Raw genomic sequence first — 56311 nt, 5'->3', positions numbered from 1 at the left:
GGTGTCGAACATCACACCCGCCGGTGCAGCGCTGAACAGCGGGCTGGTCGGTTTGGCCGAATGGCAGACCGAGCAACGTTCCTGGATCACGCTGTGCACCTTGTCGAAACTCGGGCCGGCGTTTGACGCCTGGACCGGTGCTTCAGCAGGTTTCGCAGCGGCAGGTTTGGCACCGCCACCGACCGCAGTTTCCGGCAGCGGCTGGTACTCGATGGTGCCAGGGGCCTTGGCCGCTTCAGGTGCGCTCGGCATTTGCGCCGGGCCAGTGACGTAGGCCAGGCAGATCATGCCAACAGCCGCAACTGGCAAGGTCCAGGCGAACTTGTGGCTGTCGTGACGGGTGTTGAAGTAGTGACGCACCAACACCGCCAGCACCGCGATCCCGGCCAGGATCAGCCAGTTGTATTGGCTGCCGTAGGTGCTCGGGAAGTGGTTGCTGATCATGATGAACAGCACCGGCAAGGTGAAGTAGTTGTTGTGACGCGAACGCAGCAAGCCTTTGGCCGGCAGCGCCGGATCCGGCGTGCGGTTCTCGGCAATCGCGGCAACCAGTGCGCGCTGCGCCGGCATGATGATGCGGAACACGTTGCCGACCATGATGGTGCCGATGATCGCGCCGACGTGCAGGTACGCACCACGACCGCTGAACACTTTGCTGAAGCCGTAGGCGGCGCCGATGATCAGCACGAACAGGATGAAGCCGAGCAGGGCAGGGCGTTTGCCCAGGGCCGAGTCGCAGAGGAAGGAGTAGACGAACCAGCCGACGAACAACGAAGCGATGCCCAGAGCGACCCCTTCAGGGCCGGTCAGGCTGCTGCCCGGTGCCAGCAGGTACAGCGTCGGGTTGGAGTAGAACACCACGCACAGCAGCGCGATCCCCGACATCCAGGTGAAGTAGGCTTCCCATTTGAACCAGTGCAGGTTGTCCGGCATGGTCGGTGGAGCCAGTTTGTATTTTTCCAGGTGATAGATACCGCCGCCATGGATCGCCCACAGATCGCCCGCCAGACCGCTTTTCGGGTTGACCCGATTGAGGTTGTTTTCCAGCCAGACGAAATAGAACGACGCACCGATCCAGGCCACGCCAGTAATCATGTGAACCCAGCGCACGCTCAGGTTCAGCCATTCCAACAGATGTGCTTCCACAGTCTTTACCTCTCGCCTGTCACTCTGTTGTCGAGTGATCAGACCTTCTCTTATTGGTGGGGGGCAAGGATCAAACGCTCATCCTCTTTGAAAAAATGCTCATCGCAGTTATTGCCTGTGCCACTGCGATCAACCACCAGGAAGTCATCCCGCTTTTCGATCGTCAGCACCGGATGGTGCCAAACGCCGCGATGGTAATTAATGCCCTGCCTGCCGTTGGTGACGAAGGCGCGGACCAAGCCTGATACAGGTTCATCGCCAAGTGGCGCGACCACGATCAGAAAGGGGTTGCCGAGCAGCGGAATGAAAGCCTGGCTGCCCAGCGGGTGACGCTCCAGCATGCAGACGGTCAGCGGCATGTCCTGCGCGTCGGCGCGGAAGATGCTGATGATCGCGTTATCCTCTGGCTTCGCGGTTTCCACCGTGGCCAGTTTGTGGAAGCGCATGGTCGAACCGTTGTTGATCATGAAGTGATCGCTGCCGTCGGTTTCGATCACGTCACCGAAAGGGGCGAAGGCTTCTTTGGTCAGCGGTTCAATCGTCAGTGTGCGCATGCTGGTCTTCTTTTCCGAATTCTGTGTTGTTGGTTCTGTTGCTATCGCCAGCAGGCTGGCTCCCACAGGGGAAACGCATTCCAAATGTGGGAGCCAGCCTGCTGGCGATTGGGGTCAGCGCTTATTTAGCGACCTTGCCCAATACCCGCAGGCGACTCACACCACCATCCGGGAACACGTTCAGGCGGATGTGGGTGATCGGGCCCAGGGCCTTGATCTGCTCGGCGAAGGTATGTTCGGCGTGCATTTCCAGTTTCTGCGCCGGCAGCAATTCGCGCCAGAACAGCGATTGGGTTTCGATCTGGCTGTCGGTGCCGCCCTTGACGAACGCGCCCTGGATCGAGCACGTGTCCGGGTAGTTGCCCTTGAAGTGCAGGGTGTCGACGATGACTTTCTCGATCTCGCCAGCATGACCCAGCGCGACGATGACCCAGTCATTGCCCGGCGTGCGACGACGCGCGGTTTCCCAGCCGTCGCCCATGTTGATGCCACGGCCCGGGTTGAGGATGTTGCTCATGCGGCCGAAATGTTCGTCGGAACAGGCGAGGGCGCGGCCACCGTTGAGGGCTGCGGCCAGGTCGACTTGCTCGTTGTCGCCGACAGCGGACCAGTCGCGGAACGGAATACCGTACACACGCAGACGGGCCACGCCGCCATCCGGATAGATGTTGAAGCGCAGGTGGCTGAACGCCTGGTCGTTGCTGATTTCGTGGTAGTGATGGCTGTTGCCTTGCAGCTCGACGGCGGACAGCACTTCAGTCCACTGGGTGTTGTCGTCCGGCTCGCCCGAGGCCAGGAAGCACGCTTCCAGAGAGGCGGACGGCGGGAAGTTGCCGGTGAAGAATGAAGTGTCGATGTCGACGCCTTTGATCGAACCCGGTACGCCCAGGCGGATCACCGCGCTGTCGTAGCCTTCGAAGCGCTTGCGGCGCGACTCCCAGCCGTCCATCCACTTGCCGTTGTCATCGAACACGCCCTCCTTCCACACGGCCGGGGTCGGTTGGAACAGACGGTTGGCGTCTGCGAACCAGTCATCGGTGACCGAGATGATTTTGGTGCCCAGGCGGGCGTCGGCCAGGTTGACGAACTTCTCGAAAGGTACGGCGTAAGCTTTCATTCTTCTTGTCTGCCTTTAATTAGTTGGCTTGGGATGCTCGCAGTGCCCTGGGTGTGTTTCGCGTTTAAGAACACTCGGGCAAGGCTCGCTATAGGGTCAGTAAACGGAACAAGGCGATCTTGTTGATCTCCGCCAGCGCGCACTTGAATTCGGTATCCGCCGAATTGTGAATGCGCGTTTCGAACGCCGCGAGGATCTGATGCCGGTTGCTGCCTTTTACCGCCATGATGAAGGGAAACTTGAACTTGGCTTTGTAGGCGTCGTTCAGCTCGGTGAAGCGAGAAAACTCTTCGGCCGTGCATTGGTGAATACCGGCGCCAGCCTGTTCATTGGTGCTGGCTTCGGTCAACTGGCCCTGGACGGCGGCTTTGCCGGCCAGGTCCGGGTGAGCGTTGATCAGGGCCAGTTGGCTTTCGTGATCGGCGCTCAACAGGATGTCGCTCATGCGCTGGTGCAGGGTTTCGATCTCGTCGATCGAAGCGTCCTGGCCCAGGTCGAAGGCCTTTTCGGCCACCCATGGCGAATGTTCGTAGATGTCGGCGAAAGCGGCGACAAAGGCGTCGCGGCTCAGGGACGAAGGTTTCAGCGTTTGAAAGGTGCTCATTTCGCAGCCCCTTGATACGGGTGGGTTTCGTGCCAGTGGCGAGCGATGTCGACGCGACGGCTGAACCACACCTGTTCATGACTTTTAGCGTATTCGATAAAGCGTTTGAGCGAGGCCAGACGCGCCGGACGGCCGATCAGACGGCAGTGCAGGCCGATCGACAACATCTTCGGTGCGTCGGCACCTTCAGCGTAAAGCACGTCGAATGCGTCTTTGAGGTATTCAAAGAAGTCGTCGCCCTTGTTGAAACCCTGGACCTGGGTGAAGCGCATGTCGTTGGTGTCCAGCGTGTACGGAATCACCAGGTGCGGCTTGCCGGTCGGGTTGTTCGGTTCCCAGTAGGGCAGGTCGTCGTCGTAGGTGTCGCAGTCGTAAAGGAAACCGCCTTCTTCCATCACCAGACGACGGGTGTTCGGGCCTGTGCGGCCGGTGTACCAACCCAGTGGGCGCTCGCCGGTGATTTCGGTGAGGACGCGGATCGCTTCGAGCATGTGCTCGCGTTCCTGCGCTTCGTCCATGTACTGATAGTCGATCCAGCGGTAGCCGTGGCTGCAGATCTCGTGGCCAGCATCAACCATTGCACGGATCACGTCCGGGTGGCGCTGGGCGGCCATGGCCACGGCGAAGATGGTCAGCGGGATGTCGAATTCCTTGAACAGTTTCAGAGTCCGCCAGACGCCGGCACGGCTGCCATACTCGTAAAGGGATTCCATGCTCATGTTGCGCGCGCCTTGCAGCGGCTGTGCCGAGACCATTTCCGAAAGGAAGGCTTCGGATTCTTTATCGCCGTGCAGGATATTGCGTTCGCCGCCTTCTTCGTAATTGAGCACGAACGACAGGGCGATGCGGGCATTGCCCGGCCAGTGTGGGTGAGGAGGGTTACTGCCGTAACCGATCAGGTCGCGTGGGTAGTCAGCGCTCACTGCAGTCTTCCTTCTTATTCGTTGACAGGTTGTGTGGCGTGCCTGCAAGTGGGAAGTCAGGCTGGCGTCACAGCGATGGGCTGATTGTATACAACTTTATATTCACTTTGTAAGCCTGAATTTTCGCATTTTTGATGAACTGTCATCTTCACATGATATTGCAAGAAACCTGCCCACTTGGTCAGCTAATGGATAGAAGGTTCTCTGATAGCATGGTTTGGCGTCACATCCGCCGGGAATATCTGAATGGCGATGCTTGCCGGAAAAATGTCGTTTTTATTGTGTACAATTTTTTTGAAAAGTGTCTTAATCAGTCGCTCGCCGCAACGTTTCGTGCTCCGAATCGGTGCGGCCTCCTTTCCAACTGACTTCGGGAGGCGCGAGGCCTGACTGCTCAATGCAGGCAGGCGCGCAGAATCAATGGGACGTTTGACTACACACGTTTTGGACGCTGCACACGGTTGCCCGGGCAGCTCGATCAAGGTCGAGTTGTACCGCGTTGAAGGCTCGCAGCTGGAATTGGTCGCCAGCGCGATCACTAACAGCGACGGCCGAGTCGATGCCCCGTTGCTGCAAGGCGATGACTACCGTTCCGGGGTCTATCAGGTGCAGTTTCATGCAGGTGATTACTACCGCGCCCGTGGCGTTCAGCTGCCGGAGCCGGCGTTCCTGGATGTGGTGGTGCTGCGCTTTGGCATCTCTGCGGAACAGGATCACTACCATGTGCCGTTGCTGATTTCGCCATATAGCTATTCCACGTACCGCGGCAGCTGATCCCCCAAGCAGCTGCCTCAACCTGGAAGCGACTGCGCATATAGCTTCTTTGGTCTTTTGCCCGCTCACACTGCGGGCTTTTTTTTGCCAGATTGAAAAGCGTGTGCGTTGCGCCCCGCTTTTGGGTGCTGAACGCCACCTGTCAGCCAGGGCACGAGAGTTCAGCGACTGATCAACGCTCTCTCATGATAAATACGGACTGCCACCCCGAAGACGTTGATTGAACGCCACCCAAAAGCCATACGATATTGTCATGCGCGTTAGCAGCCATCAGTGCCTGATAGGCTTCGTTTCCGACTTGACTAGCCAAATCCGGATCAGCCAATTCCGGGGCAGCTGCTTTAAGTTCAATGGAGTTTCGCTCAGCAAGGCCCAATTTAAGAAAGTAGACCTTGTCATGGTTCGCTCGCTTGAATACCAAGACAGGGTTGCGCGCCTTGCTTGAAGCTGGAAACACTTCGTATCCGTTATTGATCAGTACGTTATTCACGAGGTGTTTGAGGTTGTTATCAGACTTTTGGGCCAGGTAGCTAGTCCATTCAACTTGATAACGGTCAAGATTGAAGTCCAGCCGTCGTAACGGGTCACCCGGTGTGGGTGGCGGTATGGAGATTAACTTCCCCGAGGGACCGGTGCGTGGAGCAACAGGCAACAAATCCAACGGATTTTCGAGCTCAGGGAGAAACAATGTCGATTGTTTTTTCCAATGACGCAGGGTTACCGCTGTAGCGGACAATCCATCCTGAATGATGACTTCAGAGTGACCCGACTGTTCAAACAAGCGCTTGGCAATGGCCCTTGATGTGTGAACCGAGAAGTCCTTGAACGAATCCATGACAATCTGCGTTATGGGTCTATCGAATTGCCGAGAACTACCTTGAACGTTCCATGGACTACTCGTGCTGTCTCGGATGGCTGTCACCGGTTGTAACCATGGCGCCTCATTCAGCATTTTTTCAAAAGCTGCAAAGTACGAGGGGATGAACGAGGGGTGTTGGAGGTAAGTTACGAGCGGATAGGGGAATTTTCCCTGGGCCACGACCTGGTAATGAAGTTGGCCTATTTGAACGGATTCCACGGCCTCCGGTTTCACTATTTTTCCCCATGATGCCCATATATATGGGTTCAAACCTGAACTCATGGGCGTATCGTTTGAGGTGTCACCGCTTTCTTCGGTTCTGGAGCGTTTGGCGGGGCCAGGTTCGAAGTCTTCAGACGAAGAGGCATGTTCAGGTGCATCCATTTTTTTCAAAGGTCTGGAGGTTGCCGATTTGCGTTTCCAGTATTGTGTCACTCCGATTCTTTCCAGTACCGGACCGGATGGAGTCCATTCCTGTGGAGAGGTCGCCTGATAATCTCCATTTTCGCTTTTGCCGACCAGCACGGTACCCTCGCCGATCAGGTCGACATAACTTCTGAGGTTATGCCAGCGAATTCCGAGATCATCGGCCGCCGGGATTTTTTTGACCGCTGTTGAATTAATGAGGGTTACAGCAGCGGGGTTGGCCGTATCGTTGATGTTCAAGTCTCTGGCCTGGGGACCGGTCCAGGGCGCAGCAATCTGCCACAGCGCCTTGCCTTCGATTTTCTTCAGAACCGGGCCTGGAAAGTCCGGCGCAAACGGAAAATGAACCTGGTAGGCTCCGTCAGCATTAAGCTCCACCCTGCCGATACCCGCTCTTTCGACATCGGCATACATTTTCTGCTCTTTACTCATAAACAGTCCGGAGTCACTGATCTGAATGAGTTTGTCGACCTGTTCCCTAGGCCAGGAAACCAGGTTGGCGTGGCTAGTCAAAGGGGCTGTGGCAGGCATGTCGGTGACGACCACAGGTTGATGATGAGGGGTGTTATTTCCCGGGGGGCTCGACAGGTGTAAGTCGGGGGCTGGTTCTCCACCTGGCAGGCGCACACCATGGTGAACGGAATGATCGGCTCTGACGACGTCTGCTCCTGATGACGTTCGGGGCGGTGTTGTCGTAGTGCCGGACGGTTGAGCGATGGGTGTTATCTTGGGTGGTTTGGCCATTTCTGTAACTTCCGATAAATATAAAATAAATGCCTGGCTCAGGATGTGCACCTGAAAGAACACGAAAGTGTCGCTTGGTGAAACTGAAGTCGTGAAAATGCGTAACGTCGATTCTTGACGGTTTATAGTTTCAGTTAAGCTTGCATTCGAGGTGCACTATATATTTATAGGATGGTGTGATTATTGCTACAAAAGACTTCGCCACGTAGCAGGATTGAAGTGTGGGCGGCGCCTTGAGTAAACGTCATAAAGCTTTGCAGGCATCCAGCAGCGTTCGCAAATTGGCAGCGCTGACGGGAGGGCTTGCATCTGCACCGTGTTCCATTAGTGCATGGCAATGTTCTAACTGGTGTTGGCAACGGTTTACACGCTTCAGGTCTGCATAATGGATAGTTCGTGACTTGTCTGTATCCAAGGTCCAGCGCCGGGTCGACAGGCTGAAGGAGAGAGCGCCGGTGGTGCCGTCTTTCATCGCAATGTTTAGAACAGGCAGCTCCTTTATTTCGTTCAATACCAGCTCTTCGGGTATCGGGTTGTTGAGATCTGAGTAATCTTTGCAATATCGACCGTCTAGAGATTCAATCTGTACTGTCTCAAAGACAAGATCGACTGTGTAAATGATTCCACCTGCTGTGATGACGCTGACGTTATCGATCAGGTCTGCGGGGCTTTTATAGTCTGGAAGGTGAATCACAGTATGTCCGAGGACTAAGTGATTGTTGGTCAAGTTAATCGTTACCCTGCCGAGTTGTGTGGCGTCAAACTCCCAGTCTGAGGCAAAAGCTAGTCGAGGAGTGGCATCGGCCAGCGCTCCGGGAGTTGCAATGCGCAATGAGACGCCGTGACTGAGGTGGACAAGGTATTTTGAGCCTTCGCCCGTCAGGTTTTCGATAGCGGCATGCTCTGGGGAGGCATAGATCTGTACGCATTTATCCGTCGCGCCGAGCTTATGCGCTTCATTGTCGAAAGGCTGACGATGAAGGTATTTTCCAACTCTCGCTCTTAGAGGCAGCGGGACCTCGCACGTCCACTTCATGGGGCCGGATATTTCAAACTGATCGTTTACAAACACAGTGTCGGGCAGTGCGGGTTGAGAGACTCGATAGGAAATGCCATCGTTCATGATCAATACAAAATGATGATTCAATGAATTGATGGGGCGCGTTATCCGGTCCGTGATTCTGTGTTGTCCACCAATGAAAGAGCTGGCCAGGTTTTTGATGATCAACCGTTTGCTATCGAAGTGAAACGTCAGGCCGCAATCCGTATAAATAATGCGATCGAAAGTCCGCTCACGCCTCAGATCGGCGTGGTAATAAGCCTCCATGCCGGTCAGCTCATGACTGGCGTAATCCAGATGAAGGGTGGTTAGCGCGCCGCGACTGGTTTGTTTTACGTGGAATGTTGTTTGCTCATTGATTTTAGAAATGTAGTAAGACGAATTTTTATCATGACGGACTGTGCACTCAGGTTGGGTAAGTATGATTGGGTTTTGCAGTGCTCCCTGTCGGGTAATGACTACCTGGATGTCCGTCGGGTCAAGATTCTCGATCGTCTCAGGGAGATCAGGGGTTAAATGAAATCCATCTTTTGTAATGAATGTCAGCTTTTTATTCCGCAGCTTTTGCAAGCTGCCGACTTCTTGATAAACCCCCTTTATGTACACATCTCGCTCTCGGATGTCGTCGAGGTCGAATCCTGAAGTGATGACCAATTGCTGGTTTTCTATTTTCCAGCTCTTGATCAGGTCCATTCTCCAATCAAGGGCAATGACACTCTCGTCGACGCCATCTTCGGTAATAAAGATACCGCCAGATTTGTGTGCAACAGCATATTGATCCTCGCCGGCTCCTCCAGAAACCGAGCCATGGTTGTTGAACATGTAGATTTGGTCGTCGCCGTTTCCCGCTTGAATGGTATCGAAGCCCCGAGACTTGATAATGTTCGGTCCGTCTGTGCCAATGACTTTGTTTGCTGCGCCTGCCAGGGTTTCTACGCTCTCAATACTATCTAGCCATGTGTGTCTGTCGTTTCTGATGCGCTCGTTGGTATTGTCGTAGTGGATAATGGACAATTGTCCGGCATTTAAGTCGATGTGATAGCCAAGTCGTTGCTTGTCAGGGATTGAATGGTGCCCATCCAAGACTAATGTGTCGTTTCCCGAGCCGCCCTCCAGTTTTGTTGCAAGGGAACTTTGAAGGCCATTTTTGAGCACATCAGCGGCACCTTCGAAGATGAATTCATCGTCTTTTTCTCCTCCTGTCAGTTCCTTAATGCCGGCTCCGTAATAGAATCGGTTGGGTTTTTTCTTTACGCCAAGAATAGTGTCGTTACCGCCACCGATAAACCACAGCGCGCCTTTGTTCTCTCCAGGGGTACCAAACTCCGCACCGGGCATATTCGCAGAAATACCTGCACTGGCATCAATCATATCGTTGCCGTCGACAATCTGCGGTTTGGCGACTGTTTTATAACTGTATTGTTGTGCATCCCAATCAAAGTGTCTTGTCTGCGTCGGCTTTAGTTCTACTTGGAAACTGCCGTTTACGATGACCTCGGTGCTCTCTTTTAATTTGCCATCCAGTAGTTTTCTTGAGGTTGTTTGTAACAGCTTCGCGTGTTCGACGGTCGCCTTGGTGATTTCGTAGCGGTCTTGAACACTTTGGTCAGGACTGATGCCCCAAAAGGCGAACCAGCCTGCCCGAAGACGCTCATGGGCAGTGAGTTCGATGTAATCGTCGATATCGTCGACTACGCGTACAGCCGCATAGATCTGTGACCCCGCTACCAGCAGCAGTCCTGCCGCCAGCCCCGCGGGCCCTATGAACGAGAAGCCCGCCAAGGCCGCTGTACCCAGTATTAATGTCATTGCTGCACTGGCCACGCTCAAGCCGGCGTTGACGTAGTGGTCCATGGCTTCCTTGCCACTGGCTCTTGCTGCGCTATCAAAGGATTTGACAGCAGAGATGATATCGAAGGGCAATGTCAATGCACTGGCAATCAAACCCGCCGCCCGTCCCAATCGAACACCAACCAGTGTTTTGGCAAAATCCTTGTAGGCCTTTTGGCCCGCGTCGATCATGTATTTTGCTTGCTTCGTTACAGCCAGTTCGACAGCTAACGAGGTGATCTCTGCCGAAATACTGAGGCTGTTGAATACCACCTCACCCTCGTCCTTTCTGCGGATGGCGTCTTGCAGTCCACGCAGACCGCTGTAGATTCCGAAAGCCTGAAGACCGGCCCCCATACTGATCATGCTGCTGCTTTTTACGCGGTTTACCCAGTGAGGCGTACTCGTGGACAGATGCGCGTGAAGAACATCCAGCTTTTGTGCCGATTTGAGCAGTTTGTCCATTTTATGCCGATATTGATTCGGGTCTGACGCCGTGACATTAGCTGCTTTAAGTAGAGGGGGAGCTGTGACGGGGCGCTGGCTTGCAATCTCGAATAATAATGAGGGCAATGCATAATCGTCCGCGACTCCGGTAGATTGCATGCGCGCTTCAATATGCAAGGGGTCAAATTGTAATGAATTGATAAATGATTTTTTGGGATGACTGAAGAATGTATTTTTCCCATTCAATGGTTGACCCGTTGATGTCGTGCCCAATGCATCCAGTGCACGGCGAGTGACCAAGAAAGAGCCTATTTTAAGCGGGCCGAAGAGCTCGTCTGCAACTTTCAGCTGCGCTTTTCTGTTTTTTGAGCTTTGATCGTCATGCGCATCTTCTCTTTCAAAATTGATAGTAGAAGGCAAAAGTTCGTTGGTCTTTAATTCAATGTCCGTAACTTCTACGGCGTTGTAATGGTCAGGGTCAGGTGACTGGAAAGCAATAGCCATAGTAGACATCCTTGTCGTGGCGTTGTATGCGGAATCGCAATGCCATGTTAGAGGATGTTTTCGGAGGACTGAAAGTAAATGTTAACGTTGCTTATTGCGTGATGTTTCGGGGGAAGTTGTGAGACCGTCCCTGGTAACACAACATATTAAATAGAAATGCGGCGCGGTGTCAGTGATTGCTCAATAACGAAGTGACCCCGGCACCACTAAACAACCCCGCACTTACTCGGTTGAACCAGCTCTGCCCCTTGCCACTGCGCAGATACTTCGCCGCGCCATGCGCACCCAGTCCGTACGCCAATTTGCACAGCAAATCCAGCACGGTCCAGGTCGCAATCATTACCAGCAACTGCGGCAGGAACGGTTGCCCGGCACTCAAAAACTGCGGCAGGAAAGCGGCAAAGAACAGGATGTCTTTCGGATTGCTCGCGCCGAGCACAAATGCCCGACCGAACAGTGCCCGAAAGCGCGGGACTGGAGCCGCCTGTGGCACTTCAGCGCGCACCGAGGGCTGCCGCGATTGCTGCCAGCTCTGCCAGGCGAGGTAGAACAGGTACAGTGCTCCGACAATCTTTAACGCGCTGAACAGCTGTTCCGACGCCAGTAGCAGGGCGCCCAGACCCAACGCCGAGGCACTGAGCAAGCAGATCGAAGCAATCACGCCACCCAGAAACGCCGGGTAAGAGCGGCGCAAACCGTAATTCAGACTGTTACTGATCATCAGCAAAGACAGGGGACCCGGGATCAGGATCACCACCAGTGCAGCGCCGCTGAACAGCAGCCAGGTTTCCAGACTCATCACTTTCCTCCCTTTGTGCAAAAGCCCCACCCGGCGGGGTGAGGCTGTTTTGAAACTCTGTTTTTGAAACGTAGCCGGCTTACAAGAAGATGAACTTGGCGATGAAAATCGCGCACAGCACCCACAAACTGACGGAAATTTCCTTGTGCTTACCGGTGAAAGCCTTCAGCACCACGTAAGTGATAAAGCCCAGCGCAATACCATCGGCGACTGAGAAGGTCAGCGGCATCATGATTGCGGTGACGATCGCCGGAATGCTGTCGGTCGCTTCGTCCCACTCGATGTGCGCCATGCCGCCCATCATCAGCATTGCCACATAAATCAGCGCACCAGCGGTCGCATAAGCAGGGATCATTCCAGCGAGCGGTGCGAAAAACATGGCTGCAATAAATAGCACACCTACGGTCACGGCGGTAAGACCAGTCCGACCACCCGCCGCTACACCCGCAGCACTTTCCACGTAGCTCGTTACTGGAGGAACGCCGACCACCGCACCAAACACGCTGGAAGCACTGTCGGCTTTCATGGCGCGGGAAAGGTTTTCGATCCGGCCATCAGCGTTCACCAGGTTGGCGCGCTGGGCAACGCCCATCAGGGTGCCGGCGGTGTCGAACATGTGCACAAAGAGGAAGGCCAGCACCACGCTGATCATGCTGACGTTGAACACGCCGGCGACGTTCATGGCCATCCAGGTCGGCGCCAGGCTTGGCGGGGCGGACATGATGCCTTCGTAGTGGACGAGGCCCAGTCCCCAGCCTGCGAGGGTCACGGTGATGATGCTGATGAGAATCGCACCGAACACTTTGTGATAGCTGAGCACGGCGATCATCAGGAAACAGATGGCGGCCAGCAACGGGCCGGGTTCGCGCAGGGAGCCGAGTTTGATCAGGGTGGCCGGGCTATCGACGACGATGCCTGCGGTTTTCAGGCCGATCAATCCCAGGAACAGACCCACACCGGCGCCCATGGCATAACGCAAACTCACAGGAATGCTGTTGAGCAACCATTCGCGTATCCGCGAGAAGGTCAGGAACATGAACAACACACCGGAAACAAACACCGCGCCGAGGGCGGTTTCCCAGTTGTAGCCCATGGTGCCGACCACGGTGTAGGTGAAGAACGCGTTCAAGCCCATGCCCGGCGCCAGGCCGACCGGCCAGTTGGCGTAAAGGCCCATCAGCAGGCAGCCCAAGGCGGCAGCGATGCAGGTCGCGACGAATGCGGCGCCATGATCGATCCCGGCGTCGGCCATGATGTTGGGGTTGACGAAGATGATGTAGGCCATGGTGATGAAGGTTGTCAGACCGGCAATCAGCTCGGTCTTCACCGTGGTGCCATGCAAGCTGAGTTTGAAGATGCGCTCAAGCAAGCCATTGCGTAACGGCGGCGAGAGTTCCAGCGTCGGGGCTTCGGATTTGCGGCTTTCCACAGCGAATACTCCTCAAGAGTTTTATTGTTATTTCCAGGGCCGGACCCATGAGGGTGGCAGCGGCCCTTTGAGGCATTTGCGAATTTGTTGACCGGTTGGTCAGGAACTCGCACGAAGTGGATTATGCTTTTGTATACAAATAAAGCAAATAATGTTTTTGATTTTGTAGACGCAAAGTTTGGCAATAGGGATATATCGCCAGGAAGGGGTGCCTTCGCTGCAGGAGCGAGGCTTGCCCGCGAAGGCTGACGCGAGGTCACATCTTCTGCTGGTTGTCCCCCAACGCCAGATTCACCGCCAACCATCCATTCACCGCCATCTCCCCAGCCTCGGCAAATACCCGTTCCAGTAATTTCACCTGCTCACGCCGCAACGACTGCTCAAACCGAGCGCCATCGTCGGTCAGCTCCAGCAGCCGTTTGCGCTTGTCCGTCTCGGACGCAACGCTATTCACCAGATGCATTTCCAACAACTGGCGCAACGGAATATTCAACGCCTGCTTGGTCACCCCGAGTAACGCCAGCAGTTCCTTGACGCTGAGGTTCGGGTAGCGCGCAATGAAAAATACGATGCGTTGATGCACCCGGCTGAGGCCGCGGCGCTCAAGCATTTCGTCAGCCTTGGCGGTGAATGCCTGGTAGCCGAAGAAAAACGCCTCCATGGCCTGTTGCTGGGTGATGGGGTTTTTAAGGTCAAGCATGTTGACGTATCCGTTCGGTCTGTCGTAATTTCGGTCAACTAGTTTGACTCATTTTCCTCAAGCCTCGCTACCGGTGACCCCATGGCTTTTTCCGAACGTGTCTCGCGCCTTAAAAGTTCTTTGATCCGTGAAATCCTCGCCGCGGCCCAGCGTCCGCAAGTGATGTCGTTCGCTGGCGGCTTGCCGGCTGAAGCCATGCTGCCAAAAGTGCAGTGGGCCGACATGCCGCTGTCCATGGGGCAATACGGCATGAGCGAAGGCGAGCCGGCATTGCGTGAGGCCTTGGCCGCTGAAGCCCGGGCGTTGGGCGTACGGTGTGAGGCGAGCCAGGTATTGGTGGTCAGCGGTTCCCAGCAAACACTCGATCTGGCGGCCAAGCTGTACATCGACAAAGGCACCGAGATCCTGCTTGAGGCGCCGACCTATCTGGCGGCTTTGCAGATTTTCCAGCTGTTCGGCGCGAACTGCCTCACCGTGCCGCTGGAAGCCGATGGCCCGAACCTGGCGCAGCTGCGCGCTCGTCTGGAAAAACACCAACCAGCCTTCATCTACCTGATCCCGACTTTCCAGAACCCCTCGGCCGTGCGCTACAGCGAAAGCAAGCGCGAGGCCGTCGCTGCGTTACTCGATGAATTCGGCGTGACGCTGCTCGAAGACGAGCCGTACCGCGAGCTGACCTTCGACGGCGGCAGTGCGACGCCGATCGTCAGTCGTCTGAAAAAGGCCAGCTGGATCTACACCGGCACCGTGTCGAAAACCTTGTTGCCGGGCTTGCGTGTCGGGTATCTGATTGCCAGCCCGGACCTGTTCCCGCACCTGCTCAGACTCAAGCAATCGGCCGACCTGCACACCAATCGAGTCGGCCAGTGGCAAGCGCTGCAATGGATAGGTAGCGAAAAATATCAGCATCACCTGAGCGAATTACGAGACTTCTACCGGGTGCGTCGGGATGCGTTCCAGTTAGCGCTGGAAACGCACTTTTGCGATCTGGCGGACTGGAACGTACCGCAAGGCGGGCTGTTTTTCTGGCTGACGCTCAAGCAGCCGCTGGATACGCGAACGCTGCTCAACGCTGCACTGGCAGCGGATGTGGCGTTCATGCCGGGCGAACCGTTTTTCCCCGAGCCGGACAGCAACCTCGGCCACTTGCGGCTGAACTTCAGCCATATCGACCCGGCGCGCCTGGATGAAGGGCTCAAGCGATTGGCGACGGTGGTGCGTCAGGCGCAGGCGGCAGAAGCGGCCTGAGGGGAGGGTAGAAACAAATAAACCGGCTCAGGGGCCGGTTTATTTTGTCTGGGGTTTGTAGTGTCTGGATGGGCCTCATCGCGAGCAGGCTCGCTCCCATATTCGACCGCGTTTCTCCTGAAGGAACTCAGTCACCTGTGGGAGCGAGCCTGCTCGCGATGACGGCCTCAGTCACACCACAAAACCATCAAGCAGCAGCAAATCGCTTATCCAGATAATCAATAATCACCTTGGACTCATACATCCAGGTGGTCTGCCCATTCTCTTCAATGCGCAGGCACGGCACCTTGATCTTGCCGCCTTGCTCCAGCAGCGCCTGGCGATCCTGTTCGTTGTTCTTCGCATCACGCAACGCTACCGGCACATTCAGGCGGCGCAAGGTACGACGGGTTTTTACGCAGAACGGGCAGGCGTGGAACTGATACAGGGTCAGGCCTTTGGCGGCCGTTTCGACCTGAGCCTGAGCAGCGGCGGGGCGCTGCTTCTTGCCGGGGCGGGTGATGAAGTCGATGAATATGATCAGTTGGCCGAGGCCGACACGAAGCGCTTTAACGAACACGGGACAAGCCTCACGGGGCGAAAGAAGGCGCGCAGCTTACCTGATTTTTCTCAGGCGAAAAAAAACCGGCGATGAATGCCGGTTTTCTTCGTGTCAAAAATTACTTGATCAGGCTGAGAAACTCGCTGCGGGTCGCCGCATTTTCGCGGAACTCACCCAGCATCACCGACGTGATCATCGACGAATTCTGTTTCTCCACACCGCGCATCATCATGCACATGTGCTTGGCCTCGATCACCACCGCAACGCCCAGGGCGCCGGTGACTTGCTGGACCGCATCGGCGATCTGGCGGCTGAGGTTTTCCTGGATCTGCAGGCGGCGAGCATACATATCGACGATTCGCGCGACTTTCGACAGGCCCAACACTTTGCCGCTCGGGATGTAGGCGACGTGCGCCTTACCGATAAACGGCAGCAGGTGGTGTTCGCACAACGAGTAGAGCTCGATGTCCTTGACCAGCACCATTTCGCTGTTGTCGGAGCTGAACAAGGCACCGTTGGTGACTTCTTCCAGTGTCTGTTCATAGCCGCGGCAAAGGTACTGCATGGCTTTGGCGGCACGCTTTGGCGTGTCGCGCAGACCCTCGCGGGAGACGTCCTCGCCAAGTTGACCAAGGATGGCCGTGTAATTCTGTTCCAGGGACATGAAACTACCTGTGGGGATTTTCGCAAAGGGCAAGGGTACGGTGGCAAACACGGCGCTGCAAGCGTGAAGCGACAGCTTTACTCGTCGCGACCTTCCATCATGGTCCGTTTGAGCATCACATAAACCGCGCCGGCACCGCCATGTTTAGGTTGGCACGAGGTGAAACCGAGCACCTGTGAATGCTGACGCAACCACGTGTTGACATGGCTTTTGATCATCGGCCGCTTGCCGTCCAGACGCACGGCTTTGCCGTGGGTGACGCGCACGCAGCGGATTTCGAATTTGGTCGCTTCGGCCAGAAACGCCCAGAGGGTTTCCCGGGCTTTCTCCACGGACATGCCATGCAGGTCGAGGCTGCCTTCGAACGGAATCTGTCCGATCTTGAGCTTGCGCATCTGGCTTTCCTGAACACCGTCACGGGCCCACATCAACTCGTCTTCCGGGCCGACGTCGATCACGAACTGATCGGACAGACCATCAACGGTGGTGGCATCGGTGCGAACGGTCGCGGCTTGGCGCAGTTTGGCTATTTGCGCGCGGTCGGCCTTGGGTTTGCCGGTTTCGGCGCGATCGTGCTTGATCGGCTTGACGCCTTGGATCGCACTTTTGAACAGGGAAAAATCGTCGTCTTGCATGTCAGCCTCCGCGAAGGGCGGCCAGTTTACCCAAGTCGAGTCGCTATCCATAACAATTGAGGCCCGCCGAAACGCCGGGCCTTCGATTCAATCGTGTTTTTTCATCAGGTGCGGGGACATGTTTAGCTCGCGCGACTGGCGCGAACGACGCCGGCAGCGACGCCACAGCCATACACCGATATAAAGCACGAACAGGCCGACCGCCAGAATGATCGACGAGCCCAGCGGGCTGGCGTTCAACTCGCCCAGGGCCGGGGGACGGCCCAGCAGGCTGGCGGCACCGGCCATGGCCAGCAACACACCGCAGGTCGCCAGCAAGGCAGCAAAGGCTGCGCCGAATCGAAAACGCCAGTTGCGTTGGCCCTTGGGCCGCAAGCGGCGTGCATCAAAACCATCGGATAACTTCATTCCGACCTTCCTCAATGGGTATCGGCCCTTCGACCGGGAGTTGTCCGGGTTGTTCCTGAGGCTAAGTCAATTGCAGCAAATGAGAGGCTTTTGCGGATGAGCGGCGGTATTGACCGCTCATCGATGCCGATCAGATCAGATCGTGAGTGAGCGCGAGGGTGGCGAAGTTGTCCGCCATGATCGCCATTTCGGTCTGTTGAACGTGTTCGGCAGTCAGTACGCCACCCTTGTAGGGCAAATCGCGAGTCGCGCAAGCGTCTTCCACCAACGTGCAGCGAAAGCCCAGGTTCTTCGCTGCGCGCACGGTGGTACTGACACTGGAGTGACTCATGAATCCGCAAACGATCAGGTCCAGGGAGCCAAGGTGTTGCAAGCGTTCCAGCAATTCGGTGCCGTGAAACGCGCTCGGCAGCAGTTTGCCGATGATCGTTTCATCGCCCTGTGGCTCCAGGCCCGGGATGAACTCACCGCGTTCGCCCTGTGGATCGAACAGCCCACCGACGGTGCCGAGGTGACGCACATGCACGACCGGCCGGCCGGCCGAGCGGGCAGCGGCGACCAGTTGCTTGATGTTCGCGACGGCAGCATCCATGCCGCTCAGGGCCAGCGGGCCGCTGAGGTATTCTTTCTGGGCATCGATGATGACAAGGGTCGCATGACCCAGATTGGCTGCTGCGTAACCGCGGCCGCTGAGTTGAAACATCGTTTTTGGAACGGACATTCTGGGGCTCCTTGGAGTGGGGCTTTTGCGACATTGTCCTCTGGCTGAGCGGTTCTGTGAATCGCTACTATCGTAGACGCCGTCGTTGCTGGCGTGCAGCGTTGTCAAGATGCCGGTTTTGTTCAATAGCCAACAGTAAAAATGGATGTGTCCTACATCGGATCCGCTGTTTTCCTGCGTCGTCGTGGCGCGTTTTGGCTGTTAGAATCGCCAGTCGTTTTTTCTGGAGTCTGCCCCCGTGATCACTTCCCGCCTTCGTACCCTGCGTGACCATATCCGTTGGGCCGTCAGCCGCTTCCATGGGGAGGATCTGTTTTTCGGCCATGGGACCGACAACGCCTGGGACGAAGCCCGTCAACTGGTGTTGGGTGCCTTGCACTTGCCGTGGGAAATCGCCGACAGCTACCTCGACTGCAATCTGGAAGAAGACGAGCTGGTCAAGCTGCAGCGCATGCTCAAGCGTCGCATCGAAGACCGCATCCCGACCGCTTACTTGCTGGGCGAAGCGTGGTTCTGTGGCATGTCGTTCATTGTTGACGAGCGCGTGCTGATCCCGCGTTCACCGATTGGCGAGCTGATCGAAAAACGTTTCGAACCATGGTTGGGCGCCGAGCCTGCGCGGATTCTCGACCTGTGCACCGGTTCCGGTTGCATCGGTATCGCCTGCGCCTACGAGTTCCAGAACGCCGAAGTGGTGTTGGCGGACCTGTCGTTTGAAGCGCTGGAAGTGGCCAATCAGAACATCGAGCGCCACGGCGTTGATGAGCGGGTCTACACCGTTCAGGGTGATGGGTTTGATGGTTTGCCGGGTCAGCGTTTCGACCTGATCGTGTCGAACCCGCCGTACGTCGATGCCGAAGATTTCGCCGACATGCCGGACGAATATCAGCACGAACCTGAACTGGGCCTGGCCTGTGGTGAGGATGGTTTGAACCTGGTGCGCCGGATGCTCGCCGAAGCGGCGGATCATCTGACCGAGAAGGGCTTGTTGATTGTTGAAGTGGGCAACAGCCAGGTTCACGTCGAGGCGCTGTACCCGGAAGTCGACTTCGCCTGGCTCGATTTCGAGCGTGGCGGGCATGGCGTGTTTATGCTGACCGCGGAGCAGTGCCGCGATCATCAGGCGTTGTTCGCTTCCCGCGTCTGACTGAGCGAGCTCTTGTGGTGAGGGGATCTGTGGCGAGGGGATTTATCCCCGTCCGGCTGCGAAGCAGCCGTAAACTCTGAGAATGCGGTGCACCTGAAATACCGTATGCCCAGTAATCAGGTCCGCTTCGCGGCCCAACGGGGATAAATCCCCTCGCCACAAGATCCCTTGCTACAACCTTGCTTCAACAAGCCATCAGCGGTGCGTTGCAATCCAGATCAACAACCCCGCCTGAAACACCGCAAACGCTACCAGGCACGTAATGGTAAAGCGCAGCCCGGCGTCTTCACGCTTGTATTTGCTGACCTTCTCTTCGTGCTTCTTCAGCTTCACTTCCTGCTCGGCCAGATTCTGCTCGGCCTGTTGAAGCATCTGCGCGGCTTCGAGAATTTCCACCAGTTGCAGCTTTTCGCTGTTCCAGTCACCCAGCAGGTCTTCGACCTTTACTTCTTTGACGCTGCCTTTCAAGTGTTGGGCGTCGGCGTAGATCACCTCAAAACCATGCGCCTTGAGAAAGTGATCGCGGCGCAGACGGGTGTCTTCGTTCAACGCATCTTTATTATTCAGATCCGTGCCGTCGACGGTGTAGCCGGGCCAGCGCTTTTTCGCCCAGGTGATGCCTTGAGCAGCCATGAATCGGCCAATGCCACGGTTCATCGGTTCAATCTGCAAGCCGCTTTCCGGTTCGAAATGCACCCGTTTGGTGGTGTGATTGACCCACACGTCCAGATGATTCTGCTCTTTGCGCACGCGCTGGCCGGGCAGCTTGATGCTCATGCGCATCAGGCTGTGTTCCTTGCTGTTGCGGTCGGCGTAACCGAATTCGACAAAGCGCAACGGCCGCCCACCGGTATTGCGGTCGGTTTGCAGCGGCGCCAGACGGAGCATCTTGTGGTGCTCGACCTGGACGTCCGCCCACGGCAGCTCGACCGCTGGCGGTGCGTCTTTTTCAGCGGTCGTGTCGGGTGAAGTCTGGGTATCAGTCATAACGGCGAGATCCTGTCCAAGCTCTGCTCGTCGCCAGCCATAGCGCTGGCGACAAAGGCTTATCGGCCGTTTTTTTCAGGACTGGAGGGTAAACGCCTCTTAAACACCGCTTAACTGGCGCGAAGTCCGTCAATAAACCCGAGGATTCGTGCGCCAAGTTCGGCGGCCAGTGGCAATTGCGGATCCTTGTAAGAGGCCATTTGCCGTTTCACGTCATTGGGCACGATGCGCATGACGTGGTTCATGCCTTCGATCAGCGCCAGTTCGGCGTCCGGTTTTGCCTCCTTGAGCATCCGCGCATCACCGACTCCGACCTGGATATCGTTGCTGCCCTGGATGATCAGCGCCGGCATCTTCAATTTGCCGAACGCCGCCGCCGGGTCCTGGCGGAACAGCGAAATCAGATACGGCTGCACGCTCGGGCGGAAGATCACCTGCAACTGTGGTGGCACGTTGTCGTCGGTTTTGCCGGCCTTGAGGCTGTCGAGCAGTTCATTGCTGCGCAGCATCAGCGGCGGTGGCAGGCGATTGCTCAATTGCTGACGCAACACCTCATCGATCGGCCGGGCGCTGCCGGACATGGAGATCACCGCTGCGGCATTGACGCTCGGTGCCGCGAGGCTGGCAATCAAGGCGCCTTCGCTATGGCCCAGCAAAATCAGCTGGCCAAAACGCGGATCGGTTTTGAGCTTGCGGCCCCAGGCTTCGGCGTCCGCGACGTAAGCTTCAACCGACAGATTGCGCTCGTCCGGCGTCGCCGCGAGGCTCGCCGCCACGCCGCGCTTGTCGTAACGCACGCTGGCGATGTTGTGCTTAGCCAGCACCCACGCCAGGCGCTTGAGGTTGTCGTTGCGTCCGCCGTCGGGGTTGTTTCCGTCACGATCCGTAGGGCCGGAGCCAGAAATGATCAGGACAACCGGCACCGGTTTATCGGATTTTGGCAGCAGCAAAGAGCCGAAAAGCTCCCCGGTGCCGGTATCCAGTGTGATCGGGCGTTGCAGGACGGTGGCCTGGGCAAAGCCGGTAAACAGGGTAAGGCTCAAGACTAGAACTCGCAGCATCATCGCGCCATCATTCACAAAGATGCCGGTTGGACTCGCGGGCACCCATAAGGTTCGAGGATGAACTACTTGGGTAGCCTGCGTATACTGGCGCGCATTACGTATTCAGGTTCATTTCACGGAGCGTCCTGCATGTCCGGCAATACCTACGGCAAGCTGTTCACTGTCACCACCGCGGGCGAAAGCCATGGTCCGGCGTTGGTCGCCATTGTCGACGGCTGCCCGCCGGGGCTGGAGATTTCCCTTGAGGATTTGCAGCGCGACCTGGATCGCCGCAAACCCGGCACCAGCCGGCACACCACGCAGCGCCAGGAAGCCGATGAAGTCGAAATCCTCAGCGGCGTGTTCGAAGGTCGCACCACCGGCTGCGCCATCGGCCTGCTGATCCGCAACACCGACCAGAAGTCCAAGGACTACTCGGCGATCAAGGATCTGTTCCGTCCGGCCCACGCCGACTACACCTATCACCACAAATACGGCGAGCGCGATTACCGCGGTGGCGGTCGCAGCTCCGCCCGTGAAACCGCCATGCGCGTGGCGGCCGGTGCGATTGCCAAGAAATACCTGGCCACACAAGGCATCGTCATTCGCGGCTACATGAGCCAGCTCGGCCCGATCGAAATCCCGTTCAAGACCTGGGATTCGGTGGAAGAGAACGCGTTCTTCAGCCCTGACCCGGACAAGGTGCCGGAGCTGGAAGCCTATATGGACCAATTGCGCCGTGATCAGGATTCGGTTGGTGCGAAGATCACTGTCGTTGCCGAAGGCGTGATGCCGGGCCTGGGCGAGCCGATCTTCGACCGCCTCGACGCTGAACTGGCTCATGCGCTGATGAGCATCAACGCCGTCAAAGGCGTGGAAATCGGCGCCGGGTTTGCCAGCGTCGCCCAGCGCGGCACCGAACACCGCGACGAAATGACCCCGGAAGGTTTCCTCAGCAACAACGCCGGCGGCATTCTGGGCGGCATCTCGTCCGGTCAGCCGATCGTTGCGCATCTGGCGTTGAAGCCGACATCGAGCATCACCACGCCGGGCCGCTCCATAGACATTCATGGCAACCCGGCGGAAGTCATCACCAAGGGCCGTCACGACCCATGCGTCGGCATCCGCGCCACGCCGATCGCCGAAGCGATGATGGCCATTGTGCTGATGGATCACCTGTTGCGTCATCGCGGGCAGAATGCCGACGTGCGCGTGAGCACGCCGGTGCTGGGTCAGCTTTAATGGCTGACCTTAATGCCGCTGCGGTCTGACGCCGTGGCGGCGCTCCCGTACTGGCGGCTTTCCAGTTTCTATCTGTTCTATTTCGCCTTGCTCGGTTCGACAGCGCCGTTTCTGGCGCTGTACTTCGATCACCTGGGCTTTTCCAGCGCGCGCATCGGCGAGCTGGTGGCAATCCCGATGCTGATGCGCTGCGTGGCGCCGAATATCTGGGGCTGGCTTGGTGACTACACCGGCCGGCGCCTGGCGATCGTGCGCTTCGGCGCTGTCTGTACGCTGCTGACGTTCTCGCTGATTTTCGTCAGTAAGACTTACGCCTGGCTGGCGATGGTCATGGCCCTGCACGCGTTTTTCTGGCACGCGGTGTTGCCGCAGTTCGAGGTCATCACCCTCGCTCACTTGAACGGGCAGACGTCACGCTACAGTCAGATCCGCCTCTGGGGTTCCATCGGTTTCATCATCACCGTGGTCGCGCTCGGCCGGATGTTCGAATGGCTGAGCCTCGACATCTATCCGGTGGCGCTGGTGCTGATCATGGCCGGCATTGTCGTCAGCAGCCTGTGGGTGCCCAACGCGCAACCGGTTCAAGGCGAGCGAATTGCCGGGGACGGGTTTCTCAGGCAATTGCGCAATCCCGGTGTGTTGGCGTTTTACGGCTGCGTGGCGCTGATGCAGGTGAGTCACGGTCCTTATTACACCTTCTTGACGCTGCACCTTGAACGGCTCGGTTACAGCCGGGGCGTGATCGGCATGCTCTGGGCGGTCGGCGTGGTCGCCGAAGTCCTGATGTTCCTGGCCATGAGCAAGATTCTCGCGCGCTTCTCGGTGCGTCGGGTATTGCTGGTGAGCTTTCTGCTGGCGGCCGTGCGCTGGTTGCTGCTGGGTTCGTTGGCCGAATTCCTTTGGGTGCTGCTGTTTGCCCAAGTGCTGCACGCCGCAACGTTCGGCAGCTTTCACGCCGCTGCCATCCAGTTCGTGCAACGTAGCTTCGGTGCGCGTCAGCAAGGCCAGGGCCAGGCGCTCTATGCCGCGCTGGCCGGCACCGGCGGCGCGCTGGGCGCGTTGTATTCCGGCTACAGCTGGAACGCGCTCGGGGCCACGTTCACCTTTAGTATTGCCAGTCTCGCAGCCTTCGCCGCTGCCGTTATCATTGCCACACGTATGCAAGAGGACAGGCCATGAGCCTTACCCGTGAACACCTCGCCCAGGAAATCATCGACGCCGGGCGTTTTCTGTATGGCCGCGACTGGTCGCCGGCTACCAGCAGCAATTACTCGACCCGCCTGTCGCCGACTGAAGCGCTGCTGACCGTGTCCGGCAAGCACAAAGGCCAGTTGGGTCTTGATGATGTGCTGGCCACCGACCTGTCGGGCAACAGCCTGGAACCAGGCAAAAAACCGTCCGCCGAAACCCTGCTGCACACCCAGCTCTACAGCTGGCGCCCGGAAATCGGTGCGGTGCTACACACCCATTCGGTGAACGCCACGGTGCTGTCGCGCCTGACGCCTGAAGATTTCATCGAGTTCGAAGACTACGAACTGCAAAAAGCCTTCAGCGGCGTCTCGACCCACGAGTCCCGGGTGCGCGTGCCGATTTTCGACAACGATCAGGACATTGCGCGGCTCGCCGCCAAGGTGCAGCCTTGGCTGGAAGCCCACCCCGATTGCGTCGGTTACCTGATTCGCGGCCATGGCCTCTACACCTGGGGCGCGCGCATGAGCGACGCACTGCGGCAGATCGAGGCGTTTGAATTTTTGTTCGAGTGCGAGTTGAAGATGCGCTCGGTGTTAAACCGTCACGCATGAACCGCCAAGCCTGAACCGTTAAGGAGTTGCCCTGATGAGCAGCCTGTCCGTCTACCACGTCTCAAGCCCTGATATTCCGAACAAGGTGCTGACCCATTTCGAAGACATCGCCTCGACCCTGGCCGAACAGGGCGTACGTTTCGACCGCTGGCAAGCCACGGCGAAGATCCAGCCCGGCGCCAGCCAGGAAGAGGTGATTGCCGCGTATCAGGAACAGATCGACAAGCTGATGACCGAGCGCGGTTACGTCACCGTCGACGTCATCAGCTTGAACAGCGATCACCCGCAAAAAGCCGAGCTGCGCGCCAAGTTCCTCGACGAACACCGCCATGGTGAGGACGAAGTACGATTTTTCGTCGCTGGCCGTGGGCTGTTCACCCTGCACATCGACGATTACGTCTACGCCGTGCTGTGCGAGAAGAACGACCTGATCTCGGTGCCGGCCGGCACGCCGCACTGGTTCGACATGGGCGAGCATCCGCATTTCGTCGCGATCCGTCTGTTCAACAACCCTGAAGGTTGGGTGGCCAAGTTCACCGGCGAAGACATCGCCAGCCGTTTCCCGCGTCTTGAGGACTGAGCCGATGCCAATCAAAGCGATTCTCACCGACATCGAAGGCACCACCAGCGCGGTGAGTTTTGTGTTCGACGTGCTGTTCCCGTATGCCGCCAAACACCTGCCGGACTTTGTTCGCCAGCACGCCGAGCGCGCCGATGTGGCCGAGCAACTGGCCGCCGTGCGCCGCGGCAGCAACGAGCCGGACGCCGACGTTGAGCGGGTGATCGACATCCTGCTGGGCTGGATCGCCGAAGACCGCAAGGCCACGCCGTTGAAAGCGTTGCAAGGCATGGTCTGGGAACAGGGCTATCAGGCCGGGCAGTTGAAAGGCCATGTTTACCCGGACGCCGTTGAAGCGCTCAAACGCTGGCATCAGGACGGTTTCAAACTGTTTGTGTATTCCTCGGGCTCGATCCAGGCACAAAAGCTGATCTTTGGCTGCTCGGAGGCGGGGGACTTGTCGCCGCTGTTCAGCGGCTACTTCGACACCACGTCGGGGCCCAAGCGTGGCGCGCAGTCTTACGAGCGCATCACCCAGGCCATTGGCGTTGAGCCGTCGCAGATTCTGTTTCTGTCCGACATCGTCGAGGAACTGGACGCGGCGCGCATGGCCGGCATGGCTACTTGCGGGCTGGCCCGAGAGGGCGGAGAGCTGGCGGGGCATGTGACCGTCGACAGCTTTGCGCGGATTGATCCCTCCACTTTCTAAGCCACAACGCCCAAACCCTGTGGGAGCAGGCTCGCTCCTACAAGGGATTGTGTGAATCCAGAAACTAAACAGGCCGTGGAGCGAAAGCTCTCACGGCCTGTTTGTGTGCAGCGTATTTATTTACACAACCGCAAGGTTCACGCCGAGTGATACGTCGGCAGGGCAAACCGTTGCTGACTTTGCAGCATGGAGATCTGCGGCAGTTCGCTGGCCTGTTCGGCCAGATCGCGGCGAATTGCACTGATCACCCACGACAGCTGATCGCCGGCATGCAATTGCTGGTACGAAATCGAACGCTTGAACACTTTGCCTTCGGTGCTGCGCAGAGTCAGCAGAATGCCACCGTCAGGACGCGGCTGGGTATTCACTTCGAAGTTGGAGAACAGGGAGGTAAATTTTTCTTGGATCAGGCTCATGTCTATCAGCTCCGTTAGCACTTGATTGGCAAGCATGGAGAGGTAGTTGCAGTGATTGTGCCAGCACCTGATATTTTTAAAATCGTTATAAATCAATAAGTTATGTTTTTGGAGATTTTTTGCTTTCGTGCAAACTGCATGAATGGCCATCGTGCATCCTGCATTTTGCGTGGTCGCCCATGATTCGATGGAACCAATCAGCCGCACCGAGGTTCACGATCTCGAACGGCCGGGGCGCGGATACAAAACATTTCAAAAACCGCGTGTACAGCTCAAGAACCGCTGACGTATTTTCGGACTCATAGACCGCCACCCGACAATAAAAAGATCGAACGGGAGCAAGCATGAGCGACACGATTACCTGGGGCATGATGCTCCGCAAGCTGCCTTCCATTGCCAAAGCCATTCCCCGCGTGGTGAAGGGCATGAAGGTCGCCAACGTCAAGGACCCGACCCAACCGTGTGGCCTCGGCTGGACTTTCGAGCAAGCGACCTTGCGCAACCCCGACGGCCCGGCGTTGCTGCAGGGCGACGTGACGCTGAGTTATGCACAGGTCAACCAGTGGGCCAATCGCATTGCCCATCACCTGATTGCCCAAGGCATCCAAAAGGGCGACGTGGTGGCGGTTTTTCTCGAGAACCGTCCCGAACTGCTGGTGACGATATTGGCCGTGGCCAAGGTCGGTGCGATCAGCGCCTTGCTCAATACCTCGCAAACCCGCGACACTCTGGCCCACAGCCTGAATCTTGTGGCGCCGGCGGCGGTCATTGTCGGCGAAGAATTGGCCCCGGCTTTCAACGGAGTCCGCGAGCGGGTGTCGATTGAGCCGACGCGCACCTGGTTCGTCGCCGATCAAGACACCTTCTGTCGTCCCGGCAATGCGCCCGACGGTTTCATCAATCTGATGAGCGCCAGCGCCCAGGCGCCGAGTGAAAATCCGGCCAGCAGCCAGCAGGTTTTTTTCGACGATCCTTGTTTCTATATCTACACCTCGGGCACCACTGGGTTGCCCAAGGCGGGCGTGTTCAAACACGGTCGCTGGATGCGCAGCTCGGCGAGTTTCGGCCAGATCGCCCTGAACATGCAGCCGCAGGATGTCGTCTATTGCACGCTGCCGCTGTATCACGCCACCGGGCTCTGTGTGTGCTGGGGCTCGGCGATCAGCGGCGCATCCGGGTTTGCCATTCGCCGCAAGTTCAGCGCCAGCCAGTTCTGGAACGACGTACGCAAATACCAGGCGACGACACTCGGTTACGTCGGCGAATTATGCCGCTACCTGGTGGATCAACCGCCCAGCGCCGAAGACAACAAACACCCTGTCACCAAGATGATCGGCAATGGCCTGCGTCCCGGCGCCTGGCGCGAGTTCAAGACGCGTTTTGCCGTTGATCACATCTGTGAGCTGTACGCCGCCAGCGACGGCAATATCGGCTTCACCAATATCCTCAACTTCGACAACACCATCGGTTTTTCCCTGATGGCCTGGGAACTGGTGGCCTACGACCACGACAGCGGCCTGCCGATTCGGGATGGCAAAGGCTTCATGCGCAAAGTCGCCAAAGGCGAGCAGGGCCTGTTGCTGGCGAGAATCGACGACAAGGCGCCGCTGGACGGTTACACCGATCCACAGAAGACCGAAAAAGTCGTGCTCCACGACGTGTTCACCCAGGGCGACCGCTACTTCAATACCGGCGATCTGCTGCGCAACATTGGTTTTGGCCATGCGCAATTTGTGGATCGGTTGGGCGACACCTACCGCTGGAAGGGTGAAAACGTCTCGACCACCGAGGTCGAGAACATCCTGCTGCAACACCCGAACATTTCTGAGGCCGTGGCCTATGGCGTGGAAATCCAGAACACCAACGGACGTGCCGGCATGGCAGCAATCACCCCGGCGGAATCCCTGGCGACCCTGGACTTCAGCGAGTTGCTGGCCTTTGCCCGTCAGCAAATGCCTGCGTATGCGGTGCCGCTTTTCCTGCGGGTGAAAGTGAAAATGGAAACCACCGGCACCTTCAAATATCAGAAGACCCGGCTCAAGGATGAAGCCTTCGACCCCGGCAAAACCGGTGATGACCCGATCTACGCCTGGCTGCCTGGCACCCAGACGTACGTGCAGGTCACTCCGCAGTTGCTGGCGGATATTCACGGTGGCGCTTTTCGTTATTGAAAGCAGCGCTATTGAATGTGGCTATGGCGGCTCTCGAGAAAAAAGAAGTGACAGCCTCGGGGCTGCTCGGGAAACTGTCGGCTTTCCCGAATGACAGAAAGTGGAGTTTCCGATGTCAGACCAAAGCCGCCAGATGACCCCCGAAGAAGCCGCTGAATTTGCCGAACAGGTATTCAACAAAGCGCGTGAGGGCGATGCGGCCATGATGGCTGCGTTGCTGACCAAAGGCCTGCCGCCGAACCTGCGTAACCACAAGGGTGACACCTTGCTGATGCTCGCCGCCTACCACGGTCACGTGGAGACGGTAAAAGTGCTGCTGGAACACAAGGCAGACCCGGAAATCCGCAACGACAACGGCCAGAGCCCGATTGCCGGCGCCGCGTTCAAGGGCGACCTGGCGGTGGTCAAGGCGTTGGTTGAAGGTGGGGCGCAAGTGGAAGGTTCGTCCTTCGATGGCCGTACGGCACTGATGATGGCGGCGATGTTCAACCGCGTTGAAATCGTTGATTACCTGATCAGCAAAGGCGCCGATCCGAAAGCCAAGGATGCCAATGGCGTTACTGCGCTGGATGCTGCGAAAACTTTGGGCGCTGTCGATACCACTGCGCAACTGCAGAAACTGCTGGGCTGATAACGCACGGTCCCCTGTGCTGAGGGTGCTGTTGTGGCGAGGGGGCTTGCCCCCGTTCCAGTGCGCAGCACTGGCAAAATTTCGGAAACACTCGAGATTTTTGGGGCCGCTTCGCAGCCCAACGGGGGCAAGCCCCCTCGCCACAGGAAGCGCTCGCCACAGGTCCGCATTTCATACGGAATGCGCTATCCTTCGCGCCCTCAAAATTCACTCGCTACAGGATCCGACCCACATGAAAGCTGCACTCGTCGAACTCATCACTAAAATCAGCTCCGGGTGCATGAGCGATGACGAAATCCTGAAAGTCGCTGATGAAGCGACAGCGGCCTACGCCGATCCCGAGGCTTTTCTGACAGCCAACCCGGATATCAACTACGACGACACCTTCCCGATCCCACTGGGCGAGTGGGTGGTCGTCGGCAGCCTGCCGGAAACCGTGCTGTTCCAGGCCGACACCTACGTGGACTTGTTCGCCCAGATCGTCTCTTCGTTCGGCCCCGGTGTTGATTTCAATATCAAACCCAAGCAACTGGCCAAGACGGAAGCTCTGACCGCGCTTAACCGCATTCAAGTGCAGATGGGCAGCATGAACAAGGAAAACGGCGGTTACACGCTGATGAACTTCAGCCAGCTGCTCGACGACGAACTGCAGGTGGTGCTGGTCTTCGGCAACGACGTACCGCGGGTGCTGGAGTTGTGCGCCGAAGTGGGCATCACCGCCGCGCCGTCGCTCGAAGCGCTCAAAATCGCCGTCCACGTTTAAAAAGCGGAACCCTCGCAAGGCCCGGCTATCCTAAGAGTGCATACCACTCTTAGGGAGCGACACCATGGGTTCCACGTTCAATGGTCTGATTGGCCTGATCATTCTTGTCCTGGATATCTGGGCAATCATCAACGTGCTGAAAAGTGGCGCCGACACCGGGATGAAAATCGTCTGGGTGCTGCTGATCCTGCTGCTGCCGGTCCTGGGCCTGATCATCTGGGCCATCGCCGGGCCACGGGGCAATGTCCGGATCTGAACACGCCATCAAAGCCAACACATTTCCCCTGTGGGAGCCAGCCTGCTGGCGATGGCGGAGTGTCAGCCACAACTTGACTGACTGACACTCCGCTATCGCCAGCAGGCTGGCTCCCACAGGGGATTGTGTCGCGTCATCAAGTGACGTTCGACCTGTCATCTTCCGCAACGTAGAATGCGCGCCTTTCCCGGTCAATCGAGCCGCTCGATTGGCCATCATGGGCGGGTAACCGTCCGTTGCCACCGCATTCATCGGAGCACTTCCCATGAGCAACATCACTCCCAGCGACTACCTGGAAACCCTCTACGAAGGCTACGGCCAGCGTTTTCGCATGGAAAAACTGCTGCACGAAGTGCGCACCGAACACCAGCACCTGGTGATTTTCGAAAACCCGCGCATGGGCCGGGTCATGGCGCTGGACGGTGTGATCCAGACCACCGAAGCCGACGAATTCATCTACCACGAGATGCTCACCCACGTGCCGATCCTGGCGCACGGCACCGCCAAGCGCGTGCTCATCATCGGTGGCGGCGACGGCGGCATGCTGCGTGAAGTGGCCAAGCATCGCAGCGTCGAGCACATCACCATGGTCGAGATCGACGGCACCGTGGTCGAGATGTGCAAGGAATTCCTGCCGAACCACTCCAAGGGTGCGTTCGATGATCCACGCCTGAACCTGGTGATCGACGACGGCATGCGTTTCGTCGCCACCACCACCGAAAAATTCGATGTAATCATTTCCGACTCCACCGACCCGATCGGTCCGGGTGAAGTGCTGTTCTCGGAAAACTTCTACCAGGCCTGCCATCGCTGCCTGAACGAAGGCGGCATCCTGGTCACCCAGAACGGCACGCCGTTCATGCAGATCGAAGAAGTCAAAACCACCGCCGGTCGCCTGCGCAGCCTGTTCCCGGACTGGCACTTCTATCAGGCCGCCGTGCCAACCTACATCGGTGGCTCGATGACCTTCGCCTGGGGTGCGACCAACACCGCTTATCGCAAGTTGTCCCGTGAAACCTTGCAGCAGCGTTTCGCTGGCAGCGGCATCATCACCCGCTACTACAACCCGGAAATCCACATCGGCGCCTTCGCCTTGCCGCAATACGTGCTGCAGGCCGTGAACAAGCCAAGCAACGACTAAACTCAAGTTGTACGCACCCCCTGTAGGAGCTGGCTTGCTAGCGATTGGATCGACGCGGTGTGTCAGACAAACCGCAGCGTCTGCATCGCTAGCAAGCCAGCTCCTACAGGAACCGTGTTTTTCATGCTTGTGTGCGGCAATTCGTTTGAACGATCAGTCAGGCCAAAAGTCCAGATAGTTGTAAGCCCATTTGCGGGTTTGTTCGAGGAGGCACTGATGCAAAAGTGGAAAATCACTTTCGTGGATGATCACGGTGAAACAGTCGATGAAGTCTTTGAGTGTGACGAATGCCCGGATAACGAGAAGGCCGCCAAACTCCTCAAGGAACGTCTTTTTCCTGTCGCCGCCGAACTGGATCTGAATGATCTGGAAGGTCGGACCGATGACGCAAGCGTCAAAAACCTCAAGACCCAGAACAGCATACAAATCCTCGGCATCACGCCAATCTGAACAACACCTGTCTCATTCTTATCCAGGCCTTGGCAGCGCCTCTGTCTTGGGGCTACTCTGCAAGCGAGATCAGCGAACGGATCGCTAAGGTCTGGTCTTGTCAGCTACATGCTTGCTTCCCACCGGCAACGCTGTTGCCGCATCGCTCGCAACAATCGGTTGCGAGTGCCGGGAATACGGAAAGTCTATCCATCATGATTGAGGGGGACGTTTCATGAGCACAGCCTATCAAGAAGACATCAGCAGCAGCGTGCTGCGCCGCATGAAAGAAGGCGGTTTCGACTTTTCACGATTCCATCCCATCGAGTTCTACGCCATTTTCCCGGACGAGGAGCGGGCACGCAGGGCGGCAGGTCAGTACAAAGGTGAATCCTTGAATGCGCAGATAAGTGTGCGCGATGACGGCGCATGGGCACTCGAACTGAGCAAAGTCATGTACGCCACCTACGACGACATCGGCGACTTTGAGCAAGACTTCGAAGCGGTGGTCGAGCCTCTGGGCGGCATCATCGAAGGATGGGGCGTCAAGCAGGAGGTACGAGGGCTACTCGCATAAGCTTATGAACAGTGACAACGCTCAGCAACGGCTGACCTTCGGGTTGGCCGTTTTCGTTTGTGGCGATCGGAAAAGCCCGCTCGGCAAAACCCTGAAACAAGAATCCGACGCAAAAAAAACCGCCTGCGCAGGCGGCTAAAGGGAAGTTCGTTCAGGTTTTGCAGCGGATGCGCGGATTATCCGCAGCGACGGTCGGGCAGTGAAATCAACTCTGGCTATGCTGGTGATAGGCGACAACGTCGCCTTGCAATGAAGCGGGGGCGATCAGGGTGGGGCGTTTGCTGCACAGGATTGGTGCGGTGCGAACGGTGTGAATATCCAACTGGTTGATAACAAAGCGATTCTGCCGATGGCACGGGCCTTGCGAAGGCCTGACTGTCCGGGTGACAAGGAGTACGGCATGATCCGCACCTATTTTGATGAGATGTACGATGCCGGCGGCCAGGTCCGCCCGCATTACCGGGAGTTTGCCCGTTGGCTGGCCGATACGCCTGACGAACTATTGGCCCAACGGCGACGCGAGGCCGATCTGCTGTTTCATCGCGCCGGGATTACCTTCACGCTCTACGGGGACGAGCAGGGCACAGAGCGCCTGATTCCCTTCGACACCATCCCGCGCAGCATCCCCGCCAGTGAATGGCGGATCGTCGAGCGCGGCTGCATCCAGCGGGTCAAAGCGTTGAACATGTTTCTCGCCGACCTCTACCACGAGCAACGCATCATCAAGGCCGGCATCATCCCGGCCGAGCAAGTGCTGGCGAACGAGCAATACCAGTTGGCGATGCAAGGGCTCGATCTGCACCGCGACATCTATTCGCACATCTCCGGCGTCGATCTGGTGCGCGATGGCGACGGCACGTACTACGTGCTCGAAGACAACCTTCGTACACCGAGCGGCGTGAGCTACATGCTCGAAGACCGCAAGATGATGATGCGGCTGTTCCCCGAGCTGTTCTCGGCCCAGCGTATCGCGCCGATCGACCATTACCCGAACCTGCTGCTCGATACCCTGAAAAGCTCCAGCCCGATCGATAACCCGAGCGTGGTGGTCCTGACGCCGGGGCGCTTCAACAGCGCGTTTTTCGAGCATGCATTTTTAGCGCGAGAAATGGGCGTTGAACTGGTGGAAGGCGCGGATCTGTTCGTGCGTGATGACAAGGTGTTCATGCGCACCACGGACGGGCCGAAAGCCGTCGACGTAATCTATCGTCGCCTCGACGATGCGTTCCTCGATCCGCTGGCGTTCAACCCGGATTCGATGCTTGGCGTTCCAGGGCTGCTGTCGTCTTACCGTTCCGGCAACGTCGTACTGGCGAATGCCATCGGTACCGGGGTGGCGGACGACAAGTCGGTGTATCCGTTTGTCACGGACATGATCCGTTTCTACCTCGATGAAGAACCGATCCTGAAGAACGTGCCAACGTTCCAGTGTCGCAATCCTTCCGAACTGTCCCACGTGCTGGCCAATCTTCCAGACCTGGTGGTCAAGGAAACCCAGGGCTCCGGCGGTTACGGAATGCTGGTGGGGCCAGCGGCGACGGCAGCGGAAATCGAGTCGTTCCGCGCGCGGATCAAGGCCAAGCCTCACGCGTATATCGCGCAACCGACATTGTCGCTGTCGACCTGTCCGACCTTTGTCGAAAACGGCATCGCGCCGCGCCATATCGACCTGCGTCCGTTTGTATTGTCTGGCCGCGAAACCCGGGTTGTGCCCGGCGGTTTGACCCGTGTCGCCCTGCGCGAAGGCTCCCTGGTGGTGAATTCATCCCAGGGCGGCGGCACAAAGGACACCTGGGTGGTCGAGGATTGAAGGAAGCTTGCCATGTTAAGTAGAACTGCCTCGGATTTGTATTGGATGTCGCGTTACCTGGAGCGGGCGGAAAACCTCGCACGGATGCTCGACATCAGTTATTCGCTGTCGCTGATGCCGCAGGATGGTCGCGGTGACGGTCTGCACGAACTGGCCATGCCGCTGCTGATCACCGGCACCCTGGACGATTACCTCGAGCGCCACGGTGATTTGCACGCCGAACGGCTGCTGCATTTCTTTGCCCTGGACGCGGCCAACCCGGCGAGCATCTACAGCTGCCTCGGCGCGGCGCGGGCCAGTGCGCATGCGGTGCGTGGGCGAATCACCGCCGACATGTGGGAAAACATCAACGCCACCTGGCTGGAAATTCGCGGGATTGCCGAACAGGGTTTGAGTCGCTACGGCATGAGCCGTTTCTGTGAGTGGATCAAGGAACGTTCCCACCTGTTCCGTGGCGCGTCCTACGGCACGATCATGCGCAACGATGCGTTCCGCTTCATCCGGCTGGGGACGTTTATCGAACGGGCCGACAACACCTTGCGCCTGCTCGACGCCCGTTACGAAATGGCCGGCGATCAGGCCGAAGCGGTCAGCGATGGCACGGCTCACGCCTACTACCAGTGGAGTGCGTTGCTGCGGGCGTTGTCGTCGTTCGAGGCCTACACCGAAATCTACCGCGACGCACCCGGCGCCCGGCATGTGGCCGAATTGCTGTTGCTGCGCGCCGATGTGCCGCGTTCACTGCGCGCCTGCACTGAAGAAATCGACCAGATCCTCGCTCAACTGCCGGGGGCCAATGGCCGTCCCGCGCAACGTCTGGCGGCGGAGATGGACGCGCGTCTGAGATACACCGGCATCACCGAAATTCTCGACGAAGGGCTGCACGCCTGGCTGACCGAATTCATCCCGCTGGTGCGCCAGTTGGGTAACGCCATTCACAGTTCCTACCTGGAGGCTGCATGAGACTTTCCATTAGCCACGAAACCACCTATCACTACGAAGATCAGGTGCGGGCGAGCATCCAGTACCTGCGACTGACACCCCACGACAGCGAGCGTCAGCACGTACTCAGCTGGCAACTCGACCTGCCGCGCCCGGTGCGCGCGCAACTCGATCCGTTCGGCAACATCCTGCACGTGCTGACCATGGATGAGCCGCACGAAGCGATCATCATTGGTGCCCGTGGCCAGGTGGACATCGATGAGCTGCGCGAAGCCGAGCATGAGAGCCAGTCGGCGTTGCCGTTCCTGCGCTTCACGCGCCTTACCGAAGCAGACGAGGCGTTGCGTGCGTTTGCCGAGAAGGAATGCAAAAAGCGCCGGGATCGTACGGCGCTGATCGACTTGATGCATGGCCTGAATTCGCACATGACCTACACGCCGGGTTCCACCGAAGTCGACACCAGCGCCGCCCAGGCCTTCGCCGGGCGTTCCGGCGTCTGCCAGGATCACGCCCATGCGTTTCTCGCCTGCGCTCGCAGCCTGGGCATTCCGTCGCGTTATGTGTCGGGGTATTTGTACAGCGAGAACAGCGAACACCTGGCCAGTCACGCCTGGGCTGAAGCCTGGCTGGATGACGCCTGGTACAGCTTCGATGTGACCAACGAACTGGCCCGGCCTGAACGGCATTTGAAATTGGCGGTGGGCCTGGATTACCTGGATGCCTGCCCGGTGCGAGGGATGCGTCGGGGAGGTGGGTGCGAGCAGATGCATGCGAAAGTGTTTGTGTCGCCGACGCCGATGCCTGCGCCGGTTATCTCTGTCCAACAACAATGACTGCAACACCCCATAACCCCTGTGGGAGCTAGCCTGCTAGCGATAGCGGAGTGTCAGCCACAACTTTACTGACTGACGCACCGCTATCGTGAGCAGGCTCGCTCCCACAGGGGAATAGTGTCAGGGCTTAACCTTGCGCCCAGCCATATGCTTCAAATACCCCACCAACATTTCCAGATCCCCATCCGGCAACACCGTGGCTGCAAACCCCGGCATCTTCGCCTGAGGCCATTGCCGCAAGCTCTGCGGATCGCGAATGTAGCGCTTCAGGAAATCCGCCCCGAAGTACTCGGTCGGGTTAAACGGAATATTCAAATCCGGCCCGAACTGCGCATCCCCGGCACCGTTGAGCCGATGACAGGCCAGGCAATTCTTCTGAAACAGCGCAAAGCCTTTATTCACCGGATCGTCCGGCTTCAATGCAGGATCGGGCAGCAGGGCAGGGAAGCGCTCTGCCACCGGTGCCAGGCGTTTGATACTCGCCACTTGAAACGGCCATTGCTCCGGACTGATGTTGCCGGCCTGCGGATCGGTCCAGACCAGATAAAACGGCCCGGCACCCGGTTTGCCTTCGGATAGCGCAGGCCACGGCTTGGCCGGGTCTTCAATCGCCAGCCACGCGCGCGCACCCTTGGCGTTCAGCAACGGCGCCGCCGACAGTTCTGCAGCAAACCCGTCCAGCGCCACGGCTTGCAGATGATCTTCAGGCTTGATGCCGGTCAACAATGCCGCCAACGGAACCGCGCGATAACTCATGTCCCGCTTGTAGGAAACGTCGTTGCTGATGGTGATGGTCTGGGCCTGAGGGTGCTTGAGCAATTCCTCGGTCTGCCAGGTGCGACTGCTCGCGCCCAGCTCGAGATTCAGCTGTGCGGCATACAAGGGCGTGCTGAGCAGCAAGGCCCCGAACAGAATGAGCGTTTTCAAATGATCGCCGTCCATGTCGTAGAAGTGCCGCAAAGGTTGGCACACCCACGCTGGCCCGGGTAGCGAGCCAGTCACATTTTTAAGAGGGCGATATAAAAACCTGGCGCCGTATTATTTGAAGTCCGACTAGCCGATCACCTTGGTCAGGTTCGGCAAAATCAACAACAGCGTAGTGGCGAAAAGAATGAGCCCGGCTTGACGTACTTTCGAATGCTTGAACATGGCTTGACCGCCTTTTTTGTTATTTCCTGATGCCTGCCTGCATATCTCCATGACGGCAGAGCGCTGAACTTCCTGTAAGACGAGTGCCTCGGCAAAACCCGACGACAACTTCGTACATGTTCACCTTAGAGCCCGCGTCACGCTTGGTTTAGATCCATTTCGTATGGTCCGCTCACTTAAAGCTCTTAAAAAGACATGAGGCCTATTGCCAGCTTCTTGGGCGCCCGTTTGCTAGACAGCTTGGTGACGTGAATCGGTTAATCCGCACCCGGACGACCGTCCGTCTGAGCGTGTCCGTCAACGCCAGTGAGCACTGCGGTCATTGAATCCATGGCGGCTCGGCCTAAGGTGGAAGCTCAGTATTTACTCACCGTCAGGTTCGAGGACGTCATGACCCAAGCTTTGATTTTCGACGCGTTACGCACGCCCCGTGGCAAAGGCAAGGCCGATGGCGCCCTGCACAGCGTCAAACCGGTGAATCTGGTGGCCGGGCTGCTTACGGCGTTGCAGCAGCGCACTTCGCTGGACACCAGTCAGGTCGATGACGTGGTGCTCGGCTGTGTCACGCCGATCGGCGATCAGGGTTCGGATATCGCCAAGACCGCGGCACAAGTCGCCGATTGGGACGTCAGCGTGTCGGGTGTGCAGATCAATCGCTTCTGCGCCTCGGGACTTGAAGCGGTGAACCTCGGCGCGATGAAAGTCCGCTCCGGCTTCGAAGACCTGGTGGTGGTCGGTGGCGTCGAGTCCATGTCCCGCGTGCCCATGGGTAGCGATGGTGGTCCTTGGGCGCTGGACCCGGAAACCAATCTGCACAGTCATTTCACCCCGCAAGGCGTCGGCGCCGACCTGATCGCCACGATTGAAGGCTTCAGCCGCCAGGACGTTGATGCCTATGCGCTGCATTCCCAGCAAAAAGCAGCGCGGGCCCGGGCCAACGGTTCGTTCAACAAGTCGCTGGTGCCGGTGCAGGATCAGAACGGCATCATCCTGCTCGATCACGATGAGTTCATCCGCGCCGAATCGACCCTGGAAGGCCTGGGCAAGCTCAAACCGAGCTTCGAGATGATGGGGCTGTTGGGTTTTGACGCCACCGCGTTGCGCGTTTACAGCCAGGTGGAGCGGATCAACCATGTGCACACCCCGGGCAACAGCTCCGGCATCGTCGATGGCGCTGCCCTGATGCTGATCGGCTCCGAGGCCAAAGGCCGGGCGCTGGGTCTGCAGCCCCGGGCGCGGATTGTCGCCACGGCGGTCACCAGCACCGATCCGACCATCATGCTCACCGGCCCGGCGCCGGCCACCCGCAAGGCACTTGCCAAAGCCGGGCTGCGGGTTGAAGACATCGACCTGTTCGAAGTCAACGAAGCCTTCGCTTCGGTGGTGCTGAAGTTCATCAAGGACATGGCTGTCGACCCGGACAAAGTCAACGTCAACGGCGGCTCCATCGCCATGGGCCATCCGCTGGGTGCCACCGGTTGCGCGATTCTCGGCACGCTGCTCGATGAACTGGAAACCCGGCGCCTGCGCTATGGCCTCGCGACCTTGTGTGTCGGCGGCGGCATGGGCATTGCCACCATCATCGAACGCCTCTGAGCCCCGACCTTAAGGAACAAGTGACATGACCGAAGCCATTCGTTACGAAAAAGGTCAGGACCAGATCGTCGTCCTGACCATCGACATGCCGGGCCAGAGCGCCAACACCATGAACGCGGTCTATCGCGAGGCGATGGCCGCCTGCGTTGCGCGACTGGTGGCCGAAAAGGACAGCATTGCCGGCGTGATCATCACCTCGGGCAAGAAAACCTTCTTTGCCGGCGGTGACCTCAATGAATTGATCAAGGTCGGCAAACCCGAAGCCAAGGCCTTTTACGACATGGTCCTGACGCTCAAGGGCCAGCTGCGCACCCTGGAAACCCTCGGCAAACCGGTGGTGGCCGCGATCAATGGCGCGGCGCTGGGCGGAGGCTGGGAGATCTGCCTCGCTTGCCATCACCGCGTGGCGCTGGACAATTCGTCCGTGCAACTCGGCCTGCCGGAAGTGACCCTCGGCCTGTTGCCGGGCGGCGGCGGGGTGGTGCGCATGGTGCGCATGCTGGGCATTGAAAAAGCCTTGCCGTACCTGCTCGAAGGCAAGAAAGTGCGGCCGCAACAGGCGTTGCAGGCGGGTTTGATCGATGAGCTGGCAGCGGATCACGAAGAGCTGCTGAGTAAGGCGCGCGCCTGGATTATTGCCCATCCGACGGCGGTACAGCGGTGGGATGTAAAGGGTTATCAGATTCCCGGCGGCACGCCGTCGAATCCGAAAGTCGCGCAAATGCTCGCCATCGCACCGTCAATCCTGCGCAGCAAAACCCAAGGTTGCATGCCCGCGCCGGAGAAGATTCTGTGCGCGGCGGTTGAAGGGGCTCAGGTGGATTTCGACACCGCGCACCTGATCGAAACTCGCTACTTCACGGAATTGACCACCGGCCAGATCTCGAAAAACCTGATCGGCACCTTCTGGTTTCAACTCAACGAGATCAATGCAGGCGGCTCGCGACCCAAAGAGTTTACACCTTACATCACGCAGAAAGTCGGCGTGCTCGGGGCGGGGATGATGGGCGCGGGCATTGCCCTTGTCAGTGCCTCGGCCGGCATCGAAGTGGTGCTCAAGGACATCAACCTCGCGGCAGCGGAGAAGGGCAAGGCTCACTCAGCAGCACTGCTGGACAAGAAGGTCGCGCGCGGCCAGATGCTCCCGGAACAGCGAGAGGCGATTCTGGCGCGGATCCACACCACCGAAAGCGATGCGGACCTGGCCGGTTGCGATCTGATCATTGAAGCGGTCTTCGAAGATCGCGAGCTGAAAGCCAAAGTCTCCTCTTCGGCGCAGAAAGTCGTCGGCCCCGCCGCAGTCATCGCCTCCAACACCTCGACCTTGCCGATCAGTGGCCTGGCCACTGCCGTGCCGGATCAAACCAAATTCATCGGCCTGCATTTCTTCAGTCCCGTGGAGAAAATGCCGCTGGTGGAAATCATCAAAGGCGCCAACACCAGCGACGAAACCCTGGCGCGCGGCTTCGATTTCGTCCTGCAAATCAAGAAAACGCCGATTGTGGTCAACGACAGCCGTGGCTTCTTCACCTCGCGGGTGTTCGGCACCTTCACCAACGAAGGCATCGCCATGCTCGGCGAAGGCGTGAGCGCGCCGATGATCGAGACGGAAGCGCGTAAGGCGGGCATGCCGATCGGGCCCCTGGCGATCTCCGACGAAGTTTCCCTCAGCCTGATGAGCCATATCCGCCAGCAAACCGCCAAAGACCTGCAAGAAGAAGGGAAACCGCTGATTGAGCACCCGGCGTTCGCCGTGATTGACTTGCTGCTCAATGAATACAAACGGCCCGGTAAAGCCGCAGGAGGCGGCTTCTACGAGTACCCCGCCGGTGGCCAGAAACATTTGTGGCCGGAGCTGAAAAGCCGTTTCGAGAAAGCCGACGGGCAGATTTCGCCTAAGGATGTGCGCGATCGCCTGCTGTTCGTGCAAGCCATCGAAACCGTGCGTTGCGTGGAGGAGGGCGTGCTGACCTCGACGGCGGACGCCAACATTGGCTCAGTCTTCGGTATCGGCTTCGCGGCCTGGACCGGCGGGGCGCTGCAATTCATCAACCAGTACGGCGTGAAAGACTTCGTTGCCCGCGCGCAATACCTGGCCCAGCAATATGGCGAGCGTTTTGCGCCACCGGCGTTATTGCTGGAGAAAGCGGCCAAAGGGGAGGCGTTCTAAGGGACGTATGACGCCTTCCGGGGCTTGCCTTGTCACGGTGTTTCGAGGCAGGCTCTGGGGTGTGCATTATTCCCATCACGTGTCAGGTATTTTTTATGTCGTTACGCATCTGCATTCTGGAAACCGACATCCTGCGTCCAGAGCTGATCGATCAGTATCAGGGTTACGGGCAGATGTTCCAGCATCTGTTTTCGCAGCAACCCATCGCTGCCGAGTTCACCGTGTACAACGTGATGCAGGGCGAGTACCCGAGTGATGGCCTGACCTTCGACGCTTACCTCGTCACCGGCAGCAAGGCCGATTCCTTCGGCACCGACCCATGGATTGAAACCCTTAGAACTTACCTGCTTGACCGCTACAAGCGTGGCGACAAACTGCTGGGCGTGTGCTTCGGCCACCAGCTGCTGGCGCTGCTGTTGGGCGGCAAGAGCGAACGTGCGACCCAAGGCTGGGGCGTCGGCACCCACAGCTACAAAATGGCAGCCAAGGCGCCGTGGATGAGTCCGGTGCGTGAAGAGCTGACGCTGTTGATCAGCCACCAGGACCAGGTGACGTCGCTACCGGAAAACGCCACAGTCATCGCCTCGAGCGATTTCTGCCCGTTCGCCGCTTACCACATCAACGATCAGGTGTTGTGCTTCCAGGGACATCCGGAATTCATTCACGATTACTCGCGCGCTCTGCTGGAGATTCGTCAGCAAGCGTTGGGCGAGCAGGTGTACACGAAAGGCGTGGCGAGCCTTGAGCAAGAGCACCACGGTGCGACCGTTGCAGAGTGGATGATGCGGTTTGTGGCGCACAAGCCAGAGGCTAAATCGGTCTAAAACGTTGCAGTGAATGGGAGCTTGCTCCCGCCGGACTGCGAAGCAGGCCCGTTTTGGGGCAACTTTGTTACCCAGCGGGAGCAAGCTCCCTCGCCACAAAAGCGTATTAAAGCCACCCCGACTTCTTGAAACTCGCCCACAAACTCACACATCCCACCGCAATAAACCCCAACACCCCGAAATACCCGTAATGCCAGGTCAACTCCGGCATGTTCTGGAAATTCATCCCGTAAATCCCCGCCACTGCTGTCGGGAACGCCAGAATCGCTGCCCACGCCGCAAACTTGCGCTGCACCACGCTCTGCCGTGATGCCTCCAGCAGCACCCCGACCTCAATGGTCTGGCTGGCAATATCGGCCAGCGTCGTCAGGTCTTCCATCTGCCGTGTTACGTGAATCTGCACATCGCGAAAATACGGGCGCATGTTCTTGTCGATAAACGGGAAACTCAGCTTCTGCAGCTCCTCACCAATCTCAACCATCGGCGCCGCATAACGGCGCAGGCGCAACACGTCCCGGCGCAGGCCATGCAGCTTCTGGATGTCGTGTTCATTCAGCGCGCTGCACAGCACATTGCGCTCCAGCTCATCGATCTCCGCATGGATCGCTTCGCCCACCGGCTGGTAGTTTTCAATCACAAAATCGAGGATGGCATAGAGTACGAAATCTTCTCCGTGCTCCAGCAGGATCGGACGCGCCTCGCAACGCTGGCGGACCAGGGCGTAGGACGCCGAGTGACCATTGCGTGCGGTAATGATGTAACCGTTGCCGGCAAAGATATGAGTCTCGATGAACTCCAGTTTGCCGTCATTCCGGATCGGTGAGTACGTGACGATAAACAAGGCGTCGCCAAAGGTTTCAAGCTTCGGTCGGCTGTGCTTTTCCAGGGCGTCTTCGATGGCCAGTTCGTGCAGGTTGAACTGGCGTTGCAGGTTGGTCAGCTCCAGGGCGTTTGGCTCTTCGAGGCCGATCCAGACAAAGTGGCCAGGCTTTGCAGCCCAGGCAGCGCCTTCATCGAGAGTAATATTGGTGACTTTTTTACCGGCGCTATAAACCGCAGCAGCGACAACTCTACCCATGATTCAGGTTCACTTCTTGTTTGCAGGTGGCAGTGGCAGGCAGTGTTCACTTTAGCCTTGTCTGCTGCTTGAGAGTCACTGAAATCTGTAGAGTTCGTGGGCAAAATAAAACCCGCACGAGGCGGGTTTCTTTTTTACGCGGCTTGCAGTTGCCGGTCCATCGACTCAATGCATTCGCGCATCTGCTCGCGGCACTGGGCGATCAGCAGGGGCATGTCGTCCAGGCTCAATCCCACCGTAGGAATCGCCGGCAGCGAGCGAATCAGAATTTTCCCACTGCGCCAGCGGTTCAATCGCATGTGTTTAACGTAACTGCTGACACACACCGGCACGATCGGCACACCCGCGGCGATCGCCATCTGGAACGCGCCTTTCTTGAACGGCAGCAATTCTTCTCCGAGGTTGCGTGTGCCTTCGGGGAAGACCCAGATCGACGTGTCTTCATGCTGCAAGGTGTGCGTGGTGGTCAGCATCGACTGGCGCGCCTTGTGCGCATTGCCGCGATCGATCAACACATTGCCTGCCAGCCAGAACAACTGCCCGAACAGCGGCACCCACTTCAGGCTCTTTTTGCCAATGCACACGGTACGGCGGGGCACCACGTTGCCGAATACAAACAGATCGTAGTTGGACTGATGGTTGGCGATGATCACGCAGCTCTCGGGCTTATCCATCAACGGCCCGACATCGGCCTTCACCCGTAAACGCAAAATACACATCGCCGGCCACGCATACAGACGCGCGCATAAACGGCTGTTGTCCGGGTTGAACGGGCGACACAGGCCAAGAATCACCCCCAGCACGCCGGCCAGGATAAAGTGCAGGCTCATCAATAACATACGAAACACAAACAGCATTTACAGGCCCCACCGGGACAAAAGGTGGCGCAGTGTACGGTTGTGCACTGTTTTCGGCAATTGCCGCTATAGAGGGAGGAGTTAGGCGATGTTTGTGCGCATGTTTCCGACTTGTGGGTCAGACGCGTACTAGAGCGGTTGTGAGATTTTCAACAGCGCTCGTATGAAAAAGCCCGACACGACGGTCGGGCTTTTCTGTACAGCGTGTCTGGGTTTAACCCATGTGTTCCTGATCCAGGATGATCGCGTTGTCCAGCGTATCGAGCAGCGCCTTGCGCACTTTCAGCTTGGTGTTCTTGTGCGCGGTCATGTTGATCTTCTTCAACTGACGCGCCGCCGCCAGTGCCGCACCTTGCAGCTCTTCGGCCGACACCACGACGTCGAGGAAACCGGCATCCACCGCGCTCTGCGGATTAAACATCTCGCCGTTGATGACGGAGCGGTGGAACGCCGACTTGCGCAGGCGATCACGTGCGATCTCGATTCCGGCGTGGTGCATGGTCATGCCGATCTGCACTTCGTTCAGGCCAATGCTGAACGGGCCGTCGACACCAATGCGGTAATCCGCCGACAACAACAGGAAAGCGCCCTTGGCCACCGCATGCCCAGGGCACGCCACGATCACCGGGAACGGATGCGACAACAGACGACGGGCCAGCGTCGAACCGGCAGTCACCAGTGCGACCGCTTCTTTAGGGCCGGATGTCATCACCTTCAAGTCATAACCGCCGGACAGAATCCCCGGCGTGCCGGTAATGATCACCACCGCACGATCAGTCACCGCCTGATCCAGCGCAGCATTAAACGCAGCAATCACGTCCGGCGAGATGGCATTGACCTTGCCATTGCTCAAGGTCAGGGTCGCGATACCGTCTTCGAGATGGTAGGAAATCAACTCACTCATGACGCTATTCCTTGTATGAAAGTTGGGCAGACGTTACCCACCGCAGCAGGTCAGGTAAAGCGCCGTGACTGACCCGCCAGTCACCGTTTCCCCGCCGGGCAAGCGTAGCCCGCCACTCCTGCCGTGCATTCCCCTCCTTATAGAAGGGGGCGCGAAGCCGGAGATTGGCAGGATTGCCATGGCCCTGAACCGACAGGAACGACTAAAACGCTAAGCGCATGAAAATTCTGCAAAAAAAGTTTGCCATCAGAAAAGCTTTCGACTACATTAGCGCGCCTCGACAGACAGAACATGTTTGACGAGATACGGTGAAGTGTCCGAGTGGCTTAAGGAGCACGCCTGGAAAGTGTGTATACAAGAAATTGTATCGAGAGTTCGAATCTCTCCTTCACCGCCAAATTCGATGTAACCAGAACCCCTGATTTCGAGAGAAATCAGGGGTTTTGTGGTTTCTGGGGAGTAATTTGGAAAGGGGTTGGCAACTTTTGGCTGAACGTGTGATGACGCTGGGTCACTATCCAATGACTAGGCTCCTACGTGAGACTCTTTGCCCTCAGGGATCAGACGTACCTCTACACGCCGGCCTAATGCACGGGCAGCACTCGCCAACGTGGCTAAGGTCATTCCAGAGTCGTTTTGGTCCAGAGCCCGATCCACTGCGGTGCGGCTGGTATGCATCCGTTCAGCAAGCGTTTTTTTGCTGACACGCTGCAACTTCATAGCTTCAGCAATTTGCCAGGAAATAACGCGTTTGAGAGCTGCGGCAGAAACCTCTTCGGCAAGACCTTGTTCGGCGAGAAAGTCATCAAAGTCAGACCCTATATGCTTGTTCATTTTTTGCCCCCTCATAGTTTTGCTTTGCGCTGTTTGGCAGTTGCCAAGTCTGGTGCAGGTGTTTTCTGACTTTTTTTGATGAATGCATGCAGCAACACCATGTCAGATCCGGTAACCGTGAAAATAACGCGGGCTATGGTGTCGCCAAGGTCGACCCGGACTTCCCAAAGGCCAACTTCAAGCTTCCGGACAACCGGCATGTCGAGAGGCCATCCCAGCTGAACAGTTTTGATCTCTGTCCCGACCATTCGCCTATGGTCGCGAGGGAGATCGGCTAACCATTCCCGCACAGGTTCATTTCCAGCATCTGTACGAAAGAAACGGGCATTGAGCACTGGTGCTGCTTCAGTCATGAGTGAAATGTACCTAAATAGGTGCATGACGCAAATTTCCGCTGAGGAGTCTGATCAGCGGACAGATGTTGCGATCAGCAGAAGAGTTTTCAGAAGACGATACAGATCTATTTTTTGGCAGCGGATGCCAGGGATTCGGGTATCTGAGTTTCTACGTTGGGTCTGAAGTTGTACCAGGTGAATCAGCGGAGGCGTTTCTGAAAATGATGTAGGACGCATGACAGCGGTGTGGGAATGTCTGTGACATTGCTGGTGTCGGATGCGTTGTCTGAGCTTCTCTCCATGTAGTCTTGAGCAAATATTGATTAAGAAGGAATCCCCATGATCACCACCACAACCCACGCCATCGAAGGCCGCCAGATCACCGCTTACCTGGACATCGTCAGCGCCGAGTCGGTGCAAGGCGTTAACGTTATTCGCGACCTGTTCGCTGGCATGCGGGATTTTTTCGGTGGGCGTTCTCAGACGCTGGAGCGGGCGTTGAAGGAGGCGCGGATTCAGGCGACCGAGGAGATCAAGGAGCGGGCGCGGGCGCTTCAGGCAGATGCGGTGGTTGGGCTCGACTTTGAGATCAGCATGCCGGCCGGCAAGGGCGGGATGGTGGTGGTGGTGTTTGTGACCGGGACGGCGGTAAAGCTGCGGTGAGTGAGGCTGTGAGTCTGTTTAATTGCCTGTTGATTTCGTAGGACGCTGCGTGGGCCATTCGTCGGGCATGCGGGAATCTGAATTACAAGTCCGGTAATGACCGGCTAGTCTCAAAAGCCTTGGTGGTCGATATTTTTCAGGCAATAGGGCTTGCCGGTATCGATCCCGCTTTGAGAGGGGAAGGGCTATGGCTGATCCGTATATCGAAGACGACGGGGCAGAGTTTCCAATCAACAATTGCGTGCAGTGCGGTCAGACGGAATACGTGGCGGGCTTCGGTGAAGATCCGCTTGAGACCAGCAAGGTAAAATCCAAAGCGACCAAAGTGTTCAAATCGAAATTCAGGCCCAAAGTGGTGCCGCCCACGAAGTAATGATCATCCCGGACAAACCCCGCCAATGAGTGGGGTTTTTTGTTTTTGGCGTCTCGACACCTCCGGAAATGGCCCACAGACCAACGTAAATTTTTCTGTTGATGTTTTTTCACAAACTTTTCACACCCGCCTACGTAGTCTCAGCTCATCCGTTAGAAAGCAGTACCTGGCCCGTTCCCCAGCGGGCTTTTTTTTGCCTGCAATAAAACCTTTTCCATAAAAGCTGTCCAACCGTCGCCAATTGCGAGAAGGGGGGCGATTTTGTGTGGACGTTTCCTTCTCGAAAGCATTCAATCCCCGACTTTTCGGCTTTCCCTATTTTTTGAGGTTTTTCGTCATGCGTTTAACACTGCCTGCTCTGGTTCTGGGACTTCTGGTGGCTCAAGGTGCGATGGCTGCCGGTGATGGCACTGCTGCAATCGGTGGTGGTCTGGGTGGTGCGTTGGGCAACGTGGTCGGCCAGAGCATGGGCGGCAGCACCGGCGCAGCGATCGGCGCAGGTGTTGCGGGCGCAGCTGGCAGCGCGGTAGCTGCGCGCAAAGGCAGCCGCACCAAAGCGGCCATTGGCGGCGGTGTCGGCGCGGCCGGTGGTTCGGTGATCGGCAACAGCCTTGGCGGCAAGACCGGTTCGACCATCGGCGCGGGCTTGGGCGGCGCATTGGGCGGTGGCGTGGGCAGCAATCTGGCCAAAGGTCACAAGCGTCACTGATCCTGATCGAACGGATCGAAAAGCCCGGCTACTTGCCGGGCTTTTCGTATCTGGATGTTTCTTTTTCACTGACTTCGAATTTACAGCTGTCCAACCTTCATCGCTGGCCGGATTCAGTGAGTGCAGGTGCTAGACTCACGCCCATCCGCAAGGCGTACTTTCACCCCCGATGCGGAATTTGAGGTTCATATCATGCGTTTGACATTGTCCACGTTGGTTCTGGGACTTTTGGTCGCTCAAGGTGCAATGGCTGCCGGTGACGGCACTGCGGCAGTTGGCGGTGGTATTGGCGGAGCACTGGGTAACGTTGTGGGCCAGCAAATGGGTGGCAGCACGGGCGCAGCGATTGGCGCTGGTGTGGGCGGCGCAGCCGGTAGCGCAGTCGGTGCTCCCAAGGGCAGCCGAACAGCAGCGGCCGTTGGCGGCGGGTTAGGCTCGGCGGGCGGCTCGGTAATCGGTAACAGCCTTGGCGGTTCTACCGGTTCGACCATTGGTGCAGGCTTGGGCGGGGCGGCAGGTGGTGCGGTAGGTAACAACCTCGGCACCGACAGCGGCAGTTCCCATTCCGGTGGCGGTCACAAGCACAAGCACAAAAACAAGCACAAGAATAAGCATCACTGATTCGACGTCAGAGTTGTCAGAAACCCGGCCCAGGCCGGGTTTTTCGTATCTGTCTGCAGGACTCCGGAACGTTTGGTCGCAGGCCGCCTCGAACGTCATACACCCCAAACGTTGTGAGGATGCCATGACACCTGAAACCGAAGGCAAGGAAGAAAAGGGCCCCAGCGGTCTTCCGTTCATCAATGACCCTGGCAATGAAGATCCGGGCTCCTTGATGGATGACGCAACGGTGCCGCTCAACGATTCCGATGATGCCGGAGATGTGGGCAACCTCGAGTATGAAGAAGAGGAAGAAGACGAAGATTGACCTGCGCAGTAGCGCATTCGACCGATCGTCTCTCTGACCGAACCCAAGCATGCTGCAACCCTCGAAATTTCAGGGCCTGCCTTTCAGGCCCTTCGAGAGGTGCTGAATGAACGCTGATCCGAAAGACGACGATGTCGACGATACCCCCGAATATCCGCTGCCTTCACCCACCGACCCCTTGAGTCGCGATCAACGTCCGCCTGATGACGACACTGCGGTTGAGCAAGTGCCGACTGATGATGTGAAGCGTGGCGATGTCGAGGCTACTCCCGAAGATCCGGACATTGCCGGAAACGATGCGTCTGGTGAACCGAGCTGAAATTCCATTCGTCGATTGAGCGGCACCTTTAAAAAGCCAGCGCTGCCAGAAATCAGGTACGTACCTTTTTAAAGGAGATGCACCATGATCAGGTCAACATTGATGGTCCTGATGGTGAGCGGCGTGTTGTCGGCCAGTTCAGTGACGGCGCTTGCTCAATCTTCCGGCGATGACGCACCGGTTGATAAGGGCGGGATGCCGCCCTCCACTGAAATGAATGCGGGTTCTGGAGATGGAAAGGCACTGCCGCCTGGCTCCATTGGTGGTGGGAATGCCGGCGATGCGAGCGGGAGTAGCACCAGCCCGGGGGCGGGAAGCGGGTCGATGAGCGGTGGAAGTTCGATTGGGAGCGGTTCTGGAGGTGGATCTGGAGGATCCGGTAGTTCTGGTGGTTCTGGAATGAGTGGTGGTGGGAGCGGTGGGAGTTCGGGGAGTGCGGGGAGAGGGACGGGAGGTGCTGGTGGGGGGACTGGTGGTTAGGGAGGTTGAGTGTACGACCCCTAGCACCCCATGCTAGGGGTCGAATTGACTAGTACACAGAGCTGCCTGCTTCTTATTTAAAACCCGCCAGTACTTAAAAAATACAGTTGGCCGGGTGAATCTGACATTTTTTCAAACTTGCCTAGTTGTAAATATTCTCTGAACTCGGCTTCAAGTACTTTGCTATCGGTATACTTTTTGTACTTCGTCGGCAACTCACAAGCGAAAATGTAGAGTCTCCAAACATCAAATCCATCTGTTCTGCCGTCTGGACCGTAATCAAAGTCTATACATGTATCAGGAAAATAAACGGCGCAGCCTACGCCGTGTAATTCATATGTTATGTCGCCTATGATTGTTCCGCATCGCTCGATTTCATTTGTGCGCCACTGCCTCAGAATGCATCGATTGCTAAATTTTTCTTCTAGCAAAGCAGTGGCTTTATCCACCATCGATAGGAAGTCAAATATCAGTTGCTCAAGACTCTGGTTCCTGTAACTCATCGTCTTCGGTGCTCCAGTCTGTCATGTCCTACATTACTTGCGGATTCTAGAGCTTCTTCAATGCTGTTCAAATTTCCTTTCTGACCAGCTATGTTTTTCACAGATTAAATAAATCTGTCCCTTTAACCCGTTATGAGGTTTGCGATTTTGCTAATAAGGATTTAAGTTCGAGCTCAACTTTCTTATGTGGTGTCGAATTTATGACTTCAAGTATGGCTGACGCAAATTTACTTTCTATCGCGACCTCGGCCCAGTCCAGTTCGTAAATTGCGATTGTGCGGGCATCAATATAAGGAGAGCTCATGAGGACAAGCTTCATTATTTCAATTGCTTCAGGTGAGCGGTTTTCTCCTAACGAAACGATGCAACGTTGTTGCCAGTATTCATCTTTGCCTAACACTGTTGATGAAAGCTTCACCCCATCTTCAGCTGCAAAATCACACAACACCACTTTGACGACAAGCTCGCTGGAATAGGCAGTCCAGTCGGAGTTTTCTGAATCACCAATCCACCTCTCAAGCTTCTGAAAAGTCTCGCTCTCGTCTTCTGACTTCACGGATATCTCCAGCTGAATAAATGTGGCAGAGCAAATGCCGGTCGATTTAATGATTTAAAAAGAAGCACTGGGAGTGGAGCGCAAGACGCCGGCAGAGAGGATACCTAAAAGAAGCGAACCTCCTGATCCCATTAGCGCCGGATTCCGGTGGAACATAGCGTTTTTCCCCTTCTGTTCTTTAAGCTGATATTCGAGGATTAGTGCGTCAGTAACATGCTGAGTCTGGATCATTTAAATAAACAGAAGGATCGCAAAGCCTAGGGAAAACAGATTTGAACTCGATGCTGGAGTTTTTTGAAACTGCACGTATGTAAAATATGTTATCTTGCTTTTCAATGGTCATGTTTAAGGTTTCTCTTGTTGGTATATTTTTTACTATAAGATCACTTATGTCGCTGCAGCTAATGCCTATTCGACAGGAGTTGTATTTTGCGGTTTGCCATTTTTTTGGTGGGCTGTCAGGTAGTTCGCTGATGTCGAAGCCAAGGGTCACGCTGGGACGATTATTATCAATGCGCATTGAAAAAAGCGTGATTTTTCCTATCTCAACAGGATGGCTGAATACCATGTTGAAAAATTCACTTCCATCTAGATCGTTCCAGTATTTCATGTGTCATCTCTTAAAAGGATAGTGCTCTTTAGTGTTTTTAACTTTGCCCGTTCTAGGGTTGTCAGCAGGCCGAATGTTAAAATGTGGGCCCTGATCCCCTCTTTGGCTCTCGCCCCCAAATGTATGGCCTGCGGAATGGTCTTGAAGAATAATTATAGATTTATCCGTTTTTGTGTATCGGTATTCTCTAGTTCTGATGGGTCTTCCATATGAATTTAATATACTCTTCCCGTTGATATCGCTCATGTTTATGTATGTGAATTGTCGTGTTTTTCCACTGTCCTCATCAATCTGCATGTCAGGTTGCTGAGTCAAGGGAACGCCAGCATCAGCTTTTGCTCTTCTGAACGCTCCGTGCCGTGAAACCTGCGGAAGCTCCGGCTCGCCTGGGTTGATGCAAGCATCGGAAGGTTCGCTTTTCGGGGGGCAATTGGAACTCAACCCCAATGGGTCAACCCATCCCGTCGGATTCGGAGTGTACTGATACCCGTTAATCCCACCCGCCAACCCACTCGGATCCGGCGTCAGATACCGTCCCAGATCCGGGTTGTAATACCGGTGCCGGTTGTAATGCAGCCCGGTCTCCGCATCGAAGTACTGCCCCTGAAACCTCAACGGCTGGTCCAGCACCTGATGTGTGTCGCGGTTGAGTCGGGTCAGGCGGCCATACGCCGTGTACTGGGCGGCCCAGATGATGTCGCCGCTGTAGTCGGTGAGTTCTTGTGGTGTTCCGAGGTGGTCGAGTTGGTAGTAGAACGGGCAGGCCTGATGCGGACCTCTGCCGTCGAGCATGGCCAGTGGGCTAAACGTTCCGGGCTCGTAGACGTAGCTGCGGTGATGGTCCTGGCTGTGTTCGGCGACGAGGTGGTCGCCTTGCCAGAAGAATTCGGTGGTTCTTCCGTCGACGGTTTTGCTGATGCGGCGGCCGAAGGCGTCGTAGCGGTAGCTGGCGGAGTTGCCGTTCGGGAGAGTGACGCCGATTAAACGGTGCTGGCTGTCGTAGCGGTATTCAGTGACAAGTTTTTGTGCAGTACCGCGTCGTTCGCGGATCAGGTTGCCGAAGGCGTCGTAGTCAAAATGGCGATCGCCCTGCATCTGCAGGCGATTGCCTTTTAGGCTGGTCGGGCCGGGCCGGTCTTGCATCAAAAGGTTGCCGGCCGGGTCATGGGCAAAGCTTTCGGGCTGCTGGTCGCGGGAGTGGCGGACGCGGATCAGGCGGTCGAGCGGATCGTATTGATAGCTGCGTTGGCCGTGGCGGGTGTCGGCTATGTTGTCGAGATTGCCGTTGGCGCTGTAGGCATAGTCGCGGCGATACAGCGGATGCTGCGGTTGGCGGATAGCGTGTGCTTTCAAACGACCCTGTTCGTCGTAGTCGTACTGGCTCGACAACATGCCTTGCTGACGCTGCAGTTCGCGGCCTGCTTTAAAGGTATGGCTTGTAAGACGCGTGCCGTTCAGGTCGATGGCTGTCAGCACACCGCCCTTGGCGTGGTGAAAGTCGAGTTTGCTGTTGTCCGGCAGACGCAGGCGGTTGAGCTTGCCGCAGGCGTCGTAGGCATAGCGCAGCGTGCCCCAACCCTGATGCTCGATGATCAGGCGATTGTGCTTGTCGTATCCGAACTCCAACGGATGGTCATGGCCGTCATCGACGCTGGCCAAACGACCGAGGCTGTCATAGCGATACTCGACATTGACGCCATCGGGCAGGTTTTTGACCAGCAGTCTTCCGGCCGCGTCCCGTTGGTAACTTGTAAACAGCTGCGAGCCGTCATCGCCGAATTCGGTTTTTTCCAGGAGATGGCCGTTGAGGTCGTAGGCATACGCCGTGCGTCGGCCATCGAAGCCGGTTTCCTCTCGGATCAATCCGCCGGGCGTGTAGTCCAGTCGATAGCGTTCGCCGGATTCGTTTTCGATTTCCGTCAGTAGCAGTCGTGCGTTGTCGTAGCGATAACGAAGCTGCGTGCCATCGGGGTTGATTCGGCGGCTGACCAGGTGCAGGTCATCGTTGTATTCAAAGCGGGTGACGCGCCCCGATTCATCACGTTCGGCGGTGATCTTGCCGTAGGCGTTGTAGCTGAAGGCGCGACTGGCGCCCGTAGGAAGAATCGTTTGAATCAGTCGGCCAACGGCGTCCCATTGGCAGTGAGTGACGGCACCGTGTTCGTCCTGACGGGTAATCTGCCGTCCCAATACATCGTAGGAAAACCGCCGCTGGCTGCCGTCCGGCAGCGTCTCTTCAATCAGCTGCCCAACGGCGTCCCACACGAACACGTGACGGCTGGTGTCCGGGTATCGGATAGACAGCAGCCGTCCTTGAGCATCGTGGTGGTAGTGCGTTATGTGACCGTCGGGATCGGTCGCCTCGGTGACGTCGCCCTGAGCATTACGCTGATATTTCCACACCGCTTTACCGCGGTATTGCGCATGCAGGTAACCGTTGCGGTATTCGTAGGACGTTGGCTCTTCTTCAGGAGGGATCAGCGCAATCAGCCGGCCCATCTCGTCGTAGCGGTATTGAGTAATCGCCCCCAGCGGCCCCTGCTCGACAATTAACTGACCTTTCTGGTCATAGGCCTTGAGATGCTCGCCGCCGTCCGGCTCAACCCGACGCACCAACCGTGCCTTATCGTCATGGACATAAACTTCTTCGCTGCCATCGGCGTTTTTGACTGATACGCCGCCGTCGTCATCCCAGGCATAGCGTGTATCCATCTGCGAAAAAGTCGCCCAATGCCTGACGCATCTGGCTGCCTTGCCAGACCTTTCCCACTCCCAAAAGAAACTGGCCCCACCGGCCAGTTGCCGCTGGAGAATCACGTGTTGATCGTCGTAGTCATACCGTTCGCTTTCGCCGGCAGCATTGGTTGCTTCGATCAGCCGCTGACGAGCGTCGTAGCGATAGGTAATCAGCGTTTGCTCTGTACGCCAGGCATCCACCAAGCCCTCGGCGGGATGAAACGACTGATACTCGACCGCAACGATGTGCCTGCGCTCGTAACGCAATAGCAGTGCACGTCCTGCACCGTTGTCGATGCGTTGAATGCGATCCTGACGGTCGCGAGTGATGTGCAGCCGGTTGACGTAGGCATCACTGATGGTCGTCAGCCGACCCTTCACAAAGTGGTAAAACCGCGCTGTCTCACCGGCCAGCGCGAGCACCAGTTCTTCTGGCGTGTTTCCCAGGTAGATCGCGGCTCGCGACAGGCTGTTATGAATCGCCGGACGGCCAGCGTCGGGCAGTGGAAACGTCGTGCGACGGTTTTCATGGTCGGTCCAGACGACGCGTTCTGCGTCGAGGTCCAGCCGATGCGCCAGCGAATGACTCCAGCCCCAGCCCAGTCCGCAGTCAATTTCCACGGCGCTGGTTCGGTACAACCGGGTAAACGCAAACGGCAGCAAACCGTTCAGCGATCCATCATCCAGCGTCAGCAATTCCTCGCCGGTAACCATCGACACCGGACAACCGTTGGTGCAGGTCAGCGGCCCGCAATCGGCGCTGTCGCCGTTGGGGTTTTTCGCTTGGTCGGGGACGTCGTCACGGCGTTCATGACGGCCCAGTCGGGTCATGGCGGCGGATTTGTCTCGAGCTATGGCGACCGGGTTTTTCACTAGCAAAACCGGCGCAATGCCCGCGCTGATCTGCAACGGCACAGCGGGTGCGGGGTTCAGCGGAGCATTTCGGACATTGACCGCGAGGGGTTTGAGTACGCCCGCGTGGGTCGTCAGATCGGTCTTGGCGCCAAGCCCGGCCAGCCTCAGGCTCGCGGCGGCCAGCCAGTTACGCGCGCGGTCGGATTTGACCTTGTCCAGCACTTTGGCGCTGATGCCGAGCGTCAGTCCTGCAGGACCTGTGAAGCGCGCAAGCAGGAGGCTGATTAATATTCCCGTACGAATCTCCGCCACGACTTCGGCGATGTACTGCGGCGGCAACATCCTCAGCCAACTGGTGATTGCCGCCAGATGAATGAACATCAGCGGCTCATCACTCAACACCAGCAGCAGATTGGCGATGGATTCAGCCGAAGCATTCAGTAGCGTTTCAAGTTCAGATTCGGTCAGGTACTCAAGGAGCTTTTCACTGTTGGCTTGCAGGTTCGCGATCAGCTCGTAGATCTGCTTTACGTCATCCCACAACCCGTTCAGCGAATTCTCGAAACCGAGCCAATCGGCCTGTTGCAGCAGGCCGTAGCGTTTGATGAAACCGGCTTCGGAGAACTCGGCCCACGAAGGTTCGAACTCCGTAGCCCACTCGCTACGCAGCCAGCCTTCCAGGTCGCTGATGACGCCTTGATAAGAGGCGTAGAGTGCTTTGACATGCTCAGCGGAAACATTCGGGAAGAAGGTGATGCGATAACGCTGGCTGCGCTCGCACTCGGGGATTTCGAGGATGCCGCTGGGGCCGATCTCGTCATGAACCGGCTCGCCGAACGTACCGTCAGCGTTCATAGGCTCAAGCATCACCGGCGTGTTGCCGATCGGCACGAATCGCGCCGCGTCGAACATATGCACCAGCGTCAGGCGACCCGCGGCCGGGCACGCGGCGACTGTGGAGCTGACAGGTGTGGTGGAGTTCTTCGGCGCGACCAGGCGGACTTCATTGCCAACCTTGAACACTTGCTCGATATCCAGCGCCTTGCCGGTCCAGAAACTTTCGGCCCAGGCGTCGTAGTCATTGAGGCAAAGCCGAAAGTCACCGAGCAACGCTTCGACGTTCGGCTGCTCGGGGTCCATGGCGGCAACCACCAGCAAGCCGATGGCGTTATTCAAGGCCAGTACCTTGTCAGGTACGAACATTCGCAGTCCCTCGCGCAGATCAAGTTTGAGCGCGAGACTTTGCTTGGGATCAACGGGTAAAGAAGTCGGGAAAAGAGGCGTTTTATGTAGGGAAAATCGCTAAATGACGACGAGCACTTTTTGTATCTGTCAGGCATTGCCGGTTGCTCGATGGCTGCCGTGCTCGCTATGCTGCTGAATCCTTTAATCGATCACGGACCCGGCCGCACCTGAGCCGCCTCTGGGATGTCATTAGAAAACGGATCAGATGCGATGAATGCAACGCTGAACGACTTCGGCCCGATCAAGGCCGTGATTTTCGATATGGACGGTTTGCTGCTGGACACGGAGGGCATCTATACCGAGGTCACGTCGATGATTGCTGCGCGCTACGGTCGAGTCTTCGACTGGAGCATCAAGCAGAACATCATCGGTCGTGGCGCGGGGGATCTGGCGCGGTACGTGGTCGAGGCGCTGGAGCTGCCTATCACTGCCGAAGAATTTCTGGTGATTCGTGAACCGCTGATGCGCGAGCGTTTTCCACAAGCGCTGGCAATGCCCGGCGCCGAGGAACTGGTACGGCACTTGAAAGCCAACAATATCCCGATTGCAGTCGGCACCAGTTCTTCGCGTCAGTCGTTCGGCCAGAAAACCACGTTGCACCGCGACTGGTTCGCGCTGTTCGATTTTGTTGTGACGGCCGATGACCCTGAAGTGGGCGCGGCCAAACCGGCACCGGACATCTTCCTCACGGCGGCGCGGCGCCTGGGCGTTGCGCCTGAAGATTGCCTGGTGTTTGAGGATTCGCCTTTCGGTGTCACTGCGGCGAAAGCGGCGGGGATGACGGCGATTGCGATTCCCGACGCGGCGATGGCTGACGAGAAGTACGCACACGCCGATGGGATTCTTCGTACGTTGAAGGCGTTCAAGCCGAGTGCTTGTGGTTTGCCTGCCCTCGAATGGGCTTGATACAGAAAGTGTGGGAGCGAGCCTGCTCGCGAAGGCGGTGTGTCAGGCAACATTGATGTCGACTGATATTCCGTCTTCGCGAGCAGGCTC

55 protein-coding genes, 1 tRNA gene and 1 pseudogene (1 of these 57 cut by a window edge) are annotated in these 56311 nt (G+C 57.3%); 29 read left to right on the top strand and 28 right to left on the bottom strand.

Going from position 1 to position 56311, the window contains the following annotated elements; all coding sequences use genetic code 11:
• The 5 genes from ACRC4F_RS18965 to puuE all read right to left on the bottom strand — a co-directional run.
• A protein-coding gene (locus ACRC4F_RS18965) for a urate hydroxylase PuuD (RefSeq protein WP_438660719.1) crosses the window boundary here: on the bottom strand, positions 1–1146 show its 5' portion. The gene continues 147 nt to the left of window position 1, outside the view; 1146 of the gene's 1293 nt are visible here — the first part of the coding sequence; its start codon is at positions 1144–1146; its stop codon lies off the left edge, out of view.
• A gap of 50 nt (positions 1147–1196) precedes the next feature.
• Positions 1197–1700, bottom strand: coding sequence for an ureidoglycolate lyase (locus ACRC4F_RS18960; RefSeq protein WP_150702853.1), 504 nt, complete (start codon positions 1698–1700; stop codon positions 1197–1199).
• Positions 1701–1821: 121 nt separating this feature from the next.
• Positions 1822–2817, bottom strand: a complete 996-nt coding sequence (alc, locus tag ACRC4F_RS18955; protein ID WP_059404692.1) for an allantoicase — start codon at positions 2815–2817, stop codon at positions 1822–1824.
• An 88-nt stretch (positions 2818–2905) separates the two neighbouring features.
• Entirely contained in the window at positions 2906–3421 is a 516-nt protein-coding gene (gene uraD, locus ACRC4F_RS18950; protein WP_438660718.1) for a 2-oxo-4-hydroxy-4-carboxy-5-ureidoimidazoline decarboxylase, read from the bottom strand.
• Positions 3418–4344: an allantoinase PuuE gene (gene puuE / locus ACRC4F_RS18945; RefSeq protein ID WP_438660717.1), complete on the bottom strand. Its 927-nt coding sequence runs from the start codon at positions 4342–4344 to the stop codon at positions 3418–3420. The genes uraD and puuE overlap by 4 nt, the downstream gene beginning before the upstream one ends.
• A gap of 420 nt (positions 4345–4764) precedes the next feature.
• On the opposite strand from puuE, the gene uraH reads away from it, so the two are divergent.
• Positions 4765–5118 carry a hydroxyisourate hydrolase gene (gene uraH / locus ACRC4F_RS18940; protein ID WP_010456673.1) on the top strand — a complete coding sequence of 118 codons (354 nt, stop codon included), beginning with the start codon at positions 4765–4767 and terminating at the stop codon, positions 5116–5118.
• 172 nt (positions 5119–5290) lie between these two features.
• On the opposite strand, the gene ACRC4F_RS18935 is transcribed toward uraH, so the two are convergent.
• The 5 genes from ACRC4F_RS18935 to ACRC4F_RS18915 all read right to left on the bottom strand — a co-directional run bounded on the left by ACRC4F_RS18935 (position 5291) and on the right by ACRC4F_RS18915 (position 13916).
• The gene (locus ACRC4F_RS18935) at positions 5291–6835 is read right to left on the bottom strand and encodes a hypothetical protein (RefSeq protein ID WP_438660716.1); all 1545 of its coding nucleotides are present in this window, start codon (positions 6833–6835) and stop codon (positions 5291–5293) included.
• Between the two features lie 556 nt (positions 6836–7391).
• Entirely contained in the window at positions 7392–10988 is a 3597-nt protein-coding gene (locus ACRC4F_RS18930; protein ID WP_438660715.1) for a calcium-binding protein, read from the bottom strand.
• Positions 10989–11157: 169 nt separating this feature from the next.
• Positions 11158–11787, bottom strand: a complete 630-nt coding sequence (locus tag ACRC4F_RS18925) for a LysE family translocator (RefSeq protein WP_438660714.1) — start codon at positions 11785–11787, stop codon at positions 11158–11160.
• A gap of 79 nt (positions 11788–11866) precedes the next feature.
• Entirely contained in the window at positions 11867–13216 is a 1350-nt protein-coding gene (locus tag ACRC4F_RS18920) for an NCS2 family permease (RefSeq protein WP_042932677.1), read from the bottom strand.
• Between the two features lie 256 nt (positions 13217–13472).
• Complete coding sequence (locus tag ACRC4F_RS18915) at positions 13473–13916, bottom strand: MarR family winged helix-turn-helix transcriptional regulator (protein ID WP_438660713.1); 444 nt, start codon at positions 13914–13916, stop codon at positions 13473–13475.
• Positions 13917–13997: 81 nt separating this feature from the next.
• Between ACRC4F_RS18915 and ACRC4F_RS18910 the strand changes: the two genes are divergently transcribed.
• Positions 13998–15164 (top strand): PLP-dependent aminotransferase family protein, encoded by a 1167-nt coding sequence (locus ACRC4F_RS18910; protein WP_438660712.1) that lies wholly within the window; start codon positions 13998–14000, stop codon positions 15162–15164.
• A gap of 187 nt (positions 15165–15351) precedes the next feature.
• On the opposite strand, the gene ACRC4F_RS18905 is transcribed toward ACRC4F_RS18910, so the two are convergent.
• The 5 genes from ACRC4F_RS18905 to ACRC4F_RS18885 form a co-directional block, all read right to left on the bottom strand.
• Positions 15352–15723, bottom strand: a complete 372-nt coding sequence (locus tag ACRC4F_RS18905) for a glutathione S-transferase N-terminal domain-containing protein (RefSeq protein ID WP_438660711.1) — start codon at positions 15721–15723, stop codon at positions 15352–15354.
• Positions 15724–15823: 100 nt separating this feature from the next.
• On the bottom strand, positions 15824–16369 hold the full coding sequence (gene folE, locus ACRC4F_RS18900; protein WP_085705311.1) for a GTP cyclohydrolase I FolE: 546 nt from the start codon (positions 16367–16369) through the stop codon (positions 15824–15826).
• Between the two features lie 77 nt (positions 16370–16446).
• Positions 16447–17004, bottom strand: a complete 558-nt coding sequence (locus tag ACRC4F_RS18895) for a Smr/MutS family protein (RefSeq protein WP_223487627.1) — start codon at positions 17002–17004, stop codon at positions 16447–16449.
• A gap of 87 nt (positions 17005–17091) precedes the next feature.
• On the bottom strand, positions 17092–17412 hold the full coding sequence (locus tag ACRC4F_RS18890) for a hypothetical protein (RefSeq protein ID WP_438660710.1): 321 nt from the start codon (positions 17410–17412) through the stop codon (positions 17092–17094).
• 130 nt (positions 17413–17542) lie between these two features.
• A complete protein-coding gene (locus ACRC4F_RS18885; protein WP_438660709.1) occupies positions 17543–18133 on the bottom strand; it encodes a cysteine hydrolase family protein in 591 nt (196 codons plus the stop codon).
• Between the two features lie 238 nt (positions 18134–18371).
• Between ACRC4F_RS18885 and prmB the strand changes: the two genes are divergently transcribed.
• Entirely contained in the window at positions 18372–19280 is a 909-nt protein-coding gene (prmB, locus tag ACRC4F_RS18880) for a 50S ribosomal protein L3 N(5)-glutamine methyltransferase (protein WP_438660708.1), read from the top strand.
• A gap of 195 nt (positions 19281–19475) precedes the next feature.
• Here prmB and ACRC4F_RS18875 read toward each other — a convergent pair whose 3' ends face one another.
• Both ACRC4F_RS18875 and ACRC4F_RS18870 read right to left on the bottom strand, forming a co-directional pair.
• A complete protein-coding gene (locus tag ACRC4F_RS18875) occupies positions 19476–20267 on the bottom strand; it encodes a hypothetical protein (RefSeq protein ID WP_438660707.1) in 792 nt (263 codons plus the stop codon).
• Between the two features lie 110 nt (positions 20268–20377).
• A pseudogene (locus ACRC4F_RS18870) lies at positions 20378–21377 on the bottom strand (alpha/beta hydrolase).
• A gap of 83 nt (positions 21378–21460) precedes the next feature.
• Between ACRC4F_RS18870 and aroC the strand changes: the two are divergent.
• From aroC to mtnC, 5 genes are read left to right on the top strand one after another with little or no spacing between them, the layout of a single operon-like run.
• Positions 21461–22552 carry a chorismate synthase gene (gene aroC, locus ACRC4F_RS18865; RefSeq protein WP_438660706.1) on the top strand — a complete coding sequence of 364 codons (1092 nt, stop codon included), beginning with the start codon at positions 21461–21463 and terminating at the stop codon, positions 22550–22552.
• A 12-nt stretch (positions 22553–22564) separates the two neighbouring features.
• Positions 22565–23731, top strand: a complete 1167-nt coding sequence (locus ACRC4F_RS18860) for an MFS transporter (RefSeq protein WP_438660705.1) — start codon at positions 22565–22567, stop codon at positions 23729–23731.
• On the top strand, positions 23728–24354 hold the full coding sequence (locus tag ACRC4F_RS18855; protein ID WP_438660704.1) for a methylthioribulose 1-phosphate dehydratase: 627 nt from the start codon (positions 23728–23730) through the stop codon (positions 24352–24354). Before ACRC4F_RS18860 ends, ACRC4F_RS18855 begins: the two co-directional genes overlap by 4 nt.
• Before the next feature lie 34 nt (positions 24355–24388).
• Positions 24389–24934 carry a 1,2-dihydroxy-3-keto-5-methylthiopentene dioxygenase gene (locus tag ACRC4F_RS18850; RefSeq protein WP_109628764.1) on the top strand — a complete coding sequence of 182 codons (546 nt, stop codon included), beginning with the start codon at positions 24389–24391 and terminating at the stop codon, positions 24932–24934.
• 4 nt (positions 24935–24938) lie between these two features.
• Positions 24939–25622 (top strand): acireductone synthase, encoded by a 684-nt coding sequence (mtnC, locus tag ACRC4F_RS18845; RefSeq protein WP_438660703.1) that lies wholly within the window; start codon positions 24939–24941, stop codon positions 25620–25622.
• Positions 25623–25759: 137 nt separating this feature from the next.
• On the opposite strand, the gene ACRC4F_RS18840 is transcribed toward mtnC, so the two are convergent.
• Complete coding sequence (locus ACRC4F_RS18840) at positions 25760–26038, bottom strand: DUF3509 domain-containing protein (protein ID WP_010456630.1); 279 nt, start codon at positions 26036–26038, stop codon at positions 25760–25762.
• Positions 26039–26382: 344 nt separating this feature from the next.
• On the opposite strand from ACRC4F_RS18840, the gene ACRC4F_RS18835 reads away from it, so the two are divergent.
• The 10 genes from ACRC4F_RS18835 to ACRC4F_RS18790 all read left to right on the top strand — a co-directional run bounded on the left by ACRC4F_RS18835 (position 26383) and on the right by ACRC4F_RS18790 (position 35591).
• Positions 26383–28209: a long-chain-acyl-CoA synthetase gene (locus ACRC4F_RS18835; protein ID WP_438660702.1), complete on the top strand. Its 1827-nt coding sequence runs from the start codon at positions 26383–26385 to the stop codon at positions 28207–28209.
• A gap of 112 nt (positions 28210–28321) precedes the next feature.
• Positions 28322–28840 carry an ankyrin repeat domain-containing protein gene (locus ACRC4F_RS18830; RefSeq protein ID WP_438660701.1) on the top strand — a complete coding sequence of 173 codons (519 nt, stop codon included), beginning with the start codon at positions 28322–28324 and terminating at the stop codon, positions 28838–28840.
• Between the two features lie 232 nt (positions 28841–29072).
• Positions 29073–29603 carry a hypothetical protein gene (locus ACRC4F_RS18825; protein WP_438660700.1) on the top strand — a complete coding sequence of 177 codons (531 nt, stop codon included), beginning with the start codon at positions 29073–29075 and terminating at the stop codon, positions 29601–29603.
• Between the two features lie 64 nt (positions 29604–29667).
• A complete protein-coding gene (locus ACRC4F_RS18820; protein WP_438660699.1) occupies positions 29668–29859 on the top strand; it encodes a PLDc N-terminal domain-containing protein in 192 nt (63 codons plus the stop codon).
• 265 nt (positions 29860–30124) lie between these two features.
• The gene (gene speE / locus ACRC4F_RS18815; RefSeq protein ID WP_438660698.1) at positions 30125–31000 is read left to right on the top strand and encodes a polyamine aminopropyltransferase; all 876 of its coding nucleotides are present in this window, start codon (positions 30125–30127) and stop codon (positions 30998–31000) included.
• Between the two features lie 216 nt (positions 31001–31216).
• Positions 31217–31450 (top strand): hypothetical protein, encoded by a 234-nt coding sequence (locus ACRC4F_RS18810; protein ID WP_438660697.1) that lies wholly within the window; start codon positions 31217–31219, stop codon positions 31448–31450.
• 214 nt (positions 31451–31664) lie between these two features.
• A complete protein-coding gene (locus tag ACRC4F_RS18805; protein ID WP_131062456.1) occupies positions 31665–32006 on the top strand; it encodes a ribonuclease E inhibitor RraB in 342 nt (113 codons plus the stop codon).
• A gap of 400 nt (positions 32007–32406) precedes the next feature.
• Positions 32407–33816 (top strand): circularly permuted type 2 ATP-grasp protein, encoded by a 1410-nt coding sequence (locus ACRC4F_RS18800; RefSeq protein WP_438660696.1) that lies wholly within the window; start codon positions 32407–32409, stop codon positions 33814–33816.
• A gap of 12 nt (positions 33817–33828) precedes the next feature.
• Positions 33829–34779, top strand: a complete 951-nt coding sequence (locus ACRC4F_RS18795; protein WP_438660695.1) for an alpha-E domain-containing protein — start codon at positions 33829–33831, stop codon at positions 34777–34779.
• Positions 34776–35591, top strand: a complete 816-nt coding sequence (locus tag ACRC4F_RS18790) for a transglutaminase family protein (protein WP_438660694.1) — start codon at positions 34776–34778, stop codon at positions 35589–35591. Before ACRC4F_RS18795 ends, ACRC4F_RS18790 begins: the two co-directional genes overlap by 4 nt.
• Positions 35592–35711: 120 nt before the next feature.
• Here the strand turns inward: ACRC4F_RS18790 and ACRC4F_RS18785 are convergent, their stop codons facing one another.
• Complete coding sequence (locus tag ACRC4F_RS18785) at positions 35712–36533, bottom strand: c-type cytochrome (RefSeq protein ID WP_438660794.1); 822 nt, start codon at positions 36531–36533, stop codon at positions 35712–35714.
• A 597-nt stretch (positions 36534–37130) separates the two neighbouring features.
• On the opposite strand from ACRC4F_RS18785, the gene ACRC4F_RS18780 reads away from it, so the two are divergent.
• The 3 genes from ACRC4F_RS18780 to ACRC4F_RS18770 all read left to right on the top strand — a co-directional run bounded on the left by ACRC4F_RS18780 (position 37131) and on the right by ACRC4F_RS18770 (position 41330).
• Positions 37131–38336 carry an acetyl-CoA C-acetyltransferase gene (locus tag ACRC4F_RS18780; protein ID WP_438660693.1) on the top strand — a complete coding sequence of 402 codons (1206 nt, stop codon included), beginning with the start codon at positions 37131–37133 and terminating at the stop codon, positions 38334–38336.
• Positions 38337–38361: 25 nt separating this feature from the next.
• The gene (locus ACRC4F_RS18775) at positions 38362–40506 is read left to right on the top strand and encodes a 3-hydroxyacyl-CoA dehydrogenase NAD-binding domain-containing protein (RefSeq protein WP_438660692.1); all 2145 of its coding nucleotides are present in this window, start codon (positions 38362–38364) and stop codon (positions 40504–40506) included.
• Positions 40507–40601: 95 nt separating this feature from the next.
• Positions 40602–41330: an amidotransferase gene (locus ACRC4F_RS18770; protein ID WP_438660691.1), complete on the top strand. Its 729-nt coding sequence runs from the start codon at positions 40602–40604 to the stop codon at positions 41328–41330.
• 106 nt (positions 41331–41436) lie between these two features.
• Here ACRC4F_RS18770 and ACRC4F_RS18765 read toward each other — a convergent pair whose 3' ends face one another.
• From ACRC4F_RS18765 to ACRC4F_RS18755, 3 genes are all read right to left on the bottom strand, one after another.
• Entirely contained in the window at positions 41437–42408 is a 972-nt protein-coding gene (locus ACRC4F_RS18765; RefSeq protein ID WP_438660690.1) for a magnesium and cobalt transport protein CorA, read from the bottom strand.
• A gap of 134 nt (positions 42409–42542) precedes the next feature.
• Positions 42543–43265 carry a 1-acylglycerol-3-phosphate O-acyltransferase gene (locus tag ACRC4F_RS18760; RefSeq protein ID WP_438660689.1) on the bottom strand — a complete coding sequence of 241 codons (723 nt, stop codon included), beginning with the start codon at positions 43263–43265 and terminating at the stop codon, positions 42543–42545.
• Positions 43266–43479: 214 nt separating this feature from the next.
• Complete coding sequence (locus ACRC4F_RS18755) at positions 43480–44169, bottom strand: crotonase/enoyl-CoA hydratase family protein (protein ID WP_131062465.1); 690 nt, start codon at positions 44167–44169, stop codon at positions 43480–43482.
• 307 nt (positions 44170–44476) lie between these two features.
• Here ACRC4F_RS18755 and ACRC4F_RS18750 point away from each other — a divergent pair.
• A tRNA-Ser gene (locus tag ACRC4F_RS18750) sits at positions 44477–44566 on the top strand.
• Between the two features lie 128 nt (positions 44567–44694).
• Here ACRC4F_RS18750 and ACRC4F_RS18745 read toward each other — a convergent pair.
• Positions 44695–45003, bottom strand: coding sequence for a Fis family transcriptional regulator (locus ACRC4F_RS18745; protein ID WP_438660688.1), 309 nt, complete (start codon positions 45001–45003; stop codon positions 44695–44697).
• An 11-nt stretch (positions 45004–45014) separates the two neighbouring features.
• The gene (locus ACRC4F_RS18740) at positions 45015–45356 is read right to left on the bottom strand and encodes a type II toxin-antitoxin system RelE/ParE family toxin (RefSeq protein WP_438660687.1); all 342 of its coding nucleotides are present in this window, start codon (positions 45354–45356) and stop codon (positions 45015–45017) included.
• Between the two features lie 321 nt (positions 45357–45677).
• Here ACRC4F_RS18740 and ACRC4F_RS18735 point away from each other — a divergent pair, with 321 nt between their 5' ends.
• The 6 genes from ACRC4F_RS18735 to ACRC4F_RS18710 all read left to right on the top strand — a co-directional run bounded on the left by ACRC4F_RS18735 (position 45678) and on the right by ACRC4F_RS18710 (position 48330).
• Positions 45678–46001 (top strand): YbjQ family protein, encoded by a 324-nt coding sequence (locus ACRC4F_RS18735; protein WP_438660686.1) that lies wholly within the window; start codon positions 45678–45680, stop codon positions 45999–46001.
• A gap of 187 nt (positions 46002–46188) precedes the next feature.
• Positions 46189–46374, top strand: coding sequence for a hypothetical protein (locus ACRC4F_RS18730; RefSeq protein WP_438660685.1), 186 nt, complete (start codon positions 46189–46191; stop codon positions 46372–46374).
• 337 nt (positions 46375–46711) lie between these two features.
• Complete coding sequence (locus tag ACRC4F_RS18725; protein WP_059404653.1) at positions 46712–47083, top strand: hypothetical protein; 372 nt, start codon at positions 46712–46714, stop codon at positions 47081–47083.
• Positions 47084–47275: 192 nt separating this feature from the next.
• Complete coding sequence (locus ACRC4F_RS18720) at positions 47276–47704, top strand: glycine zipper domain-containing protein (protein ID WP_438660684.1); 429 nt, start codon at positions 47276–47278, stop codon at positions 47702–47704.
• Positions 47705–47828: 124 nt separating this feature from the next.
• Positions 47829–48011: a hypothetical protein gene (locus tag ACRC4F_RS18715; protein WP_438660683.1), complete on the top strand. Its 183-nt coding sequence runs from the start codon at positions 47829–47831 to the stop codon at positions 48009–48011.
• Between the two features lie 106 nt (positions 48012–48117).
• On the top strand, positions 48118–48330 hold the full coding sequence (locus ACRC4F_RS18710; RefSeq protein WP_438660682.1) for a hypothetical protein: 213 nt from the start codon (positions 48118–48120) through the stop codon (positions 48328–48330).
• A 557-nt stretch (positions 48331–48887) separates the two neighbouring features.
• Here ACRC4F_RS18710 and ACRC4F_RS18705 read toward each other — a convergent pair.
• The 4 genes from ACRC4F_RS18705 to ACRC4F_RS18690 form a co-directional block, all read right to left on the bottom strand.
• The gene (locus tag ACRC4F_RS18705) at positions 48888–49313 is read right to left on the bottom strand and encodes a DUF6896 domain-containing protein (RefSeq protein WP_438660681.1); all 426 of its coding nucleotides are present in this window, start codon (positions 49311–49313) and stop codon (positions 48888–48890) included.
• Positions 49314–49443: 130 nt separating this feature from the next.
• On the bottom strand, positions 49444–49869 hold the full coding sequence (locus ACRC4F_RS18700; protein ID WP_438660680.1) for a HEAT repeat domain-containing protein: 426 nt from the start codon (positions 49867–49869) through the stop codon (positions 49444–49446).
• Positions 49870–50074: 205 nt separating this feature from the next.
• The gene (locus ACRC4F_RS18695; protein ID WP_438660679.1) at positions 50075–50479 is read right to left on the bottom strand and encodes an Imm50 family immunity protein; all 405 of its coding nucleotides are present in this window, start codon (positions 50477–50479) and stop codon (positions 50075–50077) included.
• A gap of 3 nt (positions 50480–50482) precedes the next feature.
• Complete coding sequence (locus ACRC4F_RS18690; protein ID WP_438660678.1) at positions 50483–55273, bottom strand: RHS repeat-associated core domain-containing protein; 4791 nt, start codon at positions 55271–55273, stop codon at positions 50483–50485.
• A 252-nt stretch (positions 55274–55525) separates the two neighbouring features.
• On the opposite strand from ACRC4F_RS18690, the gene ACRC4F_RS18685 reads away from it, so the two are divergent.
• Positions 55526–56221, top strand: a complete 696-nt coding sequence (locus tag ACRC4F_RS18685) for an HAD-IA family hydrolase (RefSeq protein WP_438660677.1) — start codon at positions 55526–55528, stop codon at positions 56219–56221.
• Positions 56222–56311: the final 90 nt, after the last annotated feature.

Origin of the sequence: Pseudomonas sp. (assembly GCF_051660785.1) — a bacterium.
Lineage (GTDB): Bacteria > Pseudomonadota > Gammaproteobacteria > Pseudomonadales > Pseudomonadaceae > Aquipseudomonas.
This window is presented reverse-complemented; position numbering and strand designations above follow the sequence as displayed.

Bases quoted from the DNA above. Each gene is read 5' to 3' on its own strand.
- ACRC4F_RS18960 (WP_150702853.1), bottom strand. From the start codon at position 1,700: ATGCGCACACTGACGATTGAACCGCTGACCAAAGAAGCCTTCGCCCCT.
- alc (WP_059404692.1), bottom strand. From the start codon at position 2,817: ATGAAAGCTTACGCCGTACCTTTCGAGAAGTTCGTCAACCTGGCCGAC.
- uraD (WP_438660718.1), bottom strand. From the start codon at position 3,421: ATGAGCACCTTTCAAACGCTGAAACCTTCGTCCCTGAGCCGCGACGCC.
- uraH (WP_010456673.1), top strand. From the start codon at position 4,765: ATGGGACGTTTGACTACACACGTTTTGGACGCTGCACACGGTTGCCCG.
- ACRC4F_RS18935 (WP_438660716.1), bottom strand. From the start codon at position 6,835: ATGAGTAAAGAGCAGAAAATGTATGCCGATGTCGAAAGAGCGGGTATC.
- ACRC4F_RS18930 (WP_438660715.1), bottom strand. From the start codon at position 10,988: ATGGCTATTGCTTTCCAGTCACCTGACCCTGACCATTACAACGCCGTA.
- ACRC4F_RS18925 (WP_438660714.1), bottom strand. From the start codon at position 11,787: ATGAGTCTGGAAACCTGGCTGCTGTTCAGCGGCGCTGCACTGGTGGTG.
- ACRC4F_RS18915 (WP_438660713.1), bottom strand. From the start codon at position 13,916: ATGCTTGACCTTAAAAACCCCATCACCCAGCAACAGGCCATGGAGGCG.
- ACRC4F_RS18910 (WP_438660712.1), top strand. From the start codon at position 13,998: ATGGCTTTTTCCGAACGTGTCTCGCGCCTTAAAAGTTCTTTGATCCGT.
- folE (WP_085705311.1), bottom strand. From the start codon at position 16,369: ATGTCCCTGGAACAGAATTACACGGCCATCCTTGGTCAACTTGGCGAG.
- ACRC4F_RS18895 (WP_223487627.1), bottom strand. From the start codon at position 17,004: ATGCAAGACGACGATTTTTCCCTGTTCAAAAGTGCGATCCAAGGCGTC.
- ACRC4F_RS18890 (WP_438660710.1), bottom strand. From the start codon at position 17,412: ATGAAGTTATCCGATGGTTTTGATGCACGCCGCTTGCGGCCCAAGGGC.
- ACRC4F_RS18885 (WP_438660709.1), bottom strand. From the start codon at position 18,133: ATGTCCGTTCCAAAAACGATGTTTCAACTCAGCGGCCGCGGTTACGCA.
- ACRC4F_RS18875 (WP_438660707.1), bottom strand. From the start codon at position 20,267: ATGACTGATACCCAGACTTCACCCGACACGACCGCTGAAAAAGACGCA.
- aroC (WP_438660706.1), top strand. From the start codon at position 21,461: ATGTCCGGCAATACCTACGGCAAGCTGTTCACTGTCACCACCGCGGGC.
- ACRC4F_RS18860 (WP_438660705.1), top strand. From the start codon at position 22,565: ATGCCGCTGCGGTCTGACGCCGTGGCGGCGCTCCCGTACTGGCGGCTT.
- ACRC4F_RS18855 (WP_438660704.1), top strand. From the start codon at position 23,728: ATGAGCCTTACCCGTGAACACCTCGCCCAGGAAATCATCGACGCCGGG.
- ACRC4F_RS18850 (WP_109628764.1), top strand. From the start codon at position 24,389: ATGAGCAGCCTGTCCGTCTACCACGTCTCAAGCCCTGATATTCCGAAC.
- mtnC (WP_438660703.1), top strand. From the start codon at position 24,939: ATGCCAATCAAAGCGATTCTCACCGACATCGAAGGCACCACCAGCGCG.
- ACRC4F_RS18840 (WP_010456630.1), bottom strand. From the start codon at position 26,038: ATGAGCCTGATCCAAGAAAAATTTACCTCCCTGTTCTCCAACTTCGAA.
- ACRC4F_RS18835 (WP_438660702.1), top strand. From the start codon at position 26,383: ATGAGCGACACGATTACCTGGGGCATGATGCTCCGCAAGCTGCCTTCC.
- ACRC4F_RS18830 (WP_438660701.1), top strand. From the start codon at position 28,322: ATGTCAGACCAAAGCCGCCAGATGACCCCCGAAGAAGCCGCTGAATTT.
- ACRC4F_RS18825 (WP_438660700.1), top strand. From the start codon at position 29,073: ATGAAAGCTGCACTCGTCGAACTCATCACTAAAATCAGCTCCGGGTGC.
- ACRC4F_RS18820 (WP_438660699.1), top strand. From the start codon at position 29,668: ATGGGTTCCACGTTCAATGGTCTGATTGGCCTGATCATTCTTGTCCTG.
- speE (WP_438660698.1), top strand. From the start codon at position 30,125: ATGAGCAACATCACTCCCAGCGACTACCTGGAAACCCTCTACGAAGGC.
- ACRC4F_RS18810 (WP_438660697.1), top strand. From the start codon at position 31,217: ATGCAAAAGTGGAAAATCACTTTCGTGGATGATCACGGTGAAACAGTC.
- ACRC4F_RS18805 (WP_131062456.1), top strand. From the start codon at position 31,665: ATGAGCACAGCCTATCAAGAAGACATCAGCAGCAGCGTGCTGCGCCGC.
- ACRC4F_RS18800 (WP_438660696.1), top strand. From the start codon at position 32,407: ATGATCCGCACCTATTTTGATGAGATGTACGATGCCGGCGGCCAGGTC.
- ACRC4F_RS18795 (WP_438660695.1), top strand. From the start codon at position 33,829: ATGTTAAGTAGAACTGCCTCGGATTTGTATTGGATGTCGCGTTACCTG.
- ACRC4F_RS18790 (WP_438660694.1), top strand. From the start codon at position 34,776: ATGAGACTTTCCATTAGCCACGAAACCACCTATCACTACGAAGATCAG.
- ACRC4F_RS18785 (WP_438660794.1), bottom strand. From the start codon at position 36,533: ATGGACGGCGATCATTTGAAAACGCTCATTCTGTTCGGGGCCTTGCTG.
- ACRC4F_RS18780 (WP_438660693.1), top strand. From the start codon at position 37,131: ATGACCCAAGCTTTGATTTTCGACGCGTTACGCACGCCCCGTGGCAAA.
- ACRC4F_RS18775 (WP_438660692.1), top strand. From the start codon at position 38,362: ATGACCGAAGCCATTCGTTACGAAAAAGGTCAGGACCAGATCGTCGTC.
- ACRC4F_RS18770 (WP_438660691.1), top strand. From the start codon at position 40,602: ATGTCGTTACGCATCTGCATTCTGGAAACCGACATCCTGCGTCCAGAG.
- ACRC4F_RS18765 (WP_438660690.1), bottom strand. From the start codon at position 42,408: ATGGGTAGAGTTGTCGCTGCTGCGGTTTATAGCGCCGGTAAAAAAGTC.
- ACRC4F_RS18760 (WP_438660689.1), bottom strand. From the start codon at position 43,265: ATGCTGTTTGTGTTTCGTATGTTATTGATGAGCCTGCACTTTATCCTG.
- ACRC4F_RS18755 (WP_131062465.1), bottom strand. From the start codon at position 44,169: ATGAGTGAGTTGATTTCCTACCATCTCGAAGACGGTATCGCGACCCTG.
- ACRC4F_RS18745 (WP_438660688.1), bottom strand. From the start codon at position 45,003: ATGAACAAGCATATAGGGTCTGACTTTGATGACTTTCTCGCCGAACAA.
- ACRC4F_RS18740 (WP_438660687.1), bottom strand. From the start codon at position 45,356: ATGACTGAAGCAGCACCAGTGCTCAATGCCCGTTTCTTTCGTACAGAT.
- ACRC4F_RS18735 (WP_438660686.1), top strand. From the start codon at position 45,678: ATGATCACCACCACAACCCACGCCATCGAAGGCCGCCAGATCACCGCT.
- ACRC4F_RS18730 (WP_438660685.1), top strand. From the start codon at position 46,189: ATGGCTGATCCGTATATCGAAGACGACGGGGCAGAGTTTCCAATCAAC.
- ACRC4F_RS18725 (WP_059404653.1), top strand. From the start codon at position 46,712: ATGCGTTTAACACTGCCTGCTCTGGTTCTGGGACTTCTGGTGGCTCAA.
- ACRC4F_RS18720 (WP_438660684.1), top strand. From the start codon at position 47,276: ATGCGTTTGACATTGTCCACGTTGGTTCTGGGACTTTTGGTCGCTCAA.
- ACRC4F_RS18715 (WP_438660683.1), top strand. From the start codon at position 47,829: ATGACACCTGAAACCGAAGGCAAGGAAGAAAAGGGCCCCAGCGGTCTT.
- ACRC4F_RS18710 (WP_438660682.1), top strand. From the start codon at position 48,118: ATGAACGCTGATCCGAAAGACGACGATGTCGACGATACCCCCGAATAT.
- ACRC4F_RS18705 (WP_438660681.1), bottom strand. From the start codon at position 49,313: ATGAGTTACAGGAACCAGAGTCTTGAGCAACTGATATTTGACTTCCTA.
- ACRC4F_RS18695 (WP_438660679.1), bottom strand. From the start codon at position 50,479: ATGAAATACTGGAACGATCTAGATGGAAGTGAATTTTTCAACATGGTA.
- ACRC4F_RS18690 (WP_438660678.1), bottom strand. From the start codon at position 55,273: ATGTTCGTACCTGACAAGGTACTGGCCTTGAATAACGCCATCGGCTTG.
- ACRC4F_RS18685 (WP_438660677.1), top strand. From the start codon at position 55,526: ATGAATGCAACGCTGAACGACTTCGGCCCGATCAAGGCCGTGATTTTC.